Genomic DNA, 44758 nt, shown 5'->3' on the forward strand with positions numbered 1-44758 from the left:
GTAGGGGTGGGCGCTGGTCAGGCTGAACGACACCGCGCCGCAATGGCAGGAGCCTTCGAGCTGCATGGGAGCCTCCGACGGGGTTGGGATGACTCAAGACAGACTAGACCGTAAGCGTTTCTGCACTTGAATTTATGCCTGCGTTGTCGCGGTCTACCGGTTAGGCACCCGCCACAAATACCACGACGCCACCGTCCTATAAGGGCTCCATGCCAGCCCGATATCAATCATCTGCTTGCGACTCGGCTGTTGTTCCAGCCCCTTCAACCGGCGATAACCCTCTCGCACTCCAAAGTCATCGGCCGGCAAAACGTCCGGGCGCTCCAGGCTGTAGATCAGCAGCATCTCCGCGGTCCAGCGGCCCACTCCGCGCAAGGTGATCAAACGCTCGATCAATGCTTCATCGTCCATCGCCAGCGCCGTGGCGTAGTCCGGCACCACGCCGTCCAGAGCCGCCTGGGCGATGCCCTGAATGGTCGCGATCTTACTGGCGGAGAACCCGCAACCGCGCATCTGCTCGAAGTCAGTCGCCAGGATCTGCTCGGGTCTGGGGAAGGTGTTCGCGGGAAACAACGCCAGTAGCCGACCGACAATCGCATCGCCGGCCTTTGCATGTAGTTGCTGATAGGCAATCGCCCGCACCAGCGATTCATAAGGATCGCGCGCCGCATGGGGTTGATGCAGGCAGGGGCCGATGGCGCTGATGTGGCGCTGCCAGTCGGTATCGAGGGCCGAGAGAAATTCGCTGGCCAGTTGATAGGTGTCGGGCATGGAGCATCCTGAGGGGCGGGTGGCTGCGGGAAGACTAGTCGTCTCCCCGCAGCGCCGCACTCCATTGCTTGCGGTCAAACTTTGCCGGTCGGGGCCAGCAGGGCGTTCACTTGGCTGTAGGTGAAGGCCTTGAGGTGACTGCTGTCGAGCGTGCCGGTTTGCAGAAAGCTTTTGGCCAGGCCGGCCATGGCGCCGTAGAGGAATTCGGCGATGCCCGAGCCGGCGCTCAAACGGCGCACGCCAAGGGCTTGCAGTTCTTCAGGAGAAGGCAGGCCCGGGAAGCCGAGCACGTTCAGCGGCAGCGTCGTGCCGTGGCACAGGGCGTCGATCTCGTACGCTGCCGTGACGCCAGCGGCGAACAGTCCGTCGGCACCGGCCGCCTGATACAACGCGGCGCGTTTGAGCGTCTCGGCGACGCGATCTTCGGCCGGCACCAGGCCCCTGAGGTACACGTCAGTGCGGGCATTGATGAATAGCTTCACATCCCGGCGATTGGCAACCTGGCGCGCGATTTCGATCTTGCGGGCCAGCAGGTCGGGCGAGGCAGCACCGTCCTCGATATTGATCCCCACGGCACCGGCGGCGATCACCGCGTCGACCACTTGCGCAACTCGGTCCAGGTCATCGGAATAACCCGCCTCAATGTCCACGCTCAACGGTACGCTGATGACCCGGGCGATGGATTCGACGGTGGAAACCAGCCGCTCAAGCGGCAAGGTGTTGCCATCCGGATAACCATGCACCCAGGCCACCGCTGCGCTGCTGGTGGCCACGGCTTTGCTGCCCAGCTGTTCCACCAGTCGCGCCCCGGTGGCGTCGGCGACGTTGGTCAGAATCAACAGCCCGCTCTGGTGCAGTTGATGGAATTGAGTGTCGAGTGTGTCCATTGAATGTCCCTCCTTATGACTTTTTATTGAAAAACAATGGAGTGATCAGAATGCCAGTTGTTGGGTGATTTGCACCGCGGCGCTTTCCAGCCTGAGCAGAAACGCTTTACGCGGTTGTCCACCACCATAGCCGGTCAACGAGCCGTCTGCGCCGATCACCCGATGACAGGGCAGCACAATCGCCAGACGGTTTTGCCCGTTGGCCATGCCCACGGCGCGACTGGCGCCGGGCTTGCCCAGTTGCGCGGCAATCGCGCCATAGGTGCTGGTCTGGCCGTAGGGGATCTTCATCAATTCGCTCCACACCTGCTTGGCGAACGCGCTGCCGGGCAGGTGCAGGGGCACGTTGAATTCGCTCCGTTTGCCGGCGAAGTATTGCGCCAGTTCCTCTTCGATCTGCTGCAAATGCCCGTTGTGTCCGGGGGCCACGGCGTAGCCATAATGGTTCTGCAGTTCTTCGATTTCCTTGGTCAATGCCGGTCGGTCGAGAAACTCCAATAGCACCAGCCCACGCCGTTCGGCCATGGCGATCATCGGTCCCAGTGGCGTGGTCAATCGGGTGAACAGCAGCGGCTCGCTGTGGGCGGCGCGACCGGGGGTGATGTGGAATGACTTTTGAAACGCATCGCGAAAACCGCTCAGGGATTCATAGCCGGAATCGAACGCCGCGTTGTCGATGGAGTCGCCCTGTTTGATGCCACCGAGGGCGATGCCCAGGCGTCGGCTGCGCAACCAGGCATGAAAGGTCATGCCGAAATGCTGCTTGAACCAGCGCCGCAGTTTCAGCGGCTCGATGCCCTCGGCGAGCAATTGGGCATCGGTCCAGCGCTGGTCGGGGTCGGCGTCGACGGATTTCAGCAGTCGTTGCACCCAGTCCGGCGCAATGGCCGCGGCGTCCAGCGGCTTGCACCGCAGGCAGGCCCGATAACCCGCCGACATCGCCTCATCGGCATGGGCGAAGAACTCGACGTTTTCCGGCTTCGGCTTGCGCGCCGTGCAACTGGGGCGGCAGAAGATGCCGGTGGTTTTGACCGCGGTAAAGAACACCCCCTCGTAGGCGGTGTCGCGTTCGAGCATGGCGCGAACCATCTCGGCGTGGGGCGGAAGCACAGCGTTTTGTAGGTTCATGGGCTGAGCATAAGCCGCGTTGCCTGGCGCCTCCACCGGAAAATCGACAGAGAATTTTTGTACCCTGAGCTACAGTCATCGGGTCACCGGCAATGCTGTAAACGATATTTTCAGGAATCCATCCCAATGCAAGCATTCACGATTAAGCACATCGATCATATCGTCCTGCGCGTCGAGGACCTCGAACGCAGCATCGCGTTTTACGGCGAGGTACTTGGCGCCGAACTGGTCAAGCGCCGCGACGATCTGGGCCTGGTGCATTTGCGTGCGGGCACCTCGATGATCGACCTCGTCGATATCCAGGGCGAGCTCGGCCGCACGGGCGGGGCTGCCGCTGGTCGCGAACGGCGCAACGTCGACCACTTCTGCCTGCGCATCGAACCGTTTGACGAGGAAGCGCTGGTCAGTCACTTGCAGTCCTTCGGCCTGAAACCCGAGAAAGCTGCGGTGCGTTTTGGTGCCGAAGGCAACGGGCTGTCGATCTATTGCTTCGATCCGGACGGCAACCAGGTCGAACTGAAAGGACCGTCCCAAGCGTAAAGGTCAGGCCCGTTTCGCCATCAACAGCACAGAAGCTGCCGCCGACAGCAACCCCGCGCAGCAACGGTTGAACATCCGCTTGCCCCGCGGTTCGGCGAACCAGCGGCGCATGTGCAGGCCCATGTAGGCGTAGGCGCTGATGGCAATCCATTCCAGCAGCAGGAACAACGCGCCGAGCACCGCGAATTGCGGTGCCACCGCCTGGGTCGGGTCGACGAACTGCGGCAGGAAGGCGGTGAACAGCAAAATGGCCTTGGGATTACCCGCTGCCACCAGAAACTCCTGCCGCGCCAGGGCCAGGATCCCCACCGGCGTGCCGGTGATGTGCTGCTCGGCCTCGGGATTGGCACGCCACAGTTGCCACGCCAGGTACAACAGGTAAGCGGCACCGATGATCTTGATCGCGTAGAACAGCCATTCCGAGGTTTTCAGCACCACCGACAATCCGGCGGCGGCCAGGCCAATCATCCCGGCAAACGCCAGCAAACGCCCGACGCCGGCCACACAGGCGCGACGATAGCCATAACGGGTGGCGTTGCTGACCGACAACAGATTGTTTGGGCCGGGGGCCATGTTCAGGGCGAAGCAGGCCGGCAAAAACAGGAGGAGGGTGGCGAGGTCCATGAACGGGGCTCCAGGAACGAGAGCGGTATTTTTATCACGAAGGGGTAGTGTCCTAGCCTATACAGCGGTGGATGCAAATAGCCGTACAGAGAAAAACACGGGAGGAAAAACACGGGACAGACCACGATTGTTCGGCATCTGCCTTGAATCGTGGTCTGTCCCTTTTTGCGCTACGCCGGACGCGGTGCTTCTACGGGCGGGGTGCCGTCGTGGAACATTGTCTTCAGTTGAGCACGCAGTTCTGGTGAATCGGTGTGCTTGTGAACACTGACCGCATGCTGTGCCGCGGCCTCCAGCAGTTCGTTTTCAGAGTCTGCGGACAGGGCGACCGAGCATTTGGACGCGCTTGGGAACTCGCGGCAGTCGATGTATTTACGCGCCATGATCTTCTCCTCCCTACGATGAAGGCAGGCTGTGGCCTGCGTGAACGATCACTCGACGCGCCCCGCATCGAGTGTGCCGACTCTTGAAGTATAGGCCCGCCATAAGGTCCCTCGTGACAGTCTTGCAACCTACAGGAAGTGACATGCGTCGCGGGACAGGCAAGGGTTGTTTTCTTCAATACAGCATTCCCCTGGCTCTTTACCTTGACCCCTGGTTCAACTGAATTGAAGAAGGTATGCAATGAGTCTGATTCTTTCCATGGCGGCGTTTGCCTTGGTCGCTTCCATTACACCGGGGCCGGTGAACATTGTGGCGTTGAGTTCGGGGGCGCAGTTCGGTTTTCGCGCCAGTCAGCGACATGTCGCCGGAGCAACGCTGGGTTTCGTTTTATTGCTGGTATTGATGGGATTGGGGTTGCATGAGGTATTGCGGCTGTGGCCGGCGTTGACGCAGGTGGTGCAACTGGCGGGTGTTGCGTTTCTGTTGTTCATGGCCTGGAAACTGGCGGCGGACGATGGTCGCATTGATGCGGATAAATCGCGCCGGGCGCCGTCGATGTTATATGGCGCGATGATGCAATGGCTCAATCCGAAAGCCTGGCTGGCCTGTGTAGCGGGCATGGGCGCGTTCGTCGCGGACGGTGAGGCGCGGCTGGTCTGGCAGTTTGCGGCGGTGTATCTGGTGATCTGCTATGTGTCTGTCGGCTGTTGGGCGTATGCCGGGACATGCCTGCAGGGTTATCTGAATAATCCTGTAGGCATGCGATGGTTCAACCGGCTCATGGCATTGTTGCTAGGGCTGAGTGCGGTGTATTTGTTGCTTTCCTAAGCAACATACCCTCAGTCATTCACCTTAATCGAGTCCGTGCAGCAAACTGAACTCTTGTTTTGTCAGCGGTGTGAACCGGTTGTTTCGAAGCTGGCTGATGGCATACAGGGCACGACCCGTACGGCCATTACCGTCGCCTAGACCGTGGAAACCTACGACGGTCGCCAGCAACTGTTTGTCGAAATGCTCATGACCGGAGTTCAGTGTTTTCAGATGTTGTTCCATCGCGGCGAATCCACTGATGTTGCTAGCGTATTTCTTGTCATTGACGCCCACGCGTACGACGTCCGAGGTGGCTGGCGCGATACGGGCATGCAGCTGTTTGATCACGGTCGGATCAGTCAGTGTTTTTTGATTGCCGGCGTACTCGCGCAGTACCGCAACGATGCTGTCGAGGTCGTTGCCAGGGGAGGTAGAACCATTGACGATCCAGGCGCCGGCCCTTTGCGAGTTATCGGTAAAGCCCATTGGATTGAAGGCTGATTCTGGCATGACCTGATTAAACGGTACCTTGCCCAGGTCTTGCTGTAATACGTTTTGTTGGTAATTCTTCATGTAGGTGACGTTTTTCGCTTCGACCTGGGCAAAGGTTGCCAGTGTATCGGCGTAACCTTGAGCACCGGATGCGGAGCGGGCGCTGGTGTAGCTGTATTGAGCTTTTTCCAGGACTGCCTTGAAAAGATCTTCAACAGGCGTTCGACCGATCAATCCCTGCAGATCTTGCGCTTGCTTGAGTCCGAGCGCCGATTCAACAAGCGCATTGTTGAACAGATGCTCCAGTTCGGACGGCAGAGCGCCATCTGGCAGTCGACTGTTCTTGTTGCCCAGGCGGGTCACAATCTGTTCAACGGTTTGAATGCTGTCGTCCTTGAACAGCGCTCGACCATGGGCAACCGTGTCCAGCGACATTCGAATCCGGGGGCCTGCGCCGGTATGGTTGATGGCCCGGAGCAGATCATAGCTGTTCGCGCCCGTCAGATAGCGCAACTGCCGCCGAGCCAGATACGGGGTGGAGAGCGCATGAGCGCCTAGTTTTTTCACGCCCCGGGCCAATAGTTTTCCGCCACCCTTGAGCAGTTGAGGCACTCCGTCAATGGGGTTGAAAAGGCTGATGATAGTACTGCCAACAACTTTGGACGTGGAAAGGAGTTTGGAGACCAGGGTCGTGGCCTTGGCGCTGATAGCGGTAACTTTAATGCCGACGACGGCAAAGGAAACAGCGAGGGCCGCCGCGTCCATGACACAGCCGTGAATAGCGCGGTTTTGTCGGGCAGGAACCCCCGAGGAAAGCTCCTCGACGCATTCCTTGAACGGAATGATCAGGTTCAGAATGAATGTGAAGATGGCGTCGGTCTTTTCAATCGCTTTTTCACGTTTGGTCTGATCGAGGCCCAGTTGCATCAGTTCATCTACAGTGAAATAGGGGTTCTTTTTTGCAATAAGGTCGCTGATTGCTTCTTTTCGCGTGGAACGAAAGTAGCGGTTCGGCGAGGGGGTGCCTGCACTGGCCGACGATGGGTTGAATTCACCTATCTTGCGGATGAAAAAGGCGGACCGGGAATAGCTGCGGGGGGCCGTGTTCGCTCGATAAGCCTGTATATCCAGACGGCCTTCCAAATGGTGTTTGTGGTTCACAAACGTCGCTACAGCGGACCCACTGGCCATGAAGAGAGGGCGAAACACTTCGCCAAGTTCCTCGCTGTATACGCATTCCGTCCTCATTGGAAACAGTTGATAACAACGAAGCTCTGAATCAAGTACCGCACAAATGAGAACACCATAACGACCCGTCTTCCCAGGGATGGGCGTCGCTGGTCTTACTACGCCCGTCGGGTTGGGAATATTGGTAAATCGGGTGGTGGTGTATTCCTGAACACAATAGATACCCAGGTGGCCGTCCTCGATGAACGACCTGTCCGTCGGGCTTAGTTGCGAAAAGGTGACGTTGATAATGGCCGACAATGCTTCGGTCATTGAGTTGTGATGATTGTGGACCGCTTGCTGAAATAAATCCGCAACGGGGTACATGTCAGCCAGATCAGGAAAGGACTCGTAAATGCTGGTGCCTTTGGCTCGATCCCAATCCCGGGTGTGAAGCTCATCGCCCAGGTAAAGATCGACAACCGATACTCGCCTTCCCGCGCCGCCGCCCGTTCCGCGATGTTTGACCAACAGTTCCTCGGGGTCACAATCCGGCACTTGGGATTTCAGTTCTTTAAGCGCGAGCGCCTTGCGATGGGGCAGCGGTTTGCCCAGATCAATCAAGGCGCTCGTCATCATGTCCGCATGTTGCTTGTACTCATCCATCGCCACCGTAACGGCTTGCTGATTGAGGTTGCCCTCTGAATCCCGGGAGATCAGGTCGTTCATCAGCGCCCAAGTGATCACCGGGTCAGCCGAGTGCGCGGCAAACACTGCTTTGAGCTCGGGTGTCAATTGCGATGCGCGGGCGAACCCCAGCAGGTGTTGGTAGGCCATGCTCCGGGAAACACCGGGGGTGATCGCTTCGGCAAAGTGTACGGCCTGGGTGAAGACGACCCACGCCGGTGTGCCGATACGCAGATTGGACGGCAGTTCATCGGCAAGATATTCCGGCGCCATGCCACCCAGGACCCATTCCGCGACGAGCGGGGCAATCATGGCGTCGAGCTTGAGTTGGCTGACCAGATGCTGTTCAAGTTGCGTGCGGACCGCTGAGGGGGAAAGCAGCAAATGACGTTTCGAGTAGAGGTCAAAACCTGCAAACGAGGTATTGGCGCTGTCCAGTTCCGGATCAAGGTCAAGCAGCATCACCGCAATCATCAGCTGTTCGATGAACTGCTCGGTGGGCTTGGGGCCGTTTTCATCAGCGAACCAGCCTAATGCCGTCATGAACGCATGCCCATTATTCGCGCTCGACACTGCAATATCGATCAGCCGTGTCAGACGGTAACCTTGGCTGGTGGGCAGTTTGTCGGCGGAAAAGCTTTCAAGTTTCAGCGCATGGCCATAAAGCGAAACCAAAGGAAGTTCGCCTCCGGTTTCTTCCTCGATCACATCGCGAATGAGGGCGCGATTTTTCTCCGTGAGTTCGAACGGTGAGTCTTTGGGAGGGCTCAGCAACTCCCAGTAGTTCCCATAGGGCGACGGTGCTGGAAGGGGGGTGACATTCAGTAAGTCAATTAACTCTTTTGCACTTTCCACGCTGGCCGGAAGTGGCAAGCTGTGAAAACGCAACCACTGACTTATTGTGATTTTTTCGGTGGACGTCACCCATCCGCCAGTCAGCTTGGCACTGCCTGAAAGGAGGCGTAGTTGTTCGTCGATATCGGCAACGCCAGTGAAGTGATGGGCGATGTCGTTACGCTCGGAGAAGAAACTGACAGTGATCAGCTCACCGTTGGCTTCACGGGTACTGATGTTGTCATAGGAATAAAAGAGTTGGCCGCGTTCATTGACATGAAAGATGTTTGTTCGGGAGATGCCTTGTTCGACCGCGATTTTTTTGAAGTCGGGTTGCCGGCTGAGCCTCGCCAGGCAGGTAGTAGCTGGACGATGTAGTTGGGAGAAGTCGGAATTCGGGTCACAGGTAACTGATACACGATCCCACGACCATCCAACGGTTGCCATGACGTCTTCATCGCTGAGGAAGTTGGCGATGGCTTCAATGACTAATTGTTTTTCGCGTTGGTTGCTGGAATGAAAAACGTTGTTGTTCGGCGTGTTCAAGTAAGAAGCTCCATCTTCTGATATTGGGTTGTAGCGTGGGAAGGGAGCTTAAATAAGAGTTTGGAGTGTTGTCATATTAGTTATATGACTTTGTATGAGTTTTACCGGCATGGCTCGTGGGTTTATATTAACTAACCTGTTTTTGACAGGGGCGCATTTCGACATATTAACTTACCCGCGATATTGCCCTGGTGTCGCCGCCAGATGTTGCTTGAACGCCCGCTGAAAATGCGCCTGATCAGCAAATCCGGCCTCCAATGCGACATCGGCGATCAGCCTGCCGCTACGCAGTCGATCCCGGGCGAACTGGATGCGCCGGTTGACCAGAAATGCATGGGGCGTCATGCCGTAATGCTGTTTGAAGGCGCGGATAAGGTAGGACGGCGACAGTTGCGCCGCTTCGCAAATGTCTTCGAGCTTGAGCTGATGCGTGCAGTTATCGCGGATGTAGTCGGCGGCCCGTTCGAGCTTGAAATTGGGTTCGCGCAGCGGTTGATCGACCGGGTTGAGCCGCTGTTGCACCTCGGTGAAAAACTCCACCGCCGCGCTGTGTTTGCGCAGCACGTCTTGCTGCTGATCGATCAACACCTCGTATACGCTCCTCAGGCCGGCGAACAGCTCGAGATCGCGATTGTGGGTGATGGAAAACCGGCGAAACGCCGAATCCTGGCTGAAGCCGAGCTGATGCTGCAAGTCAGTCAGCCAAGGCGTCTCGACGTACAGCATCAGGTACGACCAAGGCTGGTCATCGATCGGATTGCAGGCATGCACATCGCCGGGGTTCATCAACACCACGGTGCCGGCGCTGACCTGAAACTCCGATTGCTCATGGATGTAGGTGCTGCGCCCAGCGGTGATAGCACCGATGGAAAAGTGTTCGTGGGAATGCCGGGCGTAGCAGACCTCGCGGCCGTCGGCGATGGAGCGGGCTTCGATGAAGGGCAGGGCGTCGTCGCGCCAGAAACGCGGGGCTTTGTCTGCATCTTTGGCGACGGTGTGCTTCATCTCGATGTCCTTGGCGGGCCAGTGCCTGAGTGTATTAGCTCTGGCCCGCAAAGGCTCGTTCCAGTTCGGCGATGTCGAGTTTTTTCATTTGCAGCATCGCTTGCATCGCGCGCTGGGACTTGTGCGTATCGGGGTCTTGCATCATGTGCATCAGCGCGATCGGCACGATCTGCCATGACACGCCGAATTTATCCTTGAGCCAGCCACATTGCTGCGCCTGCACAGGCCCACCGGCGGACAGGTTGCCCCAGAAGTGGTCGACTTCCTCCTGATTCTGACAATTGACCTGGAACGACACCGCTTCGTTGAAGGTGAACACTGGCCCGCCATTGAGACCGGTGAAGGTCTGGCCATCAAGCTCGAAGCTGACCGTCATCACCGAACCTTCCGGGCGGCCGTGGATTTCCTGACCGGCCTTGCTGTAATGGGTGATGGCGGTGATTTTCGAGTGATCGAAGATCGAGCAATAGAATTTCGCCGCCGTTTCGGCCTGATCGTCAAACCACAGGCAGGGCGTGATTTTTGGAAAGCGTTGCATGGCGGTTGTCCTCGGCAGATTGAACACACTGGATTATCAGATTAGCCAGTCCGCAGTAGACGGGTGGCGCCGTAGATCGACAAGTCCGTAGCAGCTGCCGAGCTGTCCGAGGCTGCTGCTACGGGACGGGAGCGACCGGTGGTCGATGAACATGGCTTGTGGGTCAAATTGCGCTTAGCTGTAGGGATGACCCAAGGCGCCGCGTAGGTATTTCGCTGCCACAGCGGCGCCCCTTCAGAACACCGTGAGTCTGAGGAAATCAGCCATGCTGACCCTGAATATCAATGGCAAGGACCAGGAACTGGATGTCCCCGCGGACATGCCGTTGCTCTGGGTTCTGCGCGATGTCGCGCACCTGACGGGCACCAAATTCGGTTGCGGCATGGCCCAGTGTGGCGCCTGCACCGTACACGTCGACGGCGCGCCGCTGCGCTCTTGCATCACGCCCGCCACGGCGGTGGCCCACGGGCAGAAAATTCTCACCATCGAAGGCCTGTCCAGCGACGGCTCGCACCCGGTGCAACAAGCCTGGGCCGAACTCGATGTGGTTCAGTGCGGTTATTGCCAGTCCGGGCAGATCATGTCGGCGGCCGCGTTGCTGGCGAAGATCCCCAAGCCTACCGACAGCGACATCGACCAGGCGCTGTCCGGCAACATTTGCCGCTGCGGCACCTACCCAAGAATCCGCGCCGCGGTCAAACGCGCCGCCGAGATCGGGTGAGGCGACGTTGAAGCCACGTTGAAGGGAGTCTGAGCAATGAACAGCATCAACCCTGTTTCGCGTCGCGGTTTTCTCAAGGGCAGTGCCGTGTTGGGAGGCGGTCTGGTGGTGGCGTTTGTCATTCCTGGCGGCCATCGCTTCGCCTTCGGTGCCGAGAATCAAGGAGAGGTGTTCGCGCCCAATGCCTTTTTACGCATCGGCAACGACAACAGCGTCATTGTGCTGCTCGGCCATTCGGAAATGGGCCAGGGCATCTGGACCGGCCTGACCATGTTGATCGCCGAAGAACTGGACGCCGATTGGTCGAAAATTCGCGTCGAACACGCGCCAGCCTCGGCCGCCGAGTATGGCCTGCCGGCGTTTGGCGGGATGCAAATCACCGGCGGTTCGACCTCGACCTGGATGGAGTTCGATCGCTATCGTCAGGCCGGCGCAGCGGCGCGCTTGATGCTGATCGACGCGGCAGCCAAGCGCTTCGACATGGCGCCTTCGCAGATTAGCACCGAATCGGGCGTGGTCATTGCCGGCGACAAACGCGCCACTTACGGCGAACTGGCGGATGACGCCGGCAAGTTGCCGGTGCCGGATCCAGCCTCGATCAAGTTCAAGGAAGCCAAGGACTGGAAGGTCATCGGCAAACCCACCAAGCGCCTCGATACCCCGGAGAAAATCACCGGGCAGGCGAAGTTCGGCATGGACGTGCAATTCGACGGGCTCATGACTGCGGTGGTCGCTCGGCCGCCAGTGTTCGGTGGCAGCGTCAAATCCTTCGAAGGCGCCGAGGCGCTGGCGGTGCCTGGCGTGCACAAAGTGGTGCAGGTGCCCACGGGAGTCGCGGTGATTGCCGATCATTATTGGGCGGCGAAGCTGGGGCGCGATGCGCTGAAGGTTGTATGGGAACCGGGGCCGAACGCCGGGCTCGACAGCCAGCAACTGCTGGAAAGCTTCCGTAAACTCGCCGCCACCCCCGGGACCTCGGTCAGCCAGGCCGGGGACGCGACGGTCATGTTGGGCAGGGCGGCGAAGACTATCGAGGCCGAATACAGCGTGCCGTACCTGGCCCACGCGCCGATGGAACCGCTCAATTGCACGGTGAACATCACCAAGGACAAATGCGAAATCTGGACCGGCACGCAGTTCCAGACCCTGGATCAGATGATTGCGGGGAAGATCACCGGGCTCAAACCCGAACAGGTCGAGATCCACACCCAATTCCTCGGTGGCGGCTTCGGGCGTCGGGCCAACCCGACCTCGGATTTTGTCAGCGAGGCGGTGTACGTCGCCAAAGCGGCAGGCGAACCGGTGAAAACCGTCTGGTCCCGAGAGGATGACATTCGCGGCGGTTACTATCGCTCGGCATTCCTGCATCAGGCACGCATCGGGCTGGACGCCGACGGTATGCCGATCGCCTGGAAGCATATGCTGGTCGGGCAGTCGATCATGGCTGGCACGTCGTTCGAGGCGACCATGGTCAAGGACGGTGTCGACAAAACCTCCGTCGAGGGTGTGGCCGACAGTCCCTATTTTGAGGGGCTGGCCAATCACCTGATCGACTTGCATTCCCCGCAAACCGGCATCAGCGTGCTGTGGTTGCGGTCGGTGGGGCATACCCATACGGCATTCGTCATGGAGTCGTTGATCGATGAGCTGGCAGAGGCGGCCGGCAAGGATCCGGTGGAATACCGACGAACCTTGCTCAAGGCGCATCCACGGCATCTGGGGGTGCTGAATCTGGCGGTGGAGAAAGCCGACTGGAAAGCGCCGTTGCCGGACGGCCACGCATTGGGCGTGGCGGTGCATGAGTCTTTCGGCAGCTACGTCGCCCATGTGGCGGAGGTGTCGCAGGACAACCTGGCGATTCGCGTACACCGGGTGGTGTGTGCGGTGGACTGCGGCATTGCGGTCAACCCGCAGAGCATCGCCGCGCAGATGGAGTCAGGCATCACCTTCGGTCTCGGATTTACCTTGCACAGCAAACTGACGTTCAAGAACGGCCAGGTGCAGCAATCCAATTTTCACGACTATCAGGTGTTGCGCCTGAACGAAATGCCCGTGGTCGAAGTGCATATCGTCCCCAGCACCGACAAACCCGGCGGCATCGGCGAGGTTGGTGTACCGCCCGTGGCGCCGGCCGTGGCGAACGCGGTGTTTGCCCTGACCGGGCAGCGTCTGCGGGAACTGCCGCTGCAATTGTCGGGGGTGTGACATGAAACGACATCTGTTGCTGGGCGCGGTGGTGTTGATCGGGCTGACTGGCTATGCCTCGGACCTGTTCGCTGATGATAAAGAGGCGCTGAAGGCGTTTGACACGGTACAGAAGGTGTTCCAGAGCCCGCGCTGTCAGAACTGCCATATCCCCGGCGATTCGCCTTTACAGTTCGACGCCGGCAATCCTCACGCGATGAGGGTGGTTCGCGGGATGGATGGCAAAGGGGCGGCCGGTCTGCCGTGTGCCAGTTGCCATGCCGACAGCAATCCGCCCGCCAGTTATGGGCCTCACACACCGCCTGGAGCGCCGCATTGGAGCCTGCCGCCAGCCGCGCACAAAATGGCCTGGATCGGCCTGCCGCCCGACAGGTTGTGCGCAATGATCAAGGATCGTTCCAGTAATGGCGATCGTGATTTTGCGGCACTGATCAAACATGTCAGCGAGGACAAACTGGTGCTCTGGGGCTGGCATCCAGGTGAGGGACGGACGCCGGTGCCGGTGCCCCACGACATTTTCGTCACCCAGTTCAAACTCTGGGCGGACGCTGGAGGGCCGTGTCCGGTGGCGGGTAGCTGACCAGCGGCGCGTTTATAGGGAGTCAAACCGGGTGTGAACGACTCTAACGTTTATATCCATCAAGGGAGTGAGTAATGCTAACCCCAGAAAAACCGCTCAAACCCGGCGTGGGCACGCCGAACGTCCTCGACGGCGCCGTGCAGGACCGCGATGTACTGCGCGACCTGGCGCGCAAGGCCGAGCAAGAACTGATGGGCGTGCAGATGGCGAGCATGGATGAGTTGACGCTGCTGTCCAATCGTCATGGCTTCGAGGCTCTGGCCCAATTGGCGCTGGAGGCTTGTCGGCAGTTGGGCCAACCTGCGACCCTGTTGTTTTTCGACCTTGACGACTTCAAGCGCATCAACCGGTTGTATGGGCGTGCCGAGGGCGACAACGCCCTGAAAACCTTTGCCGACGTGCTGCGCATCGCTTTTCGTGAAAGCGATGTGATCGGTCGGCTGGGCAGCGATGAGTTTGCTGCCTTGTTGACCGGCGCCAACACGGTGGAGATTGCCGCAATCAGGGCGCGCCTCGAAGAAATACTCGATGAGCGCAATGCCACGGTGCATCGTGGTTATGACATTCGCTTCAGTGTCGGGCAGATCGAGTTTGATGCTCAGCTAACCCAAACGGCGCAAGATCTGCTGGCTCTGGTCGATAAGGCGTTGCGTGCCCGACAGTTCGAAGCTCGTCATTCTTGAATGGCGCCTTGCAAAACCGCTGCAACGTGCTCGGCCGTTCGTAACAGCCGACCATCCTCTCTGAACCTTCCGATCATCTGTAGCCCGACAGGCAACATGGCTTGGCCGGGTCTCAGCGGTATGTTCAGTTGCGGCCAGCCAAACGCCCCCCAGAACTTGATGAAGTCCGACGGCCCGGTGCTTTCCAGGCCGACCGGCGCGACCATCCCGCAAGAGGCGCCGAGCATGGCGTCGAAGGGGCGGCAAAGCTCGCTCAAGCGTGGGGCAAGATCAGCCAGGCGCGCCTTGGCAGCGGATTCCTGTTGCCAGGTTGTGGTTGCCGCCCGCTCGAACATGGCCAGGGTCGAAGGGCTCAATTGTGTTCGGTGTTGTTGAAACTCCTTCGCCAGCGAGCGGGCACCTTCGCAATCGTTAATCAACTGATGATCGTCGAATACACCGGCAAACTCATCCGGCAGCCGTACATCGCTCACGTGATGGCCGGCGCTGCGCAACTGATCCACCGCCTGTTCCAGGGCAAGGACCACGTCGGGGTCCACTTGATCCCAGCGCGACGTGCGGCAGAACCCCAAGTGCAGCGGACGCCGCTCGATGTCCGGCATCACAAACCCGGGAATCAACACGCGCGCTACCAGGTGCAGGTCGCGCACTGACTGGCCATACCAACCCACGGTGTCGAAGCTCGGCGCCAACGGTTTTACCCCTTCCAGCGACACCAGACCCAGCGACGGTTTGAAGGCGAAGAGGCCGCAGTAGGATGCCGGCTTGAGCAACGAGCCAGCGGTCTGGGTGCCCAGCGCCAGGGCAAAGAACCCTGCAGCCATCCCGGCCGCCGAGCCCGCGCTGGAGCTGCCCGGCGTTCGCGTAAGGTCGTGGGGATTGCGGGTTGGACCGGTGTGCATGTACGCAAACTCGGTGGTATGGGTCTTGCCCATGATCAGCGCCCCGGCCTGGCGCAGCAGCGTCACGACGTGGGCGTCCCGGGAGGGTTGATGGTCGGTATAGATGGGTGAATAGAACTGCGTGGGGTGGGTCGCAGTGTCGAAAATGTCCTTGATACCCACGGGGACGCCGGCCAGCAGACCCTGGCCGTTGTGCTGCGCCGCATCGGCGCGGACCTGCCGGGCGTCGAACGAGACAAAAGCCTGGATATCCGGCTCTTGCGCCTGAATGCGTTGAAGAAAGGTTTCGACGACGATGGCAGCGGTGGTCTCGCCATTGACCACCGCTTCACTGAGGGTGGTGGCGTCAAGGGGCAGGCGGATCATTTGGCGAACAACTGATTGATATTTTTGAACGCCTTGAACTCCAGAGCATTGCCGCAGGGATCGAAAAGAAACATCGTGGCTTGTTCGCCCACCAATCCCTGAAACCGGATGCCCGGCTCGATCACGAAGTGTGTACCCAGGGCTTTCAGGCGTTCGGCCAGCGCCTCCCATTCTTCCATCGGCAATACCACACCGAAATGCGGCACCGGTACGTCGTGGCCATCCACGGCGTTGGTATGGGCGGCCTCCTGAGAAGCGTTTTTCGGGGCCAGATGAATCACCAGTTGATGGCCGAAAAAGTTGAAATCGACCCAGTGATCGCTGGAGCGACCTTCTTCCAGGCCGAACACCTCGCCATAGAAACGCCGGGTAGCGTCCAGATCGTAAACCGGGATGGCCAAATGAAAAGGGGACAGTTGCATCGGATGTGCCTCGATGGGTTGAGCGTTGAGGCTGAGTTTAGTCCTGTGCTTTTTGATTGAAAGACGATAGTTTTTGCAGCGAGCTCAAATTATTTCGATCAATTGGGGGGCCGTATGCTGCGGGAACTGAAAACCTTCATTGCCGTGACGCGCCATGGCACGTTCGCAGCGGCAGGCATGCACATTGGCCTGACTCAGTCGGCGGTCAGCGCGCAGATCCGCAATCTGGAGCAGGCGTTGGGCATCCGTCTGTTCGATCGCACCGGGCGTCAGGCACTCCTCAATGCCGCAGGGCAGCGAGCGTTGCCGATGGCTCAGGAAATGCTCGAGATCTTCAGTCGCATGGCCGTCAGTGATGACATCAGCGAGTTTCGTGGCGAATTGAAGATCGGCGCGGTGGCCACCGTCCAGACCGGTTTGTTGCCACGGGCGCTGTTGCGACTCAGGCAACAGGCGCCGTTGCTGGAGGCGAAACTGGTGCCGGGGGTATCCCTGAACCTGCTGAGCCAGGTGGACACTGGCGAAGTGGACCTGGCGATTCTGATCAAGCCGCCGTTCGAACTGCCCAAGGAATTATCGGTGCAAGTCATTCGCCGGGAGCCGTTTGTGCTGATCGTGCCGGCCGACCTTGAGGGGGATGACCCGCTGCAGTTACTCGCCAGCCATCCCCACGTACGCTACGACCGCAATTCATTCGGTGGGCGATTGGTGACGCGTTTTTTGCGCGAGCAGCAGATTGATGTACAGGTGGCTCTGGAGCTGGATGAGCTGGAAGCCATTGTCAAGATGGTGGAATGCGGGCTGGGTGTTTCGCTATTGCCCGAGGCGGGGCTGTGGCTTGAGCATGGGGCGAAGGTCAGGATCATCCCGCTGGGAGAGCTGACGTTCTACCGGGAGATCGTGCTGTTGCAGCGTTATAGCCAGCGTACACAGCCGATCCAGCAGTTGTTTGCTCAGTGTTTGTTGTGAAGATCTTTTGAATTTGAGGGCACAAAAAACCCGCCTGAAGAGGCGGGTTTTTTAACGGCTAACCGAAGATCACTCTTCGATGTTGCCCATGGCGGTGGTGTTGAAGCCGCCGTCTACGTACATGATTTCGCCGCTGATGCCGGACGCCAGGTCCGAGCACAGGAAGGCGCCGGCATTGCCGACTTCTTCGATGGTGACGTTACGACGCAGCGGGGTTTGCGCTTCGTTGGCGGCCAGCATTTTGCGGAAGTTCTTGATGCCGGAAGCGGCGAGGGTGCGGATCGGGCCAGCCGATACGCAGTTGACGCGGGTGCCGTCCGGGCCCAGGGAGCCGGCCAGGTAACGTACGCCAGCTTCCAGGGAAGCCTTGGCCATGCCCATTACGTTGTAGTTCGGCATGGTGCGCTCGGCGCCCAGGTACGACAGGGTCAGCAGGCTGCCATTGCGGCCTTTCATCATTTCGCGACCAGCCTTGGCCAGGGCCACGAAGCTGTAGGCGCTGATGTCGTGAGCGATGCGGAAACCTTCACGGGTGGTGGCTTCGGTGAAGTCGCCGTCCAGTTGGTCGCCCGGGGCGAAGCCGACGGAGTGCACGATGCAGTCCAGGCCGTCCCACTTCTTGCTCAACTCTTCGAAGACCTTGGCGATTTCGGCATCGCTGGCCACGTCGCACGGGAAGCACAGCTCAGGGCTCGAACCCCAGCCCTGTGCGAATTCTTCGACACGACCCTTGAGTTTGTCGTTCTGATAAGTGAAGGCAAGCTCAGCGCCCTCGCGATGCATGGCGGCAGCGATGCCGGATGCGATGGACAGCTTGCTGGCGACACCGACGATCAGTACGCGCTTACCGGCGAGAAAACCCATGTGTTGCTCCTCTCTTTCAGGTTTATTGCGCAGTGGCTGGTGCCAGAAAAGCGGCTTCCAGCAACTGCTGTGTATACGGATGTTGGGGGGCGGCAAAGATACTTTGCGCGTCTCCCTGTTCGACCACTTGGCCATGCTTGACCACCATCAGCTGGTGGCTCAGCGCTTTGACGACAGCCAGGTCATGGCTGATAAACAGATACGTCAGGTTGTACTTGGTTTGCAGTGAACGTAGCAGCTCCACCACTTGGCGTTGCACGGTGCGGTCGAGGGCCGAAGTCGGCTCGTCCAGCAGAATCAACGCCGGTTTTAGCACTAAAGCCCGGGCAATGGCGATTCTCTGCCGCTGCCCACCGGAAAATTCATGGGGGTAGCGGTGCCGGGTTTCCGGGTCCAGGCCTACCTCCTTGAGTGCCGCAATAATCGCTTGTTCCTGCTCGGCCTCGGTGCCCATCTTGTGGATCCGCAGGCCTTCACCGACGATCTGGCTCACGCACATCCGTGGGCTCAGGCTGCCGAAAGGGTCCTGGAACACCACCTGCATTTCCCGCCGCAGCGGCCGAACCTGTTGCTGCGTCAGGCAGTCTAGCTGCTTGCCTTCAAAACGGATCGCACCTTTGCTACCGATCAGCCGCAAAATCGCCAAACCGAGCGTCGACTTGCCGGAACCGCTTTCTCCCACAATCCCCAGAGTCTGTCCCTGGGGCAGGCTGAAATTGATGCCGTCCACCGCCTTGATGTGGTCGACGGTCTTTTTCAGAAAGCCTTTCTTGATCGGGAACCAGACTTTCAGGTCCTCGACCTGCAGCAAGGGCGGGCCAATTACATTGGTCGCAGGCTTGCCGCTGGGCTCTGCTGCCAGCAGTTCCCGGGTGTACGGATGCTGCGGCGCGCGGAACAATTCTTCGCACGATGCCTGTTCGACGATGCAACCGCGCTGCATGACACATACGCGATGCGCAATTCTTCGTACAAGGTTCAAATCGTGACTGATCAGTAACAGCGCCATGCCCAGGCGGGCCTGCAATTCCTTGAGCAATTCGAGGATTTTCAGCTGAACAGTCACGTCCAGAGCGGTGGTCGGTTCGTCGGCGATCAGCAGTTCCGGCTCGTTGGCCAGGGCCATGGCGATCATGACCCGCTGGCGCTGGCCACCGGACAATTCGTGGGGCAGGGCCTTGAGACGCTTCTCGGGTTCCGGGATGCCGACCATCTCCAGCAGCTCCAGCGTGCGCCTGGTCGCGACTTTGCCGGTCAGGCCCTTGTGGATGCCCAATACCTCGTTGATCTGCTTCTCGATCGAGTGCAGTGGGTTGAGCGAGGTCATCGGCTCTTGAAAGATCATCGCGATCCGGTTGCCGCGGATGTGGCGGATGGTTTTCTCTTTCAGCTCCAACAAGTTCCGGTCGGAATAGGTGATGGTGCCGGACGGATGCCGGGCCAGCGGATAGGGCAGCAGCCGCAGGATCGAGTGGGCGGTCACCGACTTGCCGGAGCCGCTTTCACCCACCAGCGCCAAGGTTTCGCCGCGCTTGATGTCGAAGCTGACGCCTTCGACCACCCGCTGAACGTGCTCGCCAACGACAAATTCGACGGCCAGGTCGCGCACTTCGATCAGATTGTCCTGATTCATTTCACTTCCTCGGGTCGAAGGCATCGCGAGCGGACTCGCCGATGAATACCAGCAGACTCAACATCAACGCCAGCACCGCAAACGCACTCATACCGAGCCACGGCGCTTGCAGGTTGGATTTGCCCTGGGCCACCAACTCACCCAGCGACGGGGCGCCCGGCGGCAAACCGAAGCCGAGGAAGTCGAGGGCGGTCAGCGTACCGATGGCGCCGGTCAGGATGAACGGCATGAAGGTCATGGTCGAGACCATGGCGTTGGGCAAAATGTGGCGGAACATGATCGCACCATTCTGCATGCCCAGCGCCCGGGCCGCGCGCACGTACTCCAGATTCCGCCCGCGCAGGAACTCCGCGCGCACCACATCCACCAGGCTCATCCACGAAAACAGCAACATGATCCCCAGCAGCCACCAGAAGTTCGGCTGCACGAAACTGGCGAGAATGATCAGCAGGTACAGCACCGGCAGCCCGGACCAGATCTCCAGGAAACGCTGCCCGGCCAGGTCGACCCAGCCGCCATAAAAGCCCTGCAAGGCGCCGGCGATCACGCCGATGATCGAGCTGAGGATGGTCAGCGTCAAAGCGAACAGCACCGAAATCCGGAAACCGTAAATCACCCGGGCCAACACGTCGCGGCCCTGGTCATCGGTGCCCAGCAGGTTGTCGGCGGACGGCGGCGCGGGGGCCGGGACTTTCAGGTCGTAGTTGATGCTCTGGTAGCTGTAGGGGATCGGCGCCCACACCACCCAGGCGTCCTTGGCCTTGAGCAGTTCGCGGATGTACGGGCTCTTATAGTTGGCTTCCAGCGGGAATTCGCCGCCGAACGCGGTTTCCGGATAGCGCTTGAGCGCCGGGAAGTACCAGGCGTTGTCGTAATGCACCACCAGCGGTTTGTCGTTGGCGATCAGCTCGGCGCCGAGGCTTGCGCCGAACAGAATCAGAAACAGCCACAACGACCACCAACCTCGCTTGTTGGCCTTGAACAGCTCGAAACGTCGGCGATTGAGAGGGGACAGGTTCATCTCAATGCTCCCGGCTTTCGAAGTCGATGCGCGGATCGACAAGGGTGTACGTGAGGTCGCCGATCAGCTTGAGCACCAGCCCCAGCAGCGTGAAGATGAACAGCGTGCCGAAGACGATCGGGTAGTCGCGGTTGATCGCTGCTTCGAAACTCATCAGGCCGAGGCCGTCGAGGGAGAAGATCACTTCCACCAGCAATGAGCCGGTGAAGAAGATCCCGATGAGCGCTGAAGGGAAACCAGCGATCACCAACAGCATCGCGTTGCGAAACACATGGCCGTAGAGCACGCGGTGACGGGTCAGGCCCTTGGCTTTGGCGGTGACCACGTATTGCTTGTTGATTTCGTCGAGGAAGCTGTTTTTGGTCAGCAGCGTCATGGTCGCGAAGTGGCCGATCACCAGTGCAGTGACCGGCAGAGCCAGGTGCCAGAAATAATCGAGGATCTTGCCGCCGGTGCTGAGCTCATCAAAGTTGTTCGAGGTCAGGCCCCGTAGCGGGAACCAGTCGAAATAGCTGCCGCCGGCGAACACCACAATCAGCAGGATGGCGAACAGGAACGCCGGGATCGCGTAACCGACGATGATCGCCGAACTGGTCCACACATCGAAGTGGCTGCCGTGTCGCGTCGCCTTGGCGATCCCCAGCGGGATCGACACCAGGTACATGATCAGCGTGCTCCACAGCCCGAGGGAGATCGACACCGGCATCTTTTCCTTGATCAGGTCGATGACCTTGGCGTCGCGGAAGAAGCTGTCGCCGAAATCCAGGGTGGCGTAGTTCTTGATCATGATCCACAAGCGTTCCGGCGCCGATTTGTCGAAGCCGTACATGTGCTCGATTTCCTTGACCAGCGCCGGGTCCAGGCCCTGGGCGCCGCGATAGGCGGAACCTGCCACCGACACTTCGGCTCCGCCGCCGGCAATGCGGCTGGTGGCGCCTTCGAAGCCTTCGAGTTTGGCGATCATCTGTTCCACCGGCCCACCGGGGGCGGCCTGGATGATCACGAAGTTGATCAGCAAAATGCCAAACAGGGTCGGGATGATCAGCAGCAGTCGCCGAAAAATATACGCCAGCATCTGATTACTCCGTGCCCGCAGGGTCGGCTTGCAGTTTTGTTTCGACTTCTATCGCAGGTGTCGCGTCGGGTTTGACCCACCAGGTATTGATGCCGATGTCATATTTGGGTGAAACCTTCGGGTGGCCGATGTGGTTCCAGTACGCCACGCGCCAGGTCTTGATGTGCCAGTTGGGGATCACGTAATAGCCCCATTGCAGCACCCGGTCCAGCGCCCGGGCGTGGGCCACCAGGCTTTTGCGCGAATCGGCGTTGATCAGTTGCTCGACCAGTTGGTCCACCACTGGGTCTTTAAGGCCCATGGAGTTGCGGCTGCCGGGTTTGTCGGCGGCGGCGGTCATCCAGAACTCGCGCTGTTCGTTACCCGGCGAGTTGGATTGCGGGAAACTGCCGACGATCATGTCGAAGTCCCGGGAGCGTACGCGGTTGATGTACTGCGAGACGTCGACCCGACGGATCACCAGATCGATGCCCAGGTCGCTGAGGTTGCGCTTGAACGGCAGCAGCACCCGCTCGAACTCGGTCTGGGCCAGCAGGAACTCGATGGTCACCGGTTTGCCGGTGGCATCGACCATCTTGTCGTCGACGATCCGCCAGCCGGCCTCTTGCAGCAGTTGATAGGCTTTGCGCTGCTGGGTGCGGATCATGCCGCTGGCGTCGGTCAGCGGGTTCTGGAACGCCTGGCTGAACACTTGCTCGGGAATCTTGCCGCGGAACGGGTCGAGAATCGCCAGTTGATCGGCGTCCGGCAGGCCAGTGGCGGCCATTTCCGAGTTTTCGAAGTAACTGCGGGTACGCACGTAGGCGCCGTTGAACAGTTGCTTGTTAGTCCACTCGAAGTCCAGCAACAGGGTCAGCGCCTGGCGCACGCGCACATCCTGGAACACCGGACGACGCAGGTTGAACACGAAGCCTTGCATGCCGGTGGGGTTGCCGTTGGGAATTTCTTCCTTGATCAGCCGCCCTTCGGTCACCGCCGGAATGTTGTAGGCCTTGGCCCAGTTTTTCGCGGATATTTCCAGCCAGTAGTCGAACTGACCGGCCTTGAGTGCTTCCAGCGCGACGGTGTTGTCGCGGTAATAGTCAGTGGTCATCACATCGAAGTTGTAGAACCCGCGATTGACCGGCAGGTCCTTGCCCCAGTAATCCTTGACCCGTTCATATCGCACGGAGCGCCCGGCCTTCACTTCGGTGACTTTGTACGGGCCGCTGCCCAGCGGCAGTTCCAGGTTGCCCTTGTTGAAGTCGCGGGTGGCCCACCAATGCTTGGGCAATACCGGCAATTGGCCGAGGATCAGCGGCAGTTCGCGGTTGTTGGTGTGCTTGAACTTGAACAGCACGGTGAGCGGGTCTTCGGCGATCGCTTCCTCCACGTCGCTGTAATAGCCGTGGTAGAGCGGGGCACCTTCCTTGATCAGGGTCTGGAAGCTGAACACCACGTCTTCGGCGCGCACAGGGTGGCCGTCGTGGAAACGTGCTTCGGGGCGCAGATAGAAGCGCACCCAGGTGTTGTCTGGGGCTTTTTCGATTTTGCCTGCGATCAAGCCATATTGAGTGAACGGCTCATCGAGACCCTGTTTGGCCAGGGTGTCGTAGATCATGCTGATGTCGTCGGCCGGCACGCCTTTGCTGATGAACGGATTGAGGCTGTCGAAGCCACCGAACCCGGCCTGACGGAAGATTCCGCCCTTCGGCGCGTCGGGGTTTACGTAATCGAAGTGCTTGAAGTCGGCCGGGTATTTCGGCGGCTCGTTGTACAGGGTCAAGGCGTGTTGCGGGGCGGCGCAGGCCAGCCCGGCGAACAACAGACCGCTGGCCTGCAAGAGCAGGGCGCGTAAGGGAGTCATTGATCTTTCTCCGAAGATTTCAGCCACCAAGCGCTCAGGCCCAGGGTGTAGGGCGGCGTGGTGACGAAGGCGAACCGGTTGCGGTAGGCCAAGCGGTGATAATTGAGGTACCAGTTGGGAATGATGTAGTGCTGCCATAGCAGCACCCGGTCGAGCGCCTTGCCGGCGGCGACTTGTTCATCCCGTGTCTGGGCGCCGAGCAGTTGTTCGAGCAAATGGTCGACCACCGGGTCGGCGATGCCTGCGTAGTTCTTGCTGCCCTTGATCCCGACCTGGCTGGAGTGGAAGTACTGCCATTGTTCCAGGCCCGGGCTGAGGGTCTGGTTGAGGGTCATCAGGATCATGTCGAAATCGAATTGATCGAGGCGCTGTTTGTACTGGGCGCGATCGACCGTGCGCAGCCGTGCGTCGATACCGATGCTGGCGAGGTTCTCGACGTAAGGCTGAAGGATCCGCTCCAGGTTCGGGTTGACCAGCAGGATCTCGAAGCGTAGCGGTTGGCCGATGCTGTTCTGCAGCCGCTGGCCATTGAGCTTCCAGCCGGCTTCGGCGAGCAGGCCCAAGGCCTTGCGCATGGTTTCGCGCGGAATGCCGCGGCCTTCGGTCTGCGGCAGGCTGAACGGCTCGGTGAGCAGCTTGGCGGGCAACTGATCGCGATAGGGCTTGAGCAACAGCCACTCGTGGCCGACCGGCAGTCCCGTGGCAGAGAACTCGCTGTTGGGGTAGTAACTCATGGCGCGTGTGTAGGCGCCGCTGAACAGCGTGCGGTTGGTCCACTCGAAATCGAACATCAGTCCCAGCGCTTCACGGACCTTGATCTGGGCGAAGGTCGACCGCCGAGTGTTCATGAACAGGCCCTGGCTCTGGGTCGGGATCTGGTGCGGGATCTGCGCCTTGATCACCTCGCCACGGCGCACGGCCGGGAAGTCGTAGCCGTTGTCCCAGTTTTTCGCCTGATGCTCGATGTAGATGTCGAACTCGCCGGCCTTGAACGCTTCGAAGGCCACGTCGCTGTCACGGTAGAACTCGACTTCCATGCGATCGACGTTGTATTTGCCGCGATTGACCGGCAGGTCCTTGCCCCAGTAATCCTTGACCCGTTCGAAGACGATCTGCCGCCCGGGGGTTACCGAAGTGATGCGATACGGCCCACTGCCCAATGGCGGCTCGAAGGTGGTGGCCTTGAAGTCGCGATCTTTCCAGTAATGCTGGGGCAACACCGGCAACTCGCCCAGGCGCAGGATCAGCAACGGATTACCGGAGCGCTTGAAGACGAAGCGAATGCGCTGCGGGTTGAGTATGTCGACCCGCGACACTTCCTGCAGGTTGGTGCGGTATTGCGGATGACCTTCCTTGAGCAGCAGACGGTAAGAAAACGCGACATCGTAAGCGGTGATCGGCGTGCCATCGTGGAAGCGCGCTTCGGGGCGCAGGTTGAACACCACCCAGCTGCGGTCTTCACTGTATTCCACCGATTGGGCGATCAGGCCATAACTGGACGTCGGCTCATCGCCCGACGGCGCGTACTGGCCGGTGCCGACCATCAGCGGTTCGTTGAGTTCGTTGATGCCGTATTGCAGGAAGTTGGCCGTGGAAACCGGGCTCGAACCTTTGAAGGTGTAAGGGTTGAGCGTATCGAAGGTGCCAAACGCCATCACCCGCAACGTACCGCCCTTGGGCGCTTGCGGGTTGACCCAGTCGAAGTGGGTAAATCTGGCCGGGTACTTGAGCGTGCCGAACTGCGCATAACCGTGGCTTTCGCTGATCGTCGCGCTTGCGGGGGAGCTCAAGGCCAGGCTGATCAGGAGCAGTAGGAGGGGACGCTTCAAGTCAGAGATCCGATCCAGGCGGCTTGGGCTTTGTGGGCCGTACAGTAACAGCTTGTATCGACAGGAAAAAGACGGGGGCTTAATGCATTGTTAACCGCTGCCTCGATAGCCCTGCGGATCGCAGAGCCTGTGGCGAGGGAGCTTGCTCCCGCTGGGTTGCGAAGCAGCCCCAAAACCTGAAATCCGGTAACTTCTGACACGCCGCGTACTTGGGTTTACGACTGCTTCGCAGCCGAGCGGGAGCAAGCTCCCTCGCCACAAAAGCCCCTAGGCAGGGCGTGCTGTTTAATGCGGGGAAGAAACCGTCAGCATCTGACCCGGTTTCAGCGCCTGGCCTACCCGAGGGTTCCAGCGCTTGAGGTGTTGCATTTCGACATTGAAACGTTTGGCAACCATGTACAACGAGTCGCCTTGCTGGACCTTGTACTGGGTCTGCGGTTTCTGTTTGTCTGACTTGCCGCTGGTTTTGCTGTTCGCCGCCACGACAGTGTTGATGCGACCGCCGCTGCGCTTGCTGGTGTCCTGCATCACAAGGGTCTGGCCGACCTTGAGGTTCTTGCCGTTCAGCTTGTTCCAGCGTTGCAGGTCCTTGACGTCGACCTTGTTGGCCCTGGCAATGGAGGCCAGATTTTCTCCGCGCTTGACCCGGTAGGCGCGCTTGATGCTGGCGATTTCGCTGTCGTCGGCACCTTCGAACACCGGCTTGAGCGGCCGCTGGCTGATCAGCTCTTCAGGACGCATGGTCGACAGGCTGGCAGTCAGCAGTTGCGCCTTGGACGTCGGCACCAGCAGATGCTGGGGACCGTCGATGGTAGTGCGTTGCTTGAAGGCCGGGTTGAGCTGGAACAGTTCGTCTTCGTCGATGTTGGCCACCGCGGCAACCTTGGACAGGTCCATGCGCTGGTTGATTTCGACGACCTGGAAGTACGGTTCGTTGGCGATCGACTTGAGGTTCACGCCATAGGCATCGGGCGCCAACACCACTTGCGACAGAGCCAGCAGCTTCGGCACATAGGCCTGGGTTTCCGCTGGCAGCGGCAGGTTCCAATAGTCGGTTGGAAGACCGAGTTTCTCGTTGCGCTCGATGGCCCGGCTGACCGTGCCTTCGCCGGCGTTGTAGGCCGCCAGGGCCAATAGCCAGTCACCGTTGAACATGTCGTGCAGGCGGGTCAGGTAATCCATGGCCGCGGTGGTCGAGGCGGTGATATCGCGACGGCCATCATAGAAACGGGTTTGACGCAGGTTGAAGTAACGCCCGGTGGAAGGAATGAATTGCCAAAGGCCCACCGCGTCGGCCCGGGAATAGGCCATCGGGTTGTAGGCGCTTTCAATCACTGGCAACAGCGCCAGTTCCAGCGGCATGTTGCGCTCTTCGAGGCGTTCGACGATGTAGTGAATGTAGAGGCTGCCGCGTTCGCCGGCGTTTTCGAGGAAGGACGGGTTGCTGGCGAACCACAGGCGCTGCTGCTCGATGCGCGGGTTGACGCCCAGGTTGTCCTGCAACTGGAAGCCCTGGCGCATGCGCTCCCAGACGTCCTGGGGAACTTGCGGTGTTGGTTTTTCGCTGAGCCAGATTGGTTTTTGCTTGGCTCGCGCGGCGATATTCGGTGTGTGTGTCGCTTCGGTCTGCGGCACATGGCTTGAACAGCCCGCCAAAGTGGCGGACACAGCCACCGCGATGGCTTGAGCCAAGCGGGTCAATGCGTCTGAATTGGTGGCTTTACGAATAGGTGACGACATTGGCTGGAAGTAAGTTCCGGGCGAAAATGTCGGGCGATTCTAGAAAGCACACCCCCTGCGGTCAACCATTCAGAATTTTTGTACCATTGCGCAGGCAGCTTAGAACGTATCTTTCCAAGCCCGCAATGCAGCAAAGACCGCACTCGGAGCCCGGTTTTCGGTTCCATTCCGTTCGTCCACTTTTTCTTTAACGGATGTTTCGCCGGTACGCAAAAACGGATTGGTGAGCTTTTCCAGCGCCAGGGTCGAAGGCAGCGTCATGATTCCGGCTTCCCGTTGACGGGTGACTTTGGCCAGTCGTTCGAGGGTGTCGGGATTGCCCGGTTCGACCGCCACGGCAAACTTCAGATTGCTCAGGGTGTACTCGTGGGTGCAGTAGACCAGCGTGTCTTCGGGAAGTGCCGCGAGGCGGCTCAGCGAGTGATGCATTTGCTCGGGCGTGCCTTCGAACAAGCGTCCGCAACCGGCAGCGAACAGGGTGTCGCCGCAAAACAGATGACCACGGTGGTAATAGGCGATATGCCCGAGGGTATGGCCCGGTACTGTGATGACATCGAAATCCCAGCCCAGCACGTTGATCCGGTCGCTGTCCTTGAGGGCCACGTCCCGTGCCGGGATGGTCTCGCTGGCCGGGCCATGGACGGTTGCGTCTGTCGCTTTTTTCAGCCGCTCGACGCCGCCGACATGGTCATGATGGTGATGAGTGATCAGAATATCGCTTAGCACCCAACCCGGGTGCGCCGCGAGCCACGCCTCTACGGGCGCGGCATCGCCCGGATCGACTACGGCGCAGCGCTGGGTGCTGTGGTCTTGTAACAACCAGATGTAGTTGTCGGTGAAGGCGGGCAGGGCACTGATCTGTATCATCGTCGGATTCGCCAAGCGGAAAACATTGGCGCATCTTAGAGCTTCCTGGCGCGTTGGAGAATGCAATGACCGATAAAGCGTTCGCTCAGGCTGATCCTGACTGGCTGGCATTGATCAGCGCGGCCCGTGACTGGCTGTCCGGTCCCATCGGGCAATTTTTGCTGGACGAAGAACGACGCATGCTCGAAGACGAGTTGGGGCGCTTCTTCGGCGGCTATCTGGTGCATTACGGCCCCTCGGCACAGACGCCACCGGCGGCGCCGCAGGTGCAGCGCAATGTGCGACTCGGCGCGCCGTTGCCGGGGGTCGAGATCGTCTGCGAAGAGCAGGCCTGGCCCTTGAGCGAGCATGCCGCCGATGTGGTGGTGTTGCAGCATGGTCTGGATTTCTGCCTGTCGCCACACGGCTTGTTGCGCGAAGCGGCGAGCAGTGTGCGCCCCGGCGGGCATCTGCTGATTATCGGGATCAACCCCTGGAGCAGTTGGGGCCTGCGTCATGTGTTTGCCCATGACGCCTTGCGCAAGGCGCGCTGCATTTCGCCGTCGCGGGTCAGCGACTGGCTGAACCTGCTGGGCTTCGCGCTGGAGAAACGCCGCTTCGGGTGCTATCGTCCGCCGCTTGCGTCACCTGCCTGGCAAGCTCGTCTGGCCGGTTGGGAGCGCAAGGCCGGTGACTGGCAATTGTCGGGTGGCGGCTTCTATTTATTAGTCGCGCGCAAGATCGTGGTGGGGCTGCGGCCGGTGCGCCAGGTACGGCGCGAGCCGATGGGCAAGCTGATTCCGTTGCCGATGGCCAAGGTCAATCGTCGTCACATCGAACCGTAATACACTTTTTTATATTCCCGGCCGGGTATGCCCCGGCCTCGGGCATCGTCGGTCACCGATCGGCGAGCCAGCGCATTTTCTGGATAGATTGGCATGAGCGATAGCGTAGAACTCTTCACCGATGGCGCCTGCAAGGGCAACCCTGGCCCAGGCGGCTGGGGCGCGTTGCTGGTGTGCAAGGGCGTTGAAAAAGAACTCTGGGGCGGCGAAGCCAACACCACCAACAACCGCATGGAGCTGATGGGGGCGATCCGTGGCCTGGAAGAGCTCAAGCGTTCTTGCGACGTGCTGCTGGTGACCGACTCCCAGTACGTGATGAAAGGCATCAACGAGTGGATGGCCAACTGGAAGAAACGCGGCTGGAAAACCGCCGCGAAGGAACCAGTGAAAAACGCCGACCTGTGGAAACTGCTCGACGAGCAGGTCCACCGCCACAACGTCACCTGGAAATGGGTGCGCGGGCACATCGGCCATCATGGCAACGAACGGGCCGACCAACTGGCCAACCGTGGCGTGGATGAAGTGCGCGGGTACAAACAGGCTTGATTCCGGCGTAACACGGTCTATCTGAAAGACCCCCGCGAGCGTGTTAACATCGCCGCTTTTGCACGATTGACCCGTTGAGAGCTGAGCACTGATGGCCACCAGATCCGTTGTACTCGATACCGAAACCACCGGCATGCCGGTGACCGACGGCCACCGGATTATCGAAATCGGTTGTGTCGAGTTGATCGGTCGGCGCCTGACCGGCCGGCATTTCCACGTTTACCTGCAACCGGATCGCGAGAGTGACGAAGGCGCCATCGGCGTCCACGGCATCACTAACGAATTTCTGGTGGGCAAGCCGCGTTTCACTGAAGTGGCCGATGAATTTTTCGAGTTCATCAAGGGCGCACAGCTGATCATCCATAACGCGGCGTTCGACGTTGGCTTCATCAACAACGAATTTGCCCTGATGGGCCAGCACGATCGCGCGGACATCACACAACACTGCACGATCCTCGACACCCTGATAATGGCCCGGGAACGTCACCCGGGGCAGCGCAACAGCCTCGACGCCTTGTGCAAACGCTATGGCGTCGACAACTCCGGCCGTGAACTGCACGGCGCCTTGCTCGACTCCGAGATTCTCGCCGACGTTTACCTGACCATGACCGGCGGCCAGACCAGCCTGTCGCTGGCCGGTAACGCGTCCGATGGCAACGGTTCGGGCGAAGGCGCCGATAATTCCGCCACGGAAATCCGTCGTCTGCCGGCCGATCGCCAGCCGACCCGGATCATCCGCGCCAGTGAAGAGGATCTGGCCCAACACGTTGCGCGCCTGGAAGCCATCGCCAAATCCGCCGGCGCGCCGTCGCTGTGGCAGCAATTGGCCGAGGCCAAGGCCCAGGCCTGAGTCCCTTCGAGCGGAAGGTTTTTTGTGGCGAGGGAGCTTGCTCCCGCTCGACTGCGCAGCAGTCGCAAATCCTGCCAATATGGTTCCGAGCGAATGCAGGGGGGGCGCTTCGCAGCCCAACGGGAGCAAGCTCACTCGCCACAGGTATCTTTCTCGACACCGAGTTTGCTGGCCACATGATGGTGCGCCGGCCGGCCCACTTCAGGGCATCCCCCTCGCCACATGCGCTCCAACCCTCTACCCTGAGGTGATTGGCAGGCCACGGTCTGCCGCCTCAGGACGCCGAGCCTCATGTATAAAGATTTGAAATTCCCGGTCCTGATCGTCCACCGCGACATCAAGGCCGACACCGTTGCCGGTGATCGTGTGCGTGGCATTGCCCGGGAGCTGGAGCAGGAAGGTTTCAGTATCGTTTCGGCGGTCGATTACACCGAGGGGCGTCTGGTCGCCTCGACCCATCACGGCCTTGCCTGCATGTTGATTGCCGCCGAAGACGCCAGCACCCACGCGCATCTTCTGCACAACATGGCCGAACTGATTCGCCTGGCGCGGGTTCGGGCGCCGGAGCTGCCGATTTTCGCCCTGGGCGAGCAAGTCACCCTGGAAAACGCCCCGGCCGACGCCATGGCCGAGCTCAATCAGCTGCGCGGCATTCTCTATTTGTTCGAAGACACCGTGCCATTTCTTGCCCGTCAGGTTGCCCGCGCGGCGCGCAAGTACCTGGACGGCCTGTTGCCGCCGTTCTTCAAGGCGTTGGTGCAGCACACCGCAGACTCCAATTATTCCTGGCACACGCCGGGGCATGGCGGCGGCGTGGCGTATCACAAGAGCCCGGTAGGGCAGGCGTTTCACCAGTTTTTCGGGGAAAATACCCTGCGTTCGGATTTGTCGGTGTCGGTGCCGGAACTCGGTTCGCTGCTCGATCACACTGGCCCGCTGGCTGAGGCGGAAGCGCGAGCGGCTCGCAACTTCGGCGCCGATCACACCTTTTTCGTGATCAATGGCACCTCGACCGCCAACAAGATCGTCTGGCATTCCATGGTGGCACGCGATGATCTGGTGCTGGTGGATCGCAACTGCCACAAGTCAGTGTTGCACGCAATCATCATGACCGGCGCGATTCCGCTGTACCTGTGCCCGGAGCGCAATGAGCTGGGGATCATTGGCCCGATTCCGTTGAGTGAGTTCAGCCGCGAATCAATCCAGGCCAAGATCGACGCGAGCCCACTGACCCAGGGCCGCGAGCCCAAGGTCAAGTTGGCGGTGGTGACCAACTCGACTTATGACGGCCTCTGTTACAACGCCGAACTGATCAAACAGAGCCTGGGCAACAGCGTCGAGGTGCTGCATTTCGACGAGGCCTGGTTCGCCTACGCGGCATTCCACGAGTTCTTCGCCGGCCGTTATGGCATGGGCACGTCCCGCAGCGAAGACAGCCCCTTGGTGTTCACCACTCACTCCACACACAAACTGCTGGCGGCGTTCAGCCAGGCGTCGATGATTCACGTGCAGGACGGCGGTGCACGGCAGCTGGATCGTGACCGTTTCAACGAAGCGTTCATGATGCACATCTCGACCTCGCCGCAGTACAGCATCATCGCCTCGCTGGACGTGGCCTCGGCGATGATGGAAGGGCCGGCCGGTCGTTCGTTGCTACAGGAAATGTTCGACGAAGCCCTGAGTTTTCGCCGGGCGCTGGCCAATCTGCGCCAGCATATCGCCGCCGATGACTGGTGGTTTTCCATCTGGCAGCCGCCCTCGGTCGAAGCCATCGAGCAGGTGGCCGCCGAAGCCTGGCTGCTGCAACCCGACGCCGATTGGCACGGCTTTGGCGGCGTGACTGACGACTATGTGCTGCTCGATCCGATTAAGGTCACGCTGGTGATGCCGGGGCTGACGGCGGGCGGCGCGCTGAGTGCGCGGGGGATTCCGGCGGCGGTAGTCAGCAAGTTCCTCTGGGAACGCGGGCTGGTCGTGGAAAAGACTGGGCTGTATTCATTCCTGGTGCTGTTCTCGATGGGCATTACCAAGGGCAAATGGAGCACGCTGCTGACCGAGTTACTGGAGTTCAAGCGCAGCTACGACGCCAACGTCAGCCTGGCCACCTGCCTGCCGTGCGTGGCGCAACAGAACATGGCCCGTTATCAAGGCATGGGGTTGCGCGATCTGTGCGATCAATTGCACGCCTGTTATCGCAGCAACGCCACGGCCAAACACCTCAAACGCATGTACACGGTGTTGCCGGAAGTCGCGATGAAGCCAGCGGACGCCTATGATCAATTGGTACGCGGGGAAGTGGAGGCCGTTTCGATCGATGCCCTGGACGGGCGGATCGCGGCAGTGATGCTGGTGCCATACCCGCCGGGGATCCCGTTGATCATGCCCGGCGAGCGTTTCACCGAGTCGACCCGCTCGATCATCGATTACCTGAAGTTTGCCCGGGCGTTCGACAGCAGCTTCCCCGGGTTTGTCGCCGATGTGCATGGCTTGCAACATGAAGACGAGGGCAATGGACGGCACTACACCGTCGATTGCATCAAGGAATGAGGACCTTTGCGAGTATGCAGCCCGTCATGAATCCCAAATACCCGGGCCTCTCGGTGCGTGTCGCCGATGAGGGTTTTGCGGCTTATATCTGGGGCAGTGATTTCAGTTTTGAAGTCGCCGCCTATGGCGCAGCAGAAATCGGCAAGCCGGTGGCGCAGTGGCCGGTGACGCCAATCACCCCGTATCGCAAGTGCTACGGCATCGATCCCGAAGAGTTCAGCAGCTTTCGCGACGCCGCCGACAGTGCGATTTTCATGGCCTATCTGGATGATGAGCCGGTGGGCCACCTGGTGGTCAGCACCAACTGGAACGGTTTCGCCCATATCGATGAATTGGCGGTGCATGCACCGGCGCGTCGCCATGGCGTGGCCAAGGCGTTGCTGGACGTAGCGCAGTTCTGGAGCCGCAAGAAAAAGCTGCCGGGCATCATGCTGGAAACCCAGAACAATAATCTCGGGGCCTGCCGGCTGTATGAACGCTGTGGCTACGTGGTTGGCGGGATCGATCATCTGCGTTATCGCGGGATCGACCCGAATACCGCCGAAGTCGCATTGTTCTGGTATCGATTGTTCGATAACCCGCTGGAAAAACCGATCAGCTCGCCAGCATCGCCACGGCTTGTTCCGTGATGATGTCCAGCAGCGTCTGAACCGCCGGAGAGGGCTCGGCGTTTTTCAGGCGCAGAGCGTAGACGCTGACCGGTACCGCAGGCGCCAGCGGGCAGGCATCGAGCCCGGCCGATTTGGCGCCGAGGGCGGTAAACGGATCGACAATCGCCAGGCCTTCACCGGCCTCGACCATGCTGCGCATCATTTGATGCGTCTGCACCCGGGTCTGGATGACCGGGGCAGGGCGCAGCGCATGCAGCTTGTTGTCCAGCGCCGGGCTGAGCGGGTCGTGACCTTCCAGGCCGACCATTGACTGGCCGGCCAAGTCTTGCAGGGAAATGTACTTTTGTTTCGGTTGCAGCCAGCCATGGGGTGCCAATAGCTGGAGCTTGCCCTGGGCGATGACCTGGCAATCGATATCGGCATGGTCCGGGTCGTGCAGGCTCAGGCCCAGATCGCTTTCGCGCAGCAGCAGGCTTCTGACAATCTCGCGGGTCGGTTGGCTCAGGAGGGTGCAAGGTGCATCGGGGAGACGTCGGCGCAGCGCCGCGATGCTCTGCGGCAACAGTTGTTGCGCCAGCGGCGGGGTGCAGATGATTCGCAGGGGCGGGGCCAGATATTGCTTGAGGCTGCTGGCCAGTCGCTGGACCGGCTCAAGGGCCTCGTAGACGCGGGCGATCTCGACCTGCAACTCCCTCGCCTCGCGCGTGGCTTGCAGACGGCCACGCACGCTGGCAAACAGCATGAAACCCAACTGATCCTCGGCATCGCGCAACGTGCGTTCAACCTCGGTCACGGGCAACTGCAACCATTCGGCCGCGGTGCCCAGGTGACCGGTCTGCAGGAGCGCCTGGATCACTTCGATATGACGTAAACGCATGCGTGAAGTCCATGTTCAGCAGGTGAGGGAGTCAGTGACTGAATCCTAACTCAAGTGCGCGCATATGACTTCTGCTCATAACAGCGGGTTATGAAGCGACGTTCGTTTCAGGTTCGCGAATGAGGGTGACACCGGTTTGCACCAGCACAAACGCGTTGTCGTCGAGTTTGTTGACCCGATCGCCAATGGCCAGTTTATAGGTGGTGACAGGCGCAGAGCCGGCGAGGCCGTCGTGCGACAGGGTGGATTCCTGGAACTCATGCACGGAATAAACACGGCCTTCCGCGTCTCTTGCATGGAACTGACCGACGAGTACTGCTGCCATCTGCTTAGAACCTCTGGAGATAAATCACTCAATTTGCGGTTCTGTAGACCGTGGTTGGGCGAGGTAAGTTTTCCTACAGGAAAAAAATAGTCAGGGGCGGCGATTTTCCGTCGCCCGCTGGTTGAATCGTCATTTGATCATCTATAACTAGAAGCTCTTTCCATCGAACAGTCGAGTATCTTCCATGAGCAACGTCTACGAGATCGCCGTTCTGGTCGGCAGCCTGAGAAAAGCATCGATCAACCGCAAGGTCGCGCTGGCGCTGGCCGAGCTGGCGCCTGCCAATCTGAAGCTGACGATCGTCGAAATCGGCGATTTGCCGCTGTACAACGAAGACATCGATGGCGATTCACCGCCGGCAGCCTACAGCACTTTCCGACAACAAGTGCGCTCATCCGACGCGGTGCTGTTCGTGACCCCGGAATACAACCGTTCGGTGCCGGCGCCGTTGAAGAATGCGATTGACGTCGGTTCGCGTCCCTATGGCCAGAGTGTCTGGGACGGCAAGCCGGGTGCGGTGATCAGCGCTTCACCGGGCGCCGTCGGCGGATTTGGCGCCAACCACAATGTGCGCCAGTCGATGGTGTTTCTCAATGTGCCGTGCATGCAGCAGCCGGAAGCTTATCTGGGCGGTATGGGTTCAGCGTTCGACGAGGCGGGCAAGTTGTCGGAGTCGCTCAAGCCGTTCCTGCAGAAATTCATCAATGCGTATGGGCAGTGGGTCGAGCAGCATAAAAAGCCATGACCACTTCCGTTTAGCTCGTAGCAGCTGCCTCGCAGGCTCGGCAGCTGCTACATCAGGCATTTCATCCCACCTTCACTTTACGGCCTATTCAAACCTCCCTATATTCCGCGCTTCGTTTTTCCGTCGGGCTGGAACCGGGTTTATATGCTCATCGCATCGTTGATTTTTTTGCTGACCATCACCCTGGTGATCTGGCAACCCAAAGGCCTGGGCGTCGGCTGGAGTGCGGTATTCGGCGCGGTGCTGGCACTGCTGTCCGGGGTGGTGCACCTGAGCGATATTCCGCTGGTATGGCAGATCATCTGGAATGCCACTGGCACCTTCGTTGCGCTGATTATCATCAGCCTGCTGCTGGATGAGGCGGGGTTCTTTGCCTGGGCCGCGTTGCATGTGGCCCGTTGGGGGCGGGGCAGCGGGCGCAAGCTCTTTGCTTATATGGTGCTGCTCGGCGCACTGGTCTCGGCGTTGTTCGCCAATGACGGCGCGGCGCTGATTCTTACGCCGATCGTGATTTCCATGCTGCTGGCGTTGCGTTTTCCCCCGGCGGCGACCCTGGCGTTCGTGATGGGCGCCGGTTTCATCGCCGACACCGCGAGCCTGCCGCTGGTAGTGTCGAACCTTGTGAACATTGTTTCGGCTGACTTCTTCAAGATCAGTTTCAACCGCTACGCCGCGGTGATGATTCCGGTCAATCTGGTAAGCGTGGCGGCGACCCTGGCAATGTTGATGGTGTTTTTCCGTCGCGACATCCCCCGTGATTACCATCCCGAGCAGTTGGCAGACCCGGCCACCGCGATTCACGACACTGCAACGTTTTATGCCGGTTGGGTGGTGTTGGTGATTCTGCTGCTCGGCTGCTTTGCCCTTGAGCCGTTGGGCATTCCGATCAGCGCGATCTCCGCGGTGTGCGCTGCATTGCTGCTGGCCATTGCCGCCCGTGGCCACAAGATTTCCACGCGTAAGGTGATGAAAGAAGCGCCGTGGCAGATCGTGATTTTTTCCTTAGGGATGTACCTCGTGGTGTATGGCCTGCGCAACGCCGGGCTAACCGGGTATCTGGCCGGTTGGCTGGATGGCTTCGCCGGTTACGGCGTGTGGGGCGCGGCCATGGGCACCGGGGTGCTGACGGCGTTGCTGTCGTCAGTGATGAACAATCTGCCGACCGTGCTGATCGGCTTGCTCTCGATCGATGCCAGTCAGGCGACCGGCGTGGCGAAAGAGGCGATGATCTACGCCAACGTCATCGGCAGCGACCTGGGGCCGAAAATCACCCCGATCGGCAGTCTGGCGACCTTGCTGTGGCTGCATGTGCTGCAGCGCAAGAATATCCGGATTGGCTGGGGCTACTACTTCAAGGTCGGGGTTGTGCTGACGGTGCCGGTGTTGTTGGTGACGTTGGCGGCCTTGGCGTTGCGGTTATCCATCTAGACCGGGCGGACACTGCAAGCGCTCAACCACTGCCCGGCACATTCGGCCAAAGATCGGACACCAGGAACAGCCGCTCGGCCTCTTCCCAATCCCCTTTGGCATTCTCTGTCAGCCGCACCATCAATTGCGCCGGTGCCAGCGGGTCCAGATCACTCAGCCACGCCTTCAGCTGTTCAGCGCTCCAGGTCTGCTCCTCGGGATAGTGCGCCGGCGCCAGCCAGGCATGGCGGGGCAGGGGTTGCCAGCGACCGAACGGACGCTGCACGACAAACTCCGCCCAATCCTTCTGGTGCAGCCAGCTACCGCGTAAATGCTGAGGGTGTGCGCCACTCGGTGGTTCGGCCTGCCCAGGCCACGGATAGAGCAGATAACCGCCCAGCCATAGATGCGCGCTGAACTGCTGGATATCCAGCGACGCCAGCACCTCACGGCTTTCCGCCCGTGCGGAAATCGGCAGTTGATGCCGGCTCAGGTGTTCCAGTTTGCGGTCCAGCCGATCATGGCAACCCGGTCCAAGCCATTGCGCGGTGTCACGGCCGTCACCGTTCTGCGGGCCGAGATAGAGCTTGATCGCCAGTTCCAGGTGATGCACACCATCGCGATCGCGCAGCAGCATGTCCAGCTCGCCCAAGGTGTGGCCTTCACGGCGGATCGGCATGTTGGCGGCGATCAGCTCGATCCCCGGTGCGTGACGCACGGCGTACTGCCACAGCCGTTCGTAGTACAAACCCAGGCGCCGGGTCCTGGCCTGGGCCAGCCAGTGCAGCAAATCGTAACTGTCACGATCCAGATGCCTGAGCCAGTGTTCCAGGCGCTCCGGCGCCTGCACCCAATCGCTGCCGGCCAGGGGATGACGCTGCGGCCACGGGGTGGCGTCGAGCATCGGCGGCGCGAGGATGACCCAAGCCAGGTCGCGCACTTCAGGGTGGCGCAACTGGTGAGGTAACTGGAGCAAGTCTGGAAATAGGATCATCTTGCGAGCATAGCCCGAAACTAGAGCACACCGTTGTGGCTGAAAGGGTTTTGTCTACGCCGCGCTTTCGCCCATAATCGTGTTTTTCGCCGCCACACGCGTTAGGGGCCTCATGGAGCAATTTCGTAATATCGGCATCATCGGTCGCCTGGGCAGTTCTCAGGTGCTGGATACCGTCCGCCGACTGAAACGGTTTCTGCTCGATCGTCACCTGCACGTGATCCTCGAAGACACCATCGCCGAAGTCCTGCCGGGCCATGGCCTGCAAACTTCGTCGCGCAAGATGCTCGGTGAAGTCTGTGACATGGTGATTGTGGTCGGTGGTGACGGCAGCCTGCTGGGCGCTGCCCGGGCGCTGGCCCGGCACAACATCCCGGTGCTCGGTATCAACCGTGGCAGCCTGGGATTCCTCACCGATATTCGCCCCGATGAGCTGGAAGTCAAAGTCGCCGAAGTGCTCGACGGCCATTACCTGGTGGAAAACCGCTTCCTGTTGCAAGCCGAAGTCCGGCGCCACGCCGAGGCCATCGGCCAGGGCGATGCGCTGAACGATGTAGTGCTGCACCCCGGCAAGTCGACGCGAATGATCGAGTTCGAGCTGTACATCGACGGCCAGTTCGTCTGCAGCCAGAAGGCCGACGGCCTGATCGTTGCCACGCCGACCGGTTCGACCGCTTACGCGCTGTCTGCGGGCGGCCCGATCATGCATCCCAAGCTCGACGCTATTGTGATTGTGCCGATGTACCCCCATACCTTGTCGGGTAGGCCGATTGTGGTCGATGGCAACAGTGAGCTGAAAATCGTCGTGTCCAAAGATATGCAGATTTACCCGCAAGTCTCCTGTGATGGGCAGAACCACTTCACCTGCGCGCCCGGTGACACCATCACCATCAGCAAGAAAGCGCAGAAGCTGCGGCTGATTCACCCACTCGACCACAACTACTACGAAGTCTGCCGGACCAAGCTCGGCTGGGGCAGCAAGTTGGGTGGTGGAGGCGACTGATGCTCGATCCCGCGCGTAGCTACGACCTGATCGGTGACGTGCACGGTTGCGCTCTGACCCTTGAGCACTTGCTCGACCGGCTCGGTTACCACAAACAGGCAGGTGTCTGGCGGCATCCGTCGCGCATGGCGGTGTTCCTCGGCGACATCATCGACCGCGGCCCGCGGATTCGCGAGGCGCTGCACATCGTCCACGACATGGTCGAGGCCGGCCAGGCGCTGTGCATCATGGGCAACCATGAGTTCAACGCCCTCGGCTGGAGCACGCCGGCGCTGCCGGGCAGCGGCAAACAGTTCGTGCGCGAGCACACCCCGCGCCACGCCCGCCTGCTTCAGGAAACCCTGACCCAGTTCGAAGATCATCCCCAGGATTGGCACGACTTCCTGCAATGGTTCTACAAGCTGCCATTGTTCGTCGATGCCGAGCGTTTCCGCGTGGTGCATGCCTGTTGGGATGCCAGCCTGATCGAGCCGTTGCGCGGGTTGTTCCCCGACGGTTGCATCGACGAGCATTTCCTCCAGGCCTCCGCAGTGCCCGGCAGTTTCGCCTGCACCGTGTTCGATCGCCTGCTGCGCGGCACCGACATGCGCTTGCCCCACGGCTTGACCATGACCAGCGGCGACGGCCTGACGCGCTCGTTTTTCCGCACTAAATTCTGGGAAGACGACCCGCAAACCTACGGAGACATCGTGTTCCAGCCCGACGCCTTGCCCGAGCCGGTGGCCCGCACGCCGCTGTCGTCCAGTGAAAAAGACAACTTGCTGCGCTACGGCATCGATGAGCCGATGCTGTTCGTCGGCCACTACTGGCGCAGCGGCAAACCGGCGCCGATCCGCCCGAACCTGGCGTGCCTGGATTACAGCGCGGTGCTCTACGGCAAACTGGTCGCTTATCGTCTGGATCAGGAAACCCGTCTCGACCCGCATAAATTTGTCTGGGTCGATGTCGAGCGGCCGGAGGTGTTGCAATGACGGCGGTGGCGGTATTGCGTCTACCACTGGCGGTAGATTTGAGCGGGTTCGTCAAACTGCTGCAGCGCATGCAAGTGCCCCATCGGGTCAGCGAAGAGGCGGGCGAGCAGGTACTGTGGGTACCGGCCAGCATCAGCGAAGACGTGCGCTCGTTGTACGAACGCTTTCCGGCCGGCGACCCCGATCAGCAACTGGATATCCCGGTGGCGCCGACCCTGCAACGTCCGGGTTTTGTCGAGCAATTGCGCCACAGCAAGGCCACGGCGTTCGTGCTGTTGCTGAGCCTGATCGTCGGCGTGGTGACGCTGCTGGGCGAAAACCTCGAGACGATGCGCTGGCTGACCTTCCTCGATTTCCGCGTGGTCGGCGAATACATCCATTTCACGCCACTGGCCGATAGCCTGGCGGCGGGGCAGTGGTGGCGTCTGGTGACGCCGATGCTGATCCACTTCGGCATCCTGCACCTGGCCATGAACGGCATGTGGTATTGGGAGCTGGGGCGGCGCATCGAGTCGCGTCAGGGCAGCATCAACCTGATCGGCCTGACGTTGCTGTTCAGCCTGGTATCCAACTATGCCCAGTTTTTTTTCAGCGGCCCGACCCTGTTTGGCGGGTTGTCCGGGGTGCTGTACGGCCTGCTCGGGCATTGCTGGATCTTCCAGTTGTTGTCGCCGAACCCTGCTTATCGCCTGCCTCGTGGGGTGTTGGTGATGATGCTGGTGTGGCTGTTGTTGTGCCTGTCGGGGCTGGTCTCGATGATCGGTTTCGGCGAAATTGCCAACGCGGCCCACGTCGGCGGGTTACTCATCGGATGCTTCACCGGTTTGTTGGGCGGTTTGTACAACCGCCGTAAACTGGCCGTCTAATCAGTTATGAATGAAGAGCGCGGAGCCCTTGATGTCCTCTTTTAACGAAATGATCAAAAACATTACCCCGGATATCTACCAGAGCCTGAAACTGGCGGTGGAAATCGGCAAATGGTCCGACGGTGGCAAACTCACCGCCGAGCAGCGCGAACTGTCCCTGCAAGCGATGATCGCCTGGGAAATCCAGAACCTGCCCGAGGAACAGCGCACCGGCTACATGGGCCCGCAGGAGTGCGCGTCGAAGTCGATCGAAGTGCCGAATATTCTGTTCAAGTCGGATGCCATCCATTGATCGAGATTGGCCGCGGTGCAATCAGCAAAATGTCGGCGCGCCTTGACGGGCCGAACGTGCAGTACGCTTTTCGTCTGGGCGACGCCGAGGTACCGGTCAATCCGTTGATCGGCACTACGGTGCGCCTGGAGTACCTGGGGGCGATCCACTGCACCCATTGCGGACGCAAGACCAAAACCAGTTTCAGCCAGGGTTACTGCTACCCGTGCATGACCAAACTGGCGCAGTGTGACATCTGCATCATGAGCCCGGAGCGTTGCCACTACGATGCCGGCACTTGCCGGGAGCCTGAGTGGGGCGAGAAGTTCTGCATGACCGACCATGTGGTTTACCTGGCCAATTCGTCGGGGATCAAGGTCGGCATTACCCGCGCCACCCAACTGCCGACCCGTTGGCTCGATCAGGGTGCCAGCCAGGCCTTGCCGATCGTGCGCGTCTCGACCCGCCAGCAGTCGGGCTTCGTCGAAGACCTGTTCCGCAGTCAAGTCGCTGACAAGACCAACTGGCGTGCTTTGCTCAAGGGCGATGCGGTGTCGGTGGACCTGGCGCAGGTTCGCGATCAGCTGTTTGAAAGCTGTGCCGAAGGTTTGCACAGTTTGCAGGAACGATTCGGCCTACAAGCAATCCAGACAATTACCGATGTCGAACCGCTCGAAATCCGCTATCCGGTCGAGCAGTACCCGGCCAAAATCGTCAGCTTCAACCTGGACAAGAACCCGATTGCCGAAGGCACGCTGTTGGGGATCAAGGGTCAATACCTGATTTTCGACACCGGCGTGATCAATATTCGTAAATACACGGCCTACCAGCTCGCCGTGCATCAGTAAGGACTCAAGCATGCGCACCGAACAACCGAAGATGATTTACCTGAAGGACTATCAGGCGCCCGAGTACCTGATCGACGAGACGCACCTGACCTTCGAGTTGTTCGAGGACCACAGCCTGGTCCATGCGCAACTGGTGATGCGCCGCAACCCTGAGCGTGGCCCGGGCCTGCCGCCATTGGTGCTCGACGGCCAGCAACTCGAGCTGCTGTCGGTGACCCTGGCCGACCAGGAGCTGAGCGCCACCGACTACCAACTGACCGAGAACCATCTGACCCTGCACCCGACCGCAACAAGCTTCACGGTCGACACCAGCGTCCGGATCCACCCGGAAACCAACACCGCCCTGGAAGGCCTGTACAAATCCGGTACCATGTTCTGCACCCAGTGCGAGGCCGAAGGTTTCCGCAAGATCACCTATTACCTCGACCGCCCGGACGTGATGAGTGCATTCACCACCACGGTGGTCGCCGAGCAGCACAGCTATCCGGTGCTGCTGTCCAACGGCAACCCGATTGCCTCCGGTCCCGGCGAAGACGGCCGCCACTGGGCGACCTGGGAAGACCCATTCAAGAAGCCTGCCTACCTGTTCGCGTTGGTGGCCGGTGACTTGTGGTGTGTCGAAGACACCTTCACCACCATGACCGAGCGCTCCGTGGCGCTGCGCATTTATGTCGAGCCAGAAAACATCGACAAGTGCCAGCACGCCATGAACAGCCTGAAGAAGTCCATGCGTTGGGACGAAGAAGTCTACGGTCGCGAGTACGACCTGGACATCTTCATGATCGTCGCGGTCAACGACTTCAACATGGGCGCCATGGAGAACAAGGGCCTCAACATCTTCAACTCCAGCGCCGTGCTGGCCCGTGCCGAAACCGCTACCGACGCCGCCCACCAGCGGGTCGAAGCGATCGTCGCCCACGAATACTTCCACAACTGGTCGGGCAACCGCGTGACCTGCCGCGACTGGTTCCAGCTGTCGCTCAAGGAAGGCTTCACCGTGTTCCGCGATTCGGAGTTCTCGGCCGACATGAACTCGGCCACGGTCAAGCGCATCCAGGACGTGGCGTACCTGCGCACCCACCAGTTCGCCGAAGACGCCGGCCCCATGGCTCACGCCGTACGCCCGGACAGCTTCATCGAGATTTCCAACTTCTACACCCTGACCGTGTACGAAAAGGGTTCGGAAGTGGTCGGCATGATCCACACCTTGCTCGGGGCCGATGGCTTCCGCAAAGGCAGCGACCTGTACTTCGAACGCCATGACGGCCAGGCCGTGACCTGCGACGACTTCATCAAGGCCATGGAAGATGCCAATGGCGTCGACCTGACCCAGTTCAAGCGCTGGTACAGCCAGGCCGGCACACCGCGTCTGGCGGTGAGCGAGTCCTACGACGCCACGGCGAAAACCTACAGCCTGACCTTCCGCCAGAGCTGCCCGGAAACCCCGGACAAGGTTGAGAAGCTGCCGTTCGTGATTCCGGTGGAGCTGGGTCTGCTTGATTCGAAAGGCGCGGCAATTGCATTGCGTCTGTCCGGTGAAGCCAGTGCTCAAGGCACTTCGCGGGTGATCTCGGTGACTGAAGCCGAGCAGACCTTCACCTTCGTCGACATTGCTGAAAAACCACTGCCGTCGTTGCTGCGCGGCTTCTCGGCGCCGGTGAAACTGAGCTTCCCGTACGACCGCGATCAACTGATGTTCCTGATGCAGCATGACAGCGACGGTTTCAACCGTTGGGATGCCGGCCAGCAGTTGTCGGTGCAGGTGCTGCAAGAGTTGATCGCCCAGCAGCAGAAGGGTGACGCGCTGGTGCTGGATCAGCGTCTGGTTGCAGCCCTGCGTACCGTGCTGTCCGACGAGACGCTGGATCAGGCGATGGTCGCTGAAATGCTCTCGCTGCCAAGCGAGGCATACCTGACCGAAATCAGCGAAGTGGCTGATGTGGAAGCGATCCACACCGCTCGCGAATTTGCGCGCAAGCAACTGGCGGACACGCTGTTCGAAGCGCTGTGGCTGCGTTATCAGGCCAATCGCGATCTGTCGAAGAAGACTCCGTATGTGGCCGAGGCCGAGCACTTCGCCCGCCGCGCACTGCAGAACATTGCGTTGTCCTACCTGATGCTCAGCGACAAGCCAGAAGTATTGGCGGCAACCCTTGAGCAGTTCGACAGCTGCGACAACATGACCGAGCGCCTGACCGCGTTGGCCGTGTTGGTGAATTCGCCGTTCGAAACGCAGAAAGCCAAGGCACTGGCGAGCTTCGCCGAGCACTTCAAGGACAATCCGCTGGTCATGGATCAGTGGTTCAGCGTTCAGGCCGGCAGTGTATTGCCAGGCGGTCTGGCGCGGGTCAAAGCCTTGATGCAACACCCGGCGTTCAACATCAAGAATCCGAACAAGGTGCGGGCACTGGTCGGCGCGTTTGCCGGACAGAACCTGATCAACTTCCACGCGGCGGATGGTTCCGGGTATCGGTTCCTGGCGGATCTGGTGATTGAGCTCAACGGCTTCAATCCGCAGATTGCTTCTCGCCAACTGGCGCCGCTGACCCGCTGGCGCAAGTACGACAGCGCCCGTCAGGCGTTGATGAAAGGCGAACTGGAGCGGATTCTCGCTTCGGGGCAGCTGTCCAGCGACGTGTACGAAGTGGTCAGCAAAAGCCTGGCCTGATCTGGTTGCCTGCTCTCTCAAGTGTTCACTCGGACCTTGTGGGGGCGGGCTTGCTCGCGATGGCGGCCTGATAGCCGACCGGGATTTTTGATGGAGTACATATCCATTTCTGCGGTAACGGCTACTTAGGGTTTCGCCCTTACGGCGAGGCACTTTTGGCAAACGCCCCAAAAGTACCCAAAAGGTCTCGCGGGTATGACTCACCCACATAGGTAACAAAACAGTTCAAGCACATAGGTAACAGTTTTTAACTGGCACTGGTCGATTCC

42 protein-coding genes (1 of these 42 cut by a window edge) are annotated in these 44758 nt (G+C 60.0%); 20 read left to right on the plus strand and 22 right to left on the minus strand.

The annotated features are described in order from the left end of the window. From AC07VO_RS24465 to AC07VO_RS24480, 4 genes are all read right to left on the minus strand, one after another. Nucleotides 1-66: the start of a GFA family protein gene (locus AC07VO_RS24465; RefSeq protein WP_086946050.1), read on the minus strand. The gene continues 423 nt to the left of window position 1, outside the view; 66 of the gene's 489 nt are visible here — the first part of the coding sequence; it begins with the start codon at nucleotides 64-66; its stop codon lies beyond the left edge, outside the window. An 87-nt stretch (nucleotides 67-153) separates the two neighbouring features. Next, entirely contained in the window at nucleotides 154-771 is a 618-nt protein-coding gene (locus AC07VO_RS24470) for a DNA-3-methyladenine glycosylase family protein (protein ID WP_086946051.1), read from the minus strand. Nucleotides 772-845: 74 nt separating this feature from the next. Next, the gene (locus AC07VO_RS24475; protein ID WP_086946052.1) at nucleotides 846-1658 is read right to left on the minus strand and encodes an isocitrate lyase/PEP mutase family protein; all 813 of its coding nucleotides are present in this window, start codon (nucleotides 1656-1658) and stop codon (nucleotides 846-848) included. Nucleotides 1659-1703: 45 nt separating this feature from the next. Then, nucleotides 1704-2786, minus strand: coding sequence for a bifunctional transcriptional activator/DNA repair enzyme AdaA (locus tag AC07VO_RS24480; protein ID WP_064618236.1), 1083 nt, complete (start codon nucleotides 2784-2786; stop codon nucleotides 1704-1706). Nucleotides 2787-2912: 126 nt separating this feature from the next. Here AC07VO_RS24480 and AC07VO_RS24485 point away from each other — a divergent pair, with 126 nt between their 5' ends. Further along, the gene (locus tag AC07VO_RS24485; RefSeq protein WP_086946053.1) at nucleotides 2913-3326 is read left to right on the plus strand and encodes a VOC family protein; all 414 of its coding nucleotides are present in this window, start codon (nucleotides 2913-2915) and stop codon (nucleotides 3324-3326) included. 3 nt (nucleotides 3327-3329) lie between these two features. Here the strand turns inward: AC07VO_RS24485 and AC07VO_RS24490 are convergent, their stop codons facing one another. Both AC07VO_RS24490 and AC07VO_RS24495 read right to left on the minus strand, forming a co-directional pair. Next, entirely contained in the window at nucleotides 3330-3950 is a 621-nt protein-coding gene (locus AC07VO_RS24490; protein WP_019579340.1) for a LysE family translocator, read from the minus strand. A gap of 170 nt (nucleotides 3951-4120) precedes the next feature. After that, entirely contained in the window at nucleotides 4121-4333 is a 213-nt protein-coding gene (locus tag AC07VO_RS24495; protein WP_007937743.1) for a DUF1059 domain-containing protein, read from the minus strand. Between the two features lie 241 nt (nucleotides 4334-4574). Between AC07VO_RS24495 and AC07VO_RS24500 the strand changes: the two genes are divergently transcribed. After that, nucleotides 4575-5162 (plus strand): LysE family translocator, encoded by a 588-nt coding sequence (locus AC07VO_RS24500; protein WP_018929638.1) that lies wholly within the window; start codon nucleotides 4575-4577, stop codon nucleotides 5160-5162. Nucleotides 5163-5186: 24 nt separating this feature from the next. On the opposite strand, the gene AC07VO_RS24505 is transcribed toward AC07VO_RS24500, so the two are convergent. The 3 genes from AC07VO_RS24505 to AC07VO_RS24515 form a co-directional block, all read right to left on the minus strand. Beyond that, a complete protein-coding gene (locus AC07VO_RS24505) occupies nucleotides 5187-8870 on the minus strand; it encodes a hypothetical protein (RefSeq protein ID WP_086946054.1) in 3684 nt (1227 codons plus the stop codon). A gap of 171 nt (nucleotides 8871-9041) precedes the next feature. Then, a complete protein-coding gene (locus tag AC07VO_RS24510) occupies nucleotides 9042-9875 on the minus strand; it encodes an AraC family transcriptional regulator (protein ID WP_018929636.1) in 834 nt (277 codons plus the stop codon). 34 nt (nucleotides 9876-9909) lie between these two features. After that, entirely contained in the window at nucleotides 9910-10413 is a 504-nt protein-coding gene (locus AC07VO_RS24515) for a VOC family protein (RefSeq protein WP_086946055.1), read from the minus strand. Nucleotides 10414-10678: 265 nt separating this feature from the next. Here AC07VO_RS24515 and AC07VO_RS24520 point away from each other — a divergent pair, with 265 nt between their 5' ends. The 4 genes from AC07VO_RS24520 to AC07VO_RS24535 all read left to right on the plus strand — a co-directional run bounded on the left by AC07VO_RS24520 (nucleotide 10679) and on the right by AC07VO_RS24535 (nucleotide 14602). After that, nucleotides 10679-11134: a (2Fe-2S)-binding protein gene (locus AC07VO_RS24520; RefSeq protein WP_007937751.1), complete on the plus strand. Its 456-nt coding sequence runs from the start codon at nucleotides 10679-10681 to the stop codon at nucleotides 11132-11134. Nucleotides 11135-11170: 36 nt separating this feature from the next. Next, nucleotides 11171-13339 (plus strand): xanthine dehydrogenase family protein molybdopterin-binding subunit, encoded by a 2169-nt coding sequence (locus AC07VO_RS24525; RefSeq protein ID WP_086946056.1) that lies wholly within the window; start codon nucleotides 11171-11173, stop codon nucleotides 13337-13339. Between the two features lies 1 nt (nucleotide 13340). Next, nucleotides 13341-13919: a hypothetical protein gene (locus AC07VO_RS24530; protein ID WP_018929632.1), complete on the plus strand. Its 579-nt coding sequence runs from the start codon at nucleotides 13341-13343 to the stop codon at nucleotides 13917-13919. Between the two features lie 74 nt (nucleotides 13920-13993). Next, nucleotides 13994-14602, plus strand: coding sequence for a GGDEF domain-containing protein (locus AC07VO_RS24535; protein ID WP_064618228.1), 609 nt, complete (start codon nucleotides 13994-13996; stop codon nucleotides 14600-14602). On the opposite strand, the gene AC07VO_RS24540 is transcribed toward AC07VO_RS24535, so the two are convergent. Together AC07VO_RS24540 and AC07VO_RS24545 are read right to left on the minus strand one after the other, a co-directional pair. Beyond that, complete coding sequence (locus AC07VO_RS24540; RefSeq protein WP_086946057.1) at nucleotides 14593-15870, minus strand: amidase; 1278 nt, start codon at nucleotides 15868-15870, stop codon at nucleotides 14593-14595. The two genes, AC07VO_RS24535 and AC07VO_RS24540, sit on opposite strands and share 10 nt — an antisense overlap. Further along, complete coding sequence (locus AC07VO_RS24545; RefSeq protein WP_019579332.1) at nucleotides 15867-16292, minus strand: VOC family protein; 426 nt, start codon at nucleotides 16290-16292, stop codon at nucleotides 15867-15869. Before AC07VO_RS24545 ends, AC07VO_RS24540 begins: the two co-directional genes overlap by 4 nt. Before the next feature lie 114 nt (nucleotides 16293-16406). Between AC07VO_RS24545 and AC07VO_RS24550 the strand changes: the two genes are divergently transcribed. Further along, nucleotides 16407-17261, plus strand: coding sequence for a LysR family transcriptional regulator (locus tag AC07VO_RS24550; protein WP_018929628.1), 855 nt, complete (start codon nucleotides 16407-16409; stop codon nucleotides 17259-17261). Nucleotides 17262-17330: 69 nt separating this feature from the next. Here the strand turns inward: AC07VO_RS24550 and fabI are convergent, their stop codons facing one another. From fabI to gloB, 8 genes are all read right to left on the minus strand, one after another. Further along, nucleotides 17331-18125 carry an enoyl-ACP reductase FabI gene (gene fabI, locus AC07VO_RS24555; protein WP_007937760.1) on the minus strand — a complete coding sequence of 265 codons (795 nt, stop codon included), beginning with the start codon at nucleotides 18123-18125 and terminating at the stop codon, nucleotides 17331-17333. A gap of 22 nt (nucleotides 18126-18147) precedes the next feature. Continuing rightward, nucleotides 18148-19758, minus strand: a complete 1611-nt coding sequence (locus tag AC07VO_RS24560; RefSeq protein WP_018929627.1) for an ABC transporter ATP-binding protein — start codon at nucleotides 19756-19758, stop codon at nucleotides 18148-18150. Nucleotide 19759: 1 nt separating this feature from the next. Beyond that, nucleotides 19760-20779, minus strand: a complete 1020-nt coding sequence (locus AC07VO_RS24565; protein ID WP_007906755.1) for an ABC transporter permease — start codon at nucleotides 20777-20779, stop codon at nucleotides 19760-19762. A gap of 1 nt (nucleotide 20780) precedes the next feature. Continuing rightward, on the minus strand, nucleotides 20781-21854 hold the full coding sequence (locus AC07VO_RS24570; RefSeq protein ID WP_018929626.1) for a microcin C ABC transporter permease YejB: 1074 nt from the start codon (nucleotides 21852-21854) through the stop codon (nucleotides 20781-20783). A gap of 4 nt (nucleotides 21855-21858) precedes the next feature. Then, nucleotides 21859-23700 (minus strand): extracellular solute-binding protein, encoded by a 1842-nt coding sequence (locus AC07VO_RS24575; RefSeq protein WP_086946058.1) that lies wholly within the window; start codon nucleotides 23698-23700, stop codon nucleotides 21859-21861. Further along, entirely contained in the window at nucleotides 23697-25529 is a 1833-nt protein-coding gene (locus AC07VO_RS24580; RefSeq protein ID WP_018929624.1) for an extracellular solute-binding protein, read from the minus strand. The genes AC07VO_RS24575 and AC07VO_RS24580 overlap by 4 nt, the downstream gene beginning before the upstream one ends. A gap of 285 nt (nucleotides 25530-25814) precedes the next feature. Then, nucleotides 25815-27269 (minus strand): transglycosylase SLT domain-containing protein, encoded by a 1455-nt coding sequence (locus AC07VO_RS24585; protein ID WP_086946059.1) that lies wholly within the window; start codon nucleotides 27267-27269, stop codon nucleotides 25815-25817. Between the two features lie 99 nt (nucleotides 27270-27368). Next, nucleotides 27369-28136: a hydroxyacylglutathione hydrolase gene (gene gloB, locus AC07VO_RS24590; protein ID WP_018929622.1), complete on the minus strand. Its 768-nt coding sequence runs from the start codon at nucleotides 28134-28136 to the stop codon at nucleotides 27369-27371. Between the two features lie 65 nt (nucleotides 28137-28201). On the opposite strand from gloB, the gene AC07VO_RS24595 reads away from it, so the two are divergent. The 5 genes from AC07VO_RS24595 to AC07VO_RS24615 all read left to right on the plus strand — a co-directional run bounded on the left by AC07VO_RS24595 (nucleotide 28202) and on the right by AC07VO_RS24615 (nucleotide 33532). Continuing rightward, the gene (locus AC07VO_RS24595; protein ID WP_018929621.1) at nucleotides 28202-28960 is read left to right on the plus strand and encodes a methyltransferase domain-containing protein; all 759 of its coding nucleotides are present in this window, start codon (nucleotides 28202-28204) and stop codon (nucleotides 28958-28960) included. A 93-nt stretch (nucleotides 28961-29053) separates the two neighbouring features. Then, nucleotides 29054-29506, plus strand: a complete 453-nt coding sequence (gene rnhA / locus AC07VO_RS24600; protein ID WP_086946060.1) for a ribonuclease HI — start codon at nucleotides 29054-29056, stop codon at nucleotides 29504-29506. A gap of 91 nt (nucleotides 29507-29597) precedes the next feature. Next, nucleotides 29598-30356 (plus strand): DNA polymerase III subunit epsilon, encoded by a 759-nt coding sequence (dnaQ, locus tag AC07VO_RS24605; protein ID WP_007937771.1) that lies wholly within the window; start codon nucleotides 29598-29600, stop codon nucleotides 30354-30356. A 291-nt stretch (nucleotides 30357-30647) separates the two neighbouring features. Beyond that, nucleotides 30648-32903, plus strand: a complete 2256-nt coding sequence (locus AC07VO_RS24610) for an Orn/Lys/Arg family decarboxylase (protein ID WP_086946061.1) — start codon at nucleotides 30648-30650, stop codon at nucleotides 32901-32903. 14 nt (nucleotides 32904-32917) lie between these two features. Continuing rightward, a complete protein-coding gene (locus tag AC07VO_RS24615; protein WP_007937773.1) occupies nucleotides 32918-33532 on the plus strand; it encodes a GNAT family N-acetyltransferase in 615 nt (204 codons plus the stop codon). Here the strand turns inward: AC07VO_RS24615 and AC07VO_RS24620 are convergent. Both AC07VO_RS24620 and AC07VO_RS24625 read right to left on the minus strand, forming a co-directional pair. Beyond that, complete coding sequence (locus AC07VO_RS24620) at nucleotides 33498-34391, minus strand: LysR substrate-binding domain-containing protein (RefSeq protein ID WP_019579322.1); 894 nt, start codon at nucleotides 34389-34391, stop codon at nucleotides 33498-33500. The genes AC07VO_RS24615 and AC07VO_RS24620 overlap by 35 nt on opposite strands. Nucleotides 34392-34479: 88 nt before the next feature. After that, complete coding sequence (locus AC07VO_RS24625; protein ID WP_018929617.1) at nucleotides 34480-34716, minus strand: hypothetical protein; 237 nt, start codon at nucleotides 34714-34716, stop codon at nucleotides 34480-34482. A gap of 184 nt (nucleotides 34717-34900) precedes the next feature. Here AC07VO_RS24625 and AC07VO_RS24630 point away from each other — a divergent pair, with 184 nt between their 5' ends. Continuing rightward, complete coding sequence (locus AC07VO_RS24630; RefSeq protein WP_086946062.1) at nucleotides 34901-35461, plus strand: NADPH-dependent FMN reductase; 561 nt, start codon at nucleotides 34901-34903, stop codon at nucleotides 35459-35461. 144 nt (nucleotides 35462-35605) lie between these two features. Then, nucleotides 35606-36889 carry an arsenic transporter gene (locus AC07VO_RS24635; RefSeq protein ID WP_086946063.1) on the plus strand — a complete coding sequence of 428 codons (1284 nt, stop codon included), beginning with the start codon at nucleotides 35606-35608 and terminating at the stop codon, nucleotides 36887-36889. A 22-nt stretch (nucleotides 36890-36911) separates the two neighbouring features. On the opposite strand, the gene AC07VO_RS24640 is transcribed toward AC07VO_RS24635, so the two are convergent. Beyond that, the gene (locus tag AC07VO_RS24640) at nucleotides 36912-37862 is read right to left on the minus strand and encodes a DUF1853 family protein (RefSeq protein ID WP_086946064.1); all 951 of its coding nucleotides are present in this window, start codon (nucleotides 37860-37862) and stop codon (nucleotides 36912-36914) included. 112 nt (nucleotides 37863-37974) lie between these two features. Between AC07VO_RS24640 and AC07VO_RS24645 the strand changes: the two genes are divergently transcribed. The 6 genes from AC07VO_RS24645 to pepN are packed head-to-tail and all read left to right on the plus strand — an operon-like array spanning nucleotide 37975 to nucleotide 44489. After that, nucleotides 37975-38865 carry an NAD(+) kinase gene (locus AC07VO_RS24645; protein WP_007906781.1) on the plus strand — a complete coding sequence of 297 codons (891 nt, stop codon included), beginning with the start codon at nucleotides 37975-37977 and terminating at the stop codon, nucleotides 38863-38865. Next, on the plus strand, nucleotides 38862-39836 hold the full coding sequence (locus AC07VO_RS24650; RefSeq protein WP_172901237.1) for a metallophosphoesterase: 975 nt from the start codon (nucleotides 38862-38864) through the stop codon (nucleotides 39834-39836). The genes AC07VO_RS24645 and AC07VO_RS24650 overlap by 4 nt, the downstream gene beginning before the upstream one ends. Further along, complete coding sequence (locus AC07VO_RS24655) at nucleotides 39833-40702, plus strand: rhomboid family intramembrane serine protease (protein WP_019648963.1); 870 nt, start codon at nucleotides 39833-39835, stop codon at nucleotides 40700-40702. The genes AC07VO_RS24650 and AC07VO_RS24655 overlap by 4 nt, the downstream gene beginning before the upstream one ends. Before the next feature lie 31 nt (nucleotides 40703-40733). Further along, nucleotides 40734-40994, plus strand: coding sequence for a YeaC family protein (locus AC07VO_RS24660; protein WP_007937782.1), 261 nt, complete (start codon nucleotides 40734-40736; stop codon nucleotides 40992-40994). Continuing rightward, nucleotides 40991-41821: a DUF2797 domain-containing protein gene (locus tag AC07VO_RS24665; protein WP_018929611.1), complete on the plus strand. Its 831-nt coding sequence runs from the start codon at nucleotides 40991-40993 to the stop codon at nucleotides 41819-41821. The genes AC07VO_RS24660 and AC07VO_RS24665 overlap by 4 nt, the downstream gene beginning before the upstream one ends. Before the next feature lie 10 nt (nucleotides 41822-41831). Next, nucleotides 41832-44489, plus strand: a complete 2658-nt coding sequence (pepN, locus tag AC07VO_RS24670) for an aminopeptidase N (protein WP_086946065.1) — start codon at nucleotides 41832-41834, stop codon at nucleotides 44487-44489. The last annotated feature ends 269 nt before the right edge of the window (nucleotides 44490-44758 follow it).

The organism is Pseudomonas sp. GW821-FHT03E01 (assembly GCF_059420765.1).

Excerpts from the sequence above, each read along its gene's own strand:
- AC07VO_RS24485 (WP_086946053.1), top strand. The coding sequence starts at position 2,913 with ATGCAAGCATTCACGATTAAGCACATCGATCATATCGTCCTGCGCGTC.
- AC07VO_RS24510 (WP_018929636.1), bottom strand. The coding sequence starts at position 9,875 with ATGAAGCACACCGTCGCCAAAGATGCAGACAAAGCCCCGCGTTTCTGG.
- AC07VO_RS24635 (WP_086946063.1), top strand. The coding sequence starts at position 35,606 with ATGCTCATCGCATCGTTGATTTTTTTGCTGACCATCACCCTGGTGATC.
- AC07VO_RS24500 (WP_018929638.1), top strand. The coding sequence starts at position 4,575 with ATGAGTCTGATTCTTTCCATGGCGGCGTTTGCCTTGGTCGCTTCCATT.
- AC07VO_RS24610 (WP_086946061.1), top strand. The coding sequence starts at position 30,648 with ATGTATAAAGATTTGAAATTCCCGGTCCTGATCGTCCACCGCGACATC.
- AC07VO_RS24480 (WP_064618236.1), bottom strand. The coding sequence starts at position 2,786 with ATGAACCTACAAAACGCTGTGCTTCCGCCCCACGCCGAGATGGTTCGC.
- AC07VO_RS24660 (WP_007937782.1), top strand. The coding sequence starts at position 40,734 with ATGTCCTCTTTTAACGAAATGATCAAAAACATTACCCCGGATATCTAC.
- AC07VO_RS24545 (WP_019579332.1), bottom strand. The coding sequence starts at position 16,292 with ATGCAACTGTCCCCTTTTCATTTGGCCATCCCGGTTTACGATCTGGAC.
- AC07VO_RS24620 (WP_019579322.1), bottom strand. The coding sequence starts at position 34,391 with ATGCGTTTACGTCATATCGAAGTGATCCAGGCGCTCCTGCAGACCGGT.
- AC07VO_RS24475 (WP_086946052.1), bottom strand. The coding sequence starts at position 1,658 with ATGGACACACTCGACACTCAATTCCATCAACTGCACCAGAGCGGGCTG.
- rnhA (WP_086946060.1), top strand. The coding sequence starts at position 29,054 with ATGAGCGATAGCGTAGAACTCTTCACCGATGGCGCCTGCAAGGGCAAC.
- AC07VO_RS24625 (WP_018929617.1), bottom strand. The coding sequence starts at position 34,716 with ATGGCAGCAGTACTCGTCGGTCAGTTCCATGCAAGAGACGCGGAAGGC.
- AC07VO_RS24540 (WP_086946057.1), bottom strand. The coding sequence starts at position 15,870 with ATGATCCGCCTGCCCCTTGACGCCACCACCCTCAGTGAAGCGGTGGTC.
- AC07VO_RS24645 (WP_007906781.1), top strand. The coding sequence starts at position 37,975 with ATGGAGCAATTTCGTAATATCGGCATCATCGGTCGCCTGGGCAGTTCT.
- AC07VO_RS24535 (WP_064618228.1), top strand. The coding sequence starts at position 13,994 with ATGCTAACCCCAGAAAAACCGCTCAAACCCGGCGTGGGCACGCCGAAC.
- AC07VO_RS24470 (WP_086946051.1), bottom strand. The coding sequence starts at position 771 with ATGCCCGACACCTATCAACTGGCCAGCGAATTTCTCTCGGCCCTCGAT.
- AC07VO_RS24595 (WP_018929621.1), top strand. The coding sequence starts at position 28,202 with ATGACCGATAAAGCGTTCGCTCAGGCTGATCCTGACTGGCTGGCATTG.
- AC07VO_RS24585 (WP_086946059.1), bottom strand. The coding sequence starts at position 27,269 with ATGTCGTCACCTATTCGTAAAGCCACCAATTCAGACGCATTGACCCGC.
- gloB (WP_018929622.1), bottom strand. The coding sequence starts at position 28,136 with ATGATACAGATCAGTGCCCTGCCCGCCTTCACCGACAACTACATCTGG.
- fabI (WP_007937760.1), bottom strand. The coding sequence starts at position 18,125 with ATGGGTTTTCTCGCCGGTAAGCGCGTACTGATCGTCGGTGTCGCCAGC.
- AC07VO_RS24615 (WP_007937773.1), top strand. The coding sequence starts at position 32,918 with ATGCAGCCCGTCATGAATCCCAAATACCCGGGCCTCTCGGTGCGTGTC.
- AC07VO_RS24525 (WP_086946056.1), top strand. The coding sequence starts at position 11,171 with ATGAACAGCATCAACCCTGTTTCGCGTCGCGGTTTTCTCAAGGGCAGT.
- AC07VO_RS24550 (WP_018929628.1), top strand. The coding sequence starts at position 16,407 with ATGCTGCGGGAACTGAAAACCTTCATTGCCGTGACGCGCCATGGCACG.
- AC07VO_RS24495 (WP_007937743.1), bottom strand. The coding sequence starts at position 4,333 with ATGGCGCGTAAATACATCGACTGCCGCGAGTTCCCAAGCGCGTCCAAA.
- AC07VO_RS24560 (WP_018929627.1), bottom strand. The coding sequence starts at position 19,758 with ATGAATCAGGACAATCTGATCGAAGTGCGCGACCTGGCCGTCGAATTT.
- AC07VO_RS24490 (WP_019579340.1), bottom strand. The coding sequence starts at position 3,950 with ATGGACCTCGCCACCCTCCTCCTGTTTTTGCCGGCCTGCTTCGCCCTG.
- AC07VO_RS24630 (WP_086946062.1), top strand. The coding sequence starts at position 34,901 with ATGAGCAACGTCTACGAGATCGCCGTTCTGGTCGGCAGCCTGAGAAAA.
- AC07VO_RS24515 (WP_086946055.1), bottom strand. The coding sequence starts at position 10,413 with ATGCAACGCTTTCCAAAAATCACGCCCTGCCTGTGGTTTGACGATCAG.
- AC07VO_RS24570 (WP_018929626.1), bottom strand. The coding sequence starts at position 21,854 with ATGCTGGCGTATATTTTTCGGCGACTGCTGCTGATCATCCCGACCCTG.
- AC07VO_RS24565 (WP_007906755.1), bottom strand. The coding sequence starts at position 20,779 with ATGAACCTGTCCCCTCTCAATCGCCGACGTTTCGAGCTGTTCAAGGCC.
- pepN (WP_086946065.1), top strand. The coding sequence starts at position 41,832 with ATGCGCACCGAACAACCGAAGATGATTTACCTGAAGGACTATCAGGCG.
- AC07VO_RS24655 (WP_019648963.1), top strand. The coding sequence starts at position 39,833 with ATGACGGCGGTGGCGGTATTGCGTCTACCACTGGCGGTAGATTTGAGC.
- AC07VO_RS24640 (WP_086946064.1), bottom strand. The coding sequence starts at position 37,862 with ATGATCCTATTTCCAGACTTGCTCCAGTTACCTCACCAGTTGCGCCAC.
- AC07VO_RS24575 (WP_086946058.1), bottom strand. The coding sequence starts at position 23,700 with ATGACTCCCTTACGCGCCCTGCTCTTGCAGGCCAGCGGTCTGTTGTTC.
- dnaQ (WP_007937771.1), top strand. The coding sequence starts at position 29,598 with ATGGCCACCAGATCCGTTGTACTCGATACCGAAACCACCGGCATGCCG.
- AC07VO_RS24520 (WP_007937751.1), top strand. The coding sequence starts at position 10,679 with ATGCTGACCCTGAATATCAATGGCAAGGACCAGGAACTGGATGTCCCC.
- AC07VO_RS24530 (WP_018929632.1), top strand. The coding sequence starts at position 13,341 with ATGAAACGACATCTGTTGCTGGGCGCGGTGGTGTTGATCGGGCTGACT.